A 57,671-nucleotide genomic window follows, 5' to 3' on the forward strand; every position below is an offset into this window, starting at 1 on the left:
CCTCACGATTATTCTATCTATATTATACTATATTCACCTGAATAATCGGATTAATAGCTACAAAAAAAGGCTATTGAGAAGACTTTCTCAACAGCCTGAGACAATCCAATGGATTGTCTTTTTTTATATGCATAAACATAATGCTCAAGGCGCTGAAGAGCTTTGGTCCGGAGGAGCAACATCTTCCTCGAATAAACCGATGGTTACTACGTGAGTAAACTTCTTGAAATACTCCATGTCCCCCTGTGAGACGAACCCTTGCTCTTCGTAAAACGACATGAGAAACATCGAAAAAAATCACTCCATGTCCAATCCTCCCCGTAGAAGAGAAAGGGTGAGCCAGGACGTTGCCAGGCGGGGGCACGCTCCAACTTAGAGATGATTGATTGTTGTAGTCTAGAAAAAGAGGACACATAAACAGGAATAACACTCCGACAGAAAATCAAAGAGAACCGACAGTAAATGAACTACTTTGGACAGTAAATCCTCCACTTTCGACAAAATATCCCTCAAGTAGGCCAGTAAGGCGTTATGTGCCTCACTTTTTTAACACTAAATAGGCGTAATACTTCACCAAACAAAATCCAACAAGAAAAATGGGGCTTAAAAAATGAAAAAAATCTCCTCTGTACAAAAAACTCTGTATTGAATAGTTGATCCACCTCTTTAGATGTAATCCCATCGTATATTCCTATTTACAATGACTAACCAAATAATAATATGAATAAAATTGGGAAGCTACGGTGGAAAAAGAGCAAGTAATCACATTAATTGACGAAAATACTAACCAAATAGAGCAACTCCTCAACCCTAAAATTAATATTTGGCTATAACATGTTTTATTTACAGGTTTTTGGTGGCTTGGAGTAGCCTTATCCGGTTCCGTTAACCCTCGAAATATTATTATTCGATTGTACTCCAGTGGCAAAAAGTCCAAGAGGTAAGTGTATATATATCTAGGCCTTTTTACAATCCATTTATCATGCATGATTACCCAATATTTGGTGAAGCTAACGGTAAATTATACGTTAAGGCTAGGTGAGTTTATGCCATCCATTGTTTCCGTAAGTACATATGAGCCCCCGTATCCGTTAAATCAACAAACAACCACTGAATTTGCTAGAGAGCTTTTTGCGGATAGCTATGATGATATTGAACGGTTACTGAAGGTGTTTGCTAATGGACAAATTGAGGAACGTCAATTTTCTGTTCCGATGAATTGGTTTGAATACGACCATTCACTACAAGAAAAGAACGATTTATATATTGAGCTGGCTACTTCCTTTTGTGTGGAAGCCATTCAGAAATGTCTTTATAACCAAGTATTTTTAAAAGAAAAAATAGAAGAAAAAGACGTTGATGCTATCATTTTAGTTTCTAGTTCAGGTATGGCAACTCCTAGTTTGGATGCAAGAATCATGAATCACCTTCCTTTCTCTCCACATACAAAAAGAATCCCTTTATGGGGGCTTGGGTGTGCAGGGGGAGCTGCAGGAGTGAGTCGAGCCTATGAATATTGCAAAGCATTTCCAAACGAGAATGCATTAGTTGTTTGTGTAGAGCTTTGCAGTCTAACATTCCAGAGAAATGATCATTCCAAAAGCAATCTTGTGGGAACATCTTTGTTTGCAGATGGAGTGGCATGTGCATTCGTTATAGGAGATAAATCTGAACTAAGTACTAAAGTGAAAAAAGAAATACTGCCGAGCATATTGGCTAGCCAGTCGACGTTAATGCCCCATTCAGAAGATGTAATGGGGTGGGATATCAAAGATTCAGGATTACATGTCGTCTTTTCAAGAGATATACCAACCATTATCAAAGATTGGCTAGGCCCGAATGTAACAAATTTTCTTGAGAAAAATCAAATCGGAATGAAGGAAATTACTTCATTTATAGCTCACCCAGGTGGAAAGAAAGTAATCGAAGCTTACGTAGAAACGTTAAAACTAGATGAGGCAATGACGAATGTTTCAAAAGAGGTTCTTAGACATCATGGCAATATGTCATCGCCAACAGTTCTCTATGTATTGGAGAGATTTATGCTGCAGAACCACTCTGATAGTGAACTCGGCCTTATGGCGGCTCTAGGACCTGGGTTTTGTTCGGAATTAGTACTATTACAATGGAAGGAGCTTCAGTAATGCTTGCTATTTACGTTTTTATTTTGCTTATAGTTGTACAAAGAGTGGTTGAAGTAGTCATTGCTAATCGCAATGCTAGGTGGATAAAAAGTCAAGGAGGGTATGAAGTCGGGAAAGAACATTATAAACAGATTGTAGCGCTTCATTCTATGTTTTTTGTTTCTTTGTTAATAGAAGTGTCTGTCATCGATAGAAGTTTTGTTCTCTGGTCAGTCGCTCCGTTACTCGTCTTTCTTCTCGCACAAATAGGGCGAGTATGGGCATTATCATCACTAGGAAGGTTTTGGAATACAAGGATTATGGTCTTACCTGGTGCAAAAGTGATAGCAAAAGGTCCGTATCGTTATTTGCGTCACCCTAATTACGTAATTGTGGTTACAGAAATCGCATGTCTTCCATTAATATTTCAAGCTTATTGGACAGCCATTGTCTTTACGATCATCAATGCTTTTGTTCTCTCTGTCCGAATTAAGATGGAGGAAACGGCTCTGGAAGAGGTCACAAATTATCAAAAAGTGTTTGAAAAGCGTAAAAGGTTCATCCCTAGTACTAATGAAGAGTAGAAAGCGCTTCACTTATTCTTTCTATATAAGTAGGCCTTAGATATTTCTTGATGAAGTTTGGAGAGGGCGATAAGATAAATAAACAGGTAGTTTAAGGGAATGGAGGAACAATATTGGCTAAAAAAAGAAAAGAACGGTTTGAAGTAGGAGAATCAGAAACGATTGAAGCTTGTCTAGAACGGATGAAAGAAGCAGGATATCAACCTGTAAAAAGGATAGAAAAGCCTATATTTAAAGAAGAAAAGGTTAACTCTAATAAGGAATACGTACCAATCCGCCAGCAGATTATTTTTGAAGGGATTTTAGTAGAAGGCGAACGATAAAAAGTCTGACATTTTCAATGTTCGACTTTTTGTTGACAGTATTATAGGATGCTTGTAAGATATACCTATAAGAACGAACGAAAAACGAAATACGCCTCATATAATCTTGGAGATATGGTCCATAAGTTTCTACCTGACTACCTTAAATAGTCAGACTATGAGGGAAAGCGGGAGATACTGAGAAGTTATTTTCTCTGTATCGATGAAAAGCGTGGGTGCAGCTTCCTTTCTCTCAAAATGAGTAGATTAGAAAGTTGTTCTGCGCTTTTTTAATGTCATAATTTAAACAGGATAAAGATAAGTAGTGGAGGAGAGCGACGATGAATCCAAAAATTGGTGTCATAATGGGAAGTACTTCTGACTGGGATACAATGAAAGCTGCATGTGACGTTCTTGATGAGTTAGAAATTACGTATGAGAAGAAAGTAGTTTCAGCGCACCGGACTCCGGATCTCATGTTTCAATATGCTGAGGAAGCAAGAGATAGAGGTTTAAAGGTTATTATTGCCGGTGCAGGTGGGGCGGCACATTTGCCAGGAATGGTTGCAGCGAAGACGACAGTACCTGTCATTGGTGTTCCTGTTCAATCGAAAGCATTACAAGGTCTTGATTCCTTACTATCGATTGTCCAAATGCCAGGAGGTGTTCCTGTTGCCACTGTAGCGATAGGGAAAGCGGGTGCTACGAATGCTGGCTTGCTTGCAGCTCAAATGCTAGGTGCTTACGAGACTGAAGTTGCTGATCGCCTAGAAGCAAGACGAGAAAAAACAAAGCAAGCTGTTCTAGAAAGTAGTGATCAACTATGAGTCGAATCGTTGCGCCTGGAGCAACAATAGGGATTATCGGTGGTGGTCAACTTGGTAGAATGATGGCAACTGCTGCTAAGCAAATGGGCTACCGGATAGCTGTTTTAGAGCCAACAGAGGATTCACCTTGTGGACAAGTTGCTGATTTAGTAATTGAAGCTTCCTATGATGATGTTGCTGGAGCGAAAAAGCTTGCTGAAGTGTCTGATGTGATCACTTATGAATTTGAAAATATTGATGAACAAACAGCAAATTGGCTGACAGAGCAAGCTGATTTCCCACAAGGTGCAAAGGTATTAGGGATTACTCAGCACCGTTTAAGAGAGAAGGAAGCCATTCAAAATTTAGGGATTCCAGTTGCTCCGTTTCGGGCCATTCATTCACTAGATGATATAGATGAGGCAGCAGAAAAGCTTGGCTTCCCAGCTGTGCTAAAGACATGCCGTGGTGGATATGACGGCAAAGGACAAAGAGTAGTTCATGATATAGAGCAACTGAAGCAAGGGGCAGAAGAATTACTGAAAAGTAGTGAATGCGTGCTAGAGGCTTGGATTCCTTTTACGCTTGAACTTTCGGTAATCGTTACACGCTCACGAAACGGAGAGACATCGGTCTTTCCTGTATCGGAAAATGAACATCGAGACAACATTCTCTACCGTTCTCATGTTCCAGCTCGAATTGATGAGACGGTAAGTGAGCAAGCGAAGGATATGGCCTTAAAGATTGTAACAGGGTTAGACGTCGTTGGAACACTTGCTGTAGAGCTTTTTATGCTTGAGGATGGCAGATTATATACTAATGAACTCGCACCACGTCCACATAATTCTGGTCATTATACGATTGAAGCATGCAAAACGTCACAATTTGAACAGCATATAAGAGCTGTGTGTGGCTTGCCACTTGGATCTACTCAACTATGGTCTCCTGTTGTGATGGAGAACATTCTTGGTGAGGATTTAGAAGGTGTACTTCAATCCGTTTCCAATATAAATGATGTGAAACTTCATCTTTATGGTAAAAAAGAAGCGAAAGTAAAAAGAAAAATGGGTCACTTGACGGCAACAGCTAACTCAGTAGAGGAAGCATGTGAGAAGATAGAGCGACTGCAACAAGTTAATATCCTTAAATAATATAATTAGATAAAAGCGGAGGCTGGTTATAGATGATCGAACGTTATACTCGCCCTGAAATGGGAGCTATTTGGACAGAGGAAAACAGATTTCAAGCTTGGTTGGAAGTAGAAATTGTTGCTTGTGAAGCTTGGGCAGAACTTGGAGAAATTCCAAAAGAAGATGTGAAGAAAATTCGCGAAAATGCAAGCTTTGATATTAATCGTATTAACGAAATTGAGCTAGAAACTCGTCATGATGTAGTTGCCTTTACACGTGCCGTTTCTGAAACGTTAGGCGAAGAAAGAAAATGGGTTCACTATGGCTTAACGTCAACAGATGTTGTTGATACAGCTCTGTCTTATTTATTAAAACAAGCTAATGAGATTTTACTTGCTGACATCGAACGTTTTATTGAGATATTAGGAAATAAGGCAAAAGAACATAAATACACAATCATGATGGGACGTACACATGGTGTTCACGCAGAGCCAACTACGTTTGGTTTAAAGCTCGCATTATGGTATGAAGAAATGAAGCGTAATTTAGAACGTTTCAAGCATGCAGCTGAAGGAGTACGTGTTGGAAAGCTTTCTGGAGCTGTTGGTACATTTGCGAATATTGATCCATCAATTGAAGCATTCGTATGTAAAAAACTTGGCCTTAAAGCAGCACCAATTTCTACTCAAACTTTGCAACGTGATCGTCATGCCGAGTACCTAGCCGCTTTAGCACTTATTGCTACTTCAATTGAAAAGTTTGCTGTTGAAGTTCGTGGTTTGCAAAAGAGCGAAACAAGAGAAGTAGAAGAGTTCTTTGCAAAAGGTCAAAAAGGTTCGTCAGCTATGCCTCATAAACGTAACCCTATTGGTTCAGAAAATATGACGGGGCTAGCTCGAGTGATTCGCGGTTACATGATGACAGCGTATGAGAATGTTCCATTATGGCATGAGCGTGATATTTCTCATTCATCTGCTGAGCGTATCATTCTTCCAGATGCAACGATTGCTTTAAATTACATGCTAAATCGTTTCGGAAATATTGTTAAGAATTTGACGGTATTCCCTGAAAATATGAAGCGTAACATGACTCGTACTTATGGGTTAATTTATTCTCAACGTGTTCTACTTTCTTTAATTAACAAAGGGATGGTCCGTGAAGAGGCTTATGACTTAGTTCAACCAAAAGCAATGGAAGCTTGGGAAAAAGGCATTCAATTCCGTGAATTAGTTGAAGCGGAAGATAGAATTACAAGTGTATTAACTCCTGATGAAATTGAAGAATGCTTCAACTATGAACATCATATGAAGCATGTAAGTACGATTTTTGCAAGAGTTGGCTTAGAAGACTAATAAAGAAAGAGGGCTTGTCCCTTTTGTATATAAAAAATTCCAATATTTCAGTTTTTGGAGGTTAAATCATGGAAAAAGGCGATTTGCTATATGAAGGAAAAGCAAAGCAAATATATCAAACAGCTAATGTAGATGAGCTTTGGGTTAGTTATAAAGATGATGCAACTGCATTTAATGGCGAGAAAAAAGAAACACTAACAGGAAAAGCTAGACTGAATAACGAGATTACTTCTTTAATCTTTTCTTACTTAAATGACAACGGTGTTGACAGTCACTTCATTAAAAGGCTCTCAGAAACAGAACAGCTAGTAAAGAAAGTGGAGATTATTCCATTAGAAGTAGTTGTTCGAAATGTAGTCGCAGGCAGTATGGCAAAGCGTCTTGGAATTGAAGAAGGAACAGAACTTGCAGAGCCAATTGTTGAGTTCTACTACAAAGATGATGCACTTGGAGATCCGCTTGTTACTGAAGATCATATTGCAATTTTAAATGCAGCAACAAACTCTGATTTAACAACCCTTAAAGAGAAAGCATTGGAAGTAAATAAACATTTGATCAATCTATTCGATAACATGAATGTACGCTTAATTGACTTCAAATTAGAATTTGGGCGTACAAGTGACAATGAGATTTTGCTTGCAGATGAAATTTCACCTGATACTTGTCGACTTTGGGATAAAGATACAAATCAACGTTTTGACAAAGATTTATTTAGAAGAAATTTAGGAAGCTTACAAGAAGGTTACCAAGAAATCTTATCACGCTTAGGAGGCGCATCATGTACAAAGTAAAAGTTTACGTTACGTTAAGAGAAAGTGTTCTAGATCCACAAGGAGGAGCTGTAAAACGTGCTCTTCACACAATGGAGTACAAAGAGGTTGAAGAAGTACGCATCGGTAAATACATGGAGCTTACAGTAAACAGTACTGAGAATGTGGAACAACGTATCGATGAAATGTGTTCAAAATTACTTGCTAATACAGTGATTGAAGATTATCGTTTTGAAATCGAGGAGGTTGTTCCTTCATGAAATTTGCAGTAATTGTTTTTCCTGGTTCGAACTGTGATTCAGATATGTTTTTTGCGATTCAGGATGCCCTGCAAGAAGAAGTGGCTTATGTTCGCCATGATGAAACATCTTTAGAAGGCTTTGATGGAGTTCTTTTACCAGGTGGATTTTCATACGGTGATTACCTTCGTTCTGGAGCAATTGCTTGTTTCTCACCTATCATGGATGCAGTGAAGAAATTTGCAGAAGAAGGAAAGCCGGTTCTTGGGGTTTGTAACGGATTTCAAATGCTTCTTGAATTAGGACTGCTCCCAGGTGCGATGAAGCGTAACGACGGATTAAAGTTCATTTGCCGTCCGACGGAACTAAAAGTTGAAAACAATGAGACGTTGTTTACAACAGGGTATGAAAAGGGCGAAGTCATCACGATTCCGGTAGCACACGGTGAAGGTAACTTTGAATGTGATGAAAAGACATTAGAGGCGTTAGAAGCAAATAATCAAGTTGTGTTCCGTTATGAACAAGCTATCAACGGATCAAAAGCCGATATTGCAGGAATTACAAACGAACGTGGAAATGTACTCGGAATGATGCCACACCCTGAACGTGCTGTGGAGGCATTACTAGGCGGCGACGATGGTCTGCGTTTATTTCAATCGATTGTAAGAAATTGGAGGGAATCTCATGTCACTACTTCTTGAACCAACAGCTGAGCGCGTGAAAGAGGAAAAGCTTTACCGCGAAATGGGTTTAACAGATGAAGAATTTGCAATGATTGAGGAGATCATTGGTCGAACGCCGAACTGGACAGAAACAGGTCTTTTCTCAGTAATGTGGTCGGAACATTGTAGTTATAAAAATTCAAAAGTCCTATTGAAAAAGTTTCCGACAGAAGGAGAACGCGTCTTGCAAGGACCTGGTGAGGGTGCTGGTATTATTGATATTGGTGATGAGCAAGCGGTTGTGTTTAAGGTTGAAAGTCATAACCACCCATCAGCAATTGAACCGTACCAAGGTGCTGCAACAGGTGTAGGTGGAATCCTTCGTGACGTATTTTCAATGGGAGCTCGTCCAATTTCACTTTTAAATTCCTTACGTTTTGGTGAATTAACATCACCTCGTGTTCGCTACTTATTTGAAGAAGTGGTTGCAGGGATCGCAGGTTATGGTAACTGTATGGGAGTTCCAACAGTAGGGGGAGAAATTCAATTTGATCCTTGCTATGAAGGCAATCCACTCGTCAATGCGATGTGCGTTGGTTTAATTGATCATAAAGATATTCAAAAAGGACAAGCAAAAGGCGTCGGAAACACGGTTATGTACGTAGGTGCTAGCACTGGTCGTGATGGGATCCACGGGGCAACATTCGCTTCTGAAGAACTAGGTGAAGATTCAGATGAAAAGCGTCCAGCTGTACAAGTAGGGGATCCTTTCATGGAAAAACTATTACTTGAAGCTTGTTTAGAATTAATTCAAAACGATGCTCTTGTTGGTATTCAAGACATGGGAGCAGCTGGTCTTACATCATCTTCTGCAGAGATGGCAAGTAAAGCTGGATCTGGTATTGAAATGAACTTAGATCTTGTTCCACAACGTGAGCAAGGGATGACACCTTATGAGATGATGCTTTCTGAGTCTCAAGAGCGTATGTTAATCGTTGTTAAAAAAGGACGCGAGCAAGAAATTAAAGAAATCTTTGACCGTTGGGGATTGTTATCTGCTGAAGTAGGTCATGTAACAGATGATAAGCGCCTTCGCCTTCTTCATAAAGGAGAAGTTGTTGCAGATCTTCCAGTTGATGCATTAGCAGAAGAAGCACCAGTTTACCATAAGCCATCTAGTGTTCCGGCTTACTATGAAACGTTCCAACAGCAAGAAGAAAAGACTCCTGTTGTTGACAATTATAAAGAAACATTACTTAAGTTGTTAGCTCAGCCAACAATTGCAAGTAAGGAATGGGTATATGATCAATATGATTATATGGTTCAAACTAACACAGTAGTTGAGCCGGGTTCTGATGCTGCGGTTGTTCGAATTCGCGGCACAAGAAAAGCACTAGCGATGACAACAGATTGTAACTCTCGCTATTTATACCTTGATCCTGAAGTAGGCGGTCAGATTGCGATTGCTGAAGCAGCGCGTAACGTTGTTTGTTCTGGTGGGGTTCCACTAGGGTTAACGGACGGTTTGAACTATGGAAGTCCTGATAAGCCTGAAATTTTCTGGCAGTTAGAAAAGTCTACAGACGGAATGAGTGAAGCTTGTCGTATTCTAGAAACACCAGTCATTGGTGGTAACGTGTCTCTTTACAATGAAACAGCTGGGGTAGCTATTTATCCAACACCAGTTATCGGTATGGTTGGTCTAATTGAGGACATTGATCATATTACGACACAAAACTTCAAACAAGCAGGAGACGTAATCTATCTTGTTGGAGAGACAAAGCCTGAATTTGGTGGAAGTGAATTACAAAAGCTAGTAGAAGGCGATATTTCAGGAAAAGCTCCTATGCTTGATCTAGAACTAGAAAAAAGACTTCAGAAGCAACTTTTAACAGCGATTCGCTCTGGTCTTGTTGCATCAGCTCATGATGTAGCAGAAGGTGGAGTAGCGGTAGGTCTGGCTGAATGTATGACTTCTGGTGAAGTGGGAGCAACAGTTTCGTTAGCGGGTGAGACGACGGCAGCTTTATTCGCGGAATCACAATCTCGCTTTATCGTAACGGTTCCAAGTGAAAAAGCAGAGCAATTTGAGCAGTTAGTAGCTGCTACAAAAATTGGTGAAGTAACAGATTCACAATCTCTTGTAATTAAAAATAATGAACAAGGTGTCATTCTTGAAACAACACAGGATGAGATCGTAACGGCTTGGAAAGGAGCCATTCCATGTTTGCTGAAATCAAAGGCTTAAATGAAGAATGCGGTGTGTTTGCCATCTGGGGACATAAAGATGCTGCTCACCTAACTTATTATGGTCTTCATAGTTTACAGCATCGCGGCCAAGAAGGTGCTGGGATTGTTGCAACAGACGGAAAGCAATTAAAAGTTCATAAAGGATTGGGCTTGGTAAATGATGTGTTTAGTCCGAATGATTTTGATCAGCTAAGCGGACATGCTGCCATTGGTCACGTTCGTTATGCGACAGCTGGAGGTGGGGGATTTGCCAATGTGCAACCCCTGCTTTTCCGCTCGCAAATGGGAAGCTTGGCCATTGCACATAATGGAAATTTAGTGAATGCAAATAGCATGAAGCATCAATTAGAAAGTCAGGGAAGCATTTTTCAATCAACATCTGATACAGAAGTGGTCGCACATTTAATTAAGCGCAGTGGCTACAATACGTTAGAAGAACAGCTTAGAAATGCACTAGCGATGTTAAAGGGTGCCTATGCTCTAGCTGTGTTGAATGAAAAACAACTAATGGTAGCACTTGATCCAAACGGTCTTCGTCCTTTATCGATTGGTCGACTTGGTGAGGCATATGTGATCGCATCAGAGACATGTGCGTTTGATCTGATTGGTGCAAAATATGAGCGCGAGGTAGAGCCTGGTGAACTTGTTATTATCGATGATAATGGTCTTCGATCAACTAGGTTTTCAGGTTCGGCGACACGAGCAATCTGTAGTATGGAATACGTTTATTTCGCACGTCCAGATAGCAATGTTGATGAAATCAATGTTCATACATCTAGAAAAAATCTAGGGAAGCAGCTAGCAATTGAATCTCCGATTGAAGCGGATGTTGTTACAGGGGTGCCGGATTCTAGTATTTCAGCAGCAATTGGGTACGCTGAACAAGCTGGAATTCCTTACGAATTAGGTATGATCAAAAACCGTTATGTTGGACGTACGTTTATTCAGCCATCTCAAGAGCTTCGTGAACAAGGTGTGAAAATGAAGCTTTCTGCTGTGCGAGGCGTTGTAGAAGGAAAACGTGTTGTTATGATTGATGACTCAATTGTACGTGGTACAACAAGTAGACGAATTGTGAACATGCTACGAGAAGCTGGTGCTAAAGAGGTTCATGTGCGAATCAGTTCACCTCCAATTAAGAATCCATGCTTCTACGGAATTGATACATCGAACTCAGGTGAATTAATTGCTGCAAACCATTCTATCGAAGAAATGCGCGAAATGATGGGAGCAGATTCATTAGCCTTCTTATCAGTAGAAGGATTAAAAACGGGGATTGGTCGTTCTAATGAAACATCAAACTGTGGTCAGTGTCTAGCTTGTTTTACAGGGGAATATCCAACCGAAATTTATCCAGATACGTTACATCCATACGCAAAGGTTTAGAAGGAAGGGAGCAAGGAGAATGTCAGAAGCTTATAAAAAAGCAGGAGTCAGTCTTGAAGCAGGTTACGAAGCAGTTGAGCGAATGAAGAGTCATGTAAATAGAACAAAACGTTCTGGAGTCATGGGATCACTTGGTGGTTTTGGAGGAATGTTTGATCTATCTACATTAAATCTAAAGGAGCCAGTACTTGTTTCTGGAACTGATGGAGTAGGAACAAAGCTTATGCTTGCCTTCATGCTAGATCGTCACGATACAATTGGTGTCGATGCCGTTGCGATGTGTGTAAATGATATTGTTGTTCAAGGAGCAGAGCCGCTCTACTTTCTAGACTATATTGCATGTGGCAAAGCGGTTCCTGAACGTTTAGAAGCAATCGTTAAGGGGGTAGCTGATGGCTGTGAACAAGCAGGTTGTGCTCTTGTTGGTGGAGAAACAGCAGAAATGCCTGGAATGTATAGTGAAGAAGAATATGATCTAGCTGGGTTTGCAGTTGGCGCTGTTGAAAAGCAGCAAATTATCACTGGTGAAAAAATCAAACCAGGAGATGTGGTCATTGGTCTTTCTTCTAGCGGACTGCACAGCAATGGTTTTTCATTAGTTAGAAAAGTTTTCCTTCATGATCATTCATTTTCTTTAAATGATCAAATCGAGGAGCTAGGAAAAACATTAGGAGAAGAGCTGTTAACTTCAACGAAGATTTATGTGAAGCCTTTGCTCGCTTGCTTGAAGAACCATACTGTCCATGGAATGGCACATATCACTGGTGGTGGATTTTATGAAAATATTCCACGTATGTTACCGGCTGGTGTTTGTGTAAGTGTAGACAACGGATCATGGCCGGTTCCTCCTATTTTTAACTTGCTTCAAAAGTATGGCGAGTTAACGGAAAAGGAGCTGTTCTCAACATTTAATATGGGGATTGGAATGGTATTAGTCGTTCCTGAGGAAGAACATATACCAGTTCTACGTACACTTGAGGAGAATGGTGAATCCGCACATATTATAGGACGAGTAGAAGAGGGTACAGGTGTTACCATTGGAGGCATTGAGTAATGATGAAAATCGCTATTTTTGCTTCAGGGAGTGGGACGAATGCCGAAGCAATTATTCATGCTGCTAGGGACGGACTCCTTGATGTCGAAGTTGCTCTCATTGTTACAGATAAACCAAAAGCAAAAGTTATTGAAAGAGCGAATCTGTTCAACATTCCCTGTTTCATTGCTGATCCAAAAACGTATGAAACGAAGGCTGACTTTGAACAAGATGTCATACGAGAATTGGAAAAATGTGAAGTCTCATTTGTTGTGCTAGCGGGGTATATGAGGTTAATAGGTCCTACTTTGCTAAATGCATATGAAGGAAGGATGGTTAATATTCATCCTTCTTTGCTTCCTTCTTTTCCTGGGTTAGATGCGATTGGACAAGCGTTTAAAGCAAAGGTGAAGATTACAGGAGTTACCATTCATTACGTCGATGCGGGTATGGATACGGGTGAAATTATTGCACAGGAACCTGTACGAATTGAGGAAGATGACACGGTTGATTCCTTGCAGAAGAAAGTCCAGGCAGTTGAACACGAACTATATCCTAAAACAATTCAAACAATCATAGATCGTACGAAAGAGGTTGGGTAATTGATGAGTAAAAGAAGAGCGTTAGTAAGTGTTTCAAATAAGGAAGGCATTGTTGAGTTTGTCGAAGCTCTTGTCGCAAAAGGCTTTGAAGTAGTTTCTACTGGCGGAACAAAGAAAGCTCTACAAGAGGCAGGAGTACCTGTTATTGGTATCTCAGAAGTGACAGGATTCCCAGAAATTTTAGATGGTCGAGTGAAAACTCTTCACCCGAATATCCATAGCGGGTTGCTTGCAATGAGAGAGCGTGCTGAGCATCAAGAACAACTAGCTGAACATAATATTTCACCTATTGATTTAGTAGTCGTTAACTTGTATCCATTCAAAGAGACGATTGCAAAACCAAATTGTACATTTGCAGATGCAATTGAGAACATCGATATTGGCGGACCTAGTATGCTTCGTGCAGCAGCAAAGAATCATCAGCATGTAACCGTTGTTGTTGATCCGAAAGATTATCCAACTGTCATTGAAGAACTTTCTAATGAGCAAGATGTAACGGTCGAAACGAAGCGTCGCTTAGCAGCGAAAGTATTTAGACATACAGCAGCTTATGATGCATTAATTGCTGAATATTTAACAGAAGCTGTAGGTGAAGTGGAGCCTGAAACATTTACAGTGACATATGAGCGTAAGCAAGGTTTACGTTATGGAGAGAACCCTCATCAAAAGGCAACATTCTATAAAAAGCCTTTAGCTGATGAAAGCTCGATTGCTAGTGCGGTTCAACTTCACGGAAAGGAACTTTCATATAACAACATTCATGATGCTGATGCAGCTCTTGCTATAGTAAAAGAATTTGATGAGCCAGCTGTTGTGGCAGTTAAGCATATGAATCCATGCGGAGTTGGTACAGGTGAATCCATTGAACAAGCTTATGGGCGTGCATATGAAGCTGATCCTGTTTCGATTTTTGGTGGTATAGTCGCTGCAAACCGCGAAATTGATGAGGCAACGGCAGTAAAAATGAAGGATATTTTCCTTGAGATTATTATCGCTCCTGCTTTTACACAAGAAGCACTTGATGTATTAACAGCAAAGAAAAATTTACGTCTGTTAACTGTTCCAATGACTAAGCAAGAGCAACCTGAAGCAATGCTAACATCGATTCATGGTGGTCTTTTAGTTCAAGATGAAGATCATTATGGAATTGACGAAGCAACAATTTCAATCCCAACAGATCGTAAGCCAACTGATGCAGAGTGGGAAGCTCTTAAATTAGCGTGGAAAGTTGTTAAACATGTGAAGTCAAATGCAATTGTATTAACAAATGGACAAATGACTGTCGGTGTTGGAGCAGGACAAATGAACCGTGTTGGTGCTGCTGATATTGCTATTACGCAAGCTAGTGAGCGAATTGAAGGAGCTGTAATGGGTTCAGATGCCTTTTTCCCAATGGGGGACACTGTAGAACTTGCCGGTAAAGCAGGTGTAACAGCTATTATTCAACCAGGTGGTTCAATCCGTGACGAAGAATCCATAGAAATGGCTAATAAATACGGAATTGCAATGGTTATGACAGGAGTAAGACACTTTAAACATTAAAGGAGTGTTCAAATGAAAGTTCTTATTATTGGTAGTGGCGGTCGCGAACATGCCATTGCTTGGAAAGTTGCCCAAAGCAATCAGGTTTCAGAAGTGTTTGTTGCACCAGGAAATGAAGGAATGGTTGATGTAGCAACACCAGTTCAGATTAATGAAAATGATTTTGATGGACTTATTGCTTTTGCAAAAGAACAAGAGATTGGATTAACGATCGTGGGTCCAGAGGTTCCTTTACTTGGAGGAGTTGTTGACAGATTCCAAGAAGAAGGGTTGCGTATCTTTGGCCCGAAAAAAGAGGCTGCTATGTTAGAAGGTAGTAAATCTTTCGCCAAATCGATTATGAAAAAATACAATATCCCAACTGGAAGCTATGAAACATTCACGGATTATGATGAGGCTGTTGCTTATGTGAAAAAGCAGGGAGCACCAATCGTGATAAAAGCTGATGGATTAGCAGCTGGAAAAGGCGTTGTTGTAGCAATGACTGAAGAGGAAGCGATCAATGCTCTTTCTTCCATGTTAATGGATCTTGTGTTTGGGGAGGCAAGTGCACAAGTTGTTATTGAAGAGTATTTAGAAGGTGAAGAGCTTTCCCTGATGGCATTCGTTCATCATGACAAAGTTATCCCTATGGTTGGTGCTCAAGATCATAAGAGAGCACTTGACGGTGATCAAGGTCCAAATACAGGAGGAATGGGAGCATACTCACCAGTGCCGCAATTTTCTAGTGAGGATGTTGCTGAAGCGGTAGAAAAAGTTCTTCAACCAACAGCCGATGCTTTAATTAAAGAAGGGACTCCATTTACAGGAATTTTATATGCTGGATTAATGATGACGTCAGCCGGGCCAAAAGTAATTGAGTTTAATACTCGATTTGGTGACCCAGAAACACAAGTTGTCTTGCCGCGTTTAAATTCGGACCTGGTAGAAGTGTATACATCTTTATTAGATGGAAAAACACCTACATTAGAATGGTCAGAAGATGAAGTGGTAGGTATTGTTTTAGCAAGTGAAGGGTATCCTGGGTCCTATAAAAAAGGGACAGTGATTGAGGGATTAGAGGAACTTGAAGAAGACATGTTAGTCTTCCATGCGGGTACAAAAAAGGAAGAAGGCAAGTGGAAAACGAACGGTGGACGAGTTTTGCTAATTGCAACAAAAAAAGCGTCATTGCTAAAAGCGCAACAACGTGTGTATGATCAAGTGAAGAAAGTAAGTACAGACGGCTTATTTTATCGTAAAGATATTGCGCATAAAGCTATTTCACGCGTCTCTTCCTCATAAACAAATAAATAAGAGCAACGATACTTCCAATGACCATAATATAAATAAAAAGAGTGTCAGTTGCATATTCCTGAATATTAAACATGGGATTTCCTCCTAAAAAATTGAATCATAAACCGTATAAGATCACGTTTGATGATCTTATACGGCTTCTTTTTGTTTTACATATTACTCACTGTGACTATCATGATGACAAGCATGATCTTGCATCGTTTCCATTTTCTGCTCAGCCAAGTAAGTTAAAGGGCAGAATCTTGTAATCCCTTCTGCAGCTTTCATACTTCCACAGACTGCTGCAAAAAGAGGCACATTATCGTTTGGTCTTTTAACAAGTTTAGAGGTAGACCAAGCAAGGATTGTGAAACCCATTGTGATACGACATAATGCATCTATACGACCGATATTTGGTTTCATAATTAGATCCACCTTTCACATGTTTGTCAATCTTCCAATTATTTTTGTTAAGATATTTAACAAAGTAGTAAGCGAATTCCCAGATTTGTGGTACTATTATAAAAAAGGAAATGATGAAATGGGTGATGACAGGATGACTGAGAGACTTTACCGCTGGACAAAACAACGATTACGGCAGCAATTAGCTGTAGTAAAAGGAGAAAAATCTCCTTCACTTGTCCTCCGAAATGCAACTTATTTAAATTTTGCACGCCGAAAATGGCTTACAGCTAATATATGGATATCTGAAGACCGAATCGTGTACGTAGGGAATGAAATGCCTGCGACGTTAACTAATACAGAGATTGTTGATTGTGATAACAAATTGGTTGTACCAGGATATATTGAGCACCATGCTCACCCGTTTCAACTTTATAATCCCCATAGCTTCGCTAAGTATGCGTCAGGAAGAGGGACAACAACACTGATCAATGATAATCTAATGTTCTTTTTACATCTTGAAAAAAAGAAAGCGCTTACTTTGATAGAAGCTCTTGATGAGTTACCAGCTTCTATGTATTGGTGGTCGCGCTATGATGCACAAACGGAACTTCGAGATGAAGAACCATTAACGAATTCAAAAATGAAAGAATGGTTAGAGCATCCTCTTGTGTTACAAGGAGGAGAATTGACTTCTTGGCCTAAAGTGTTAGAAGGTGATGATTCTACGCTTCACTTAATGCAAGAAACGACAAGACTCCGTAAACCGATTGAAGGACATTTGCCAGGTGCTTCAGAGAGAACGTTAGCACAAATGGCACTTTTAGGTGTCACATGCGATCATGAAGCTATGACTGGAGAAGAGGCAGTAAGACGTCTAGACTTAGGGTATACAACGTCGTTACGACACTCCTCAATCCGCCCAGATTTACCTAAGTTGCTTAAGGAAATGCAAGAGCTGGGGGTTGATTATTTCGAAAGGTGTCTTATGACCACAGATGGTTCTCCACCTGCTTTTTATGAAAAGGGGGTAATGGATCAATTAATTAAGATCGCATTAGAAAGTGGATTAGACCCAATTGATGCATATTCAATGGCTAGTTATAATGTGGCGAAATATTACCATATTGATCATAAACTTGGAATGATTGCTCCAGGTAGAATTGCACATATAAATATTCTTGATGATATTAACAATCCGTTACCAAGCTCTGTTTTAGCAAAAGGGAAATGGGTTGTAAGAGACGGGGAGCATATTGATCAGTTTGGCGATTTTCCGTGGGAAGATTACGGAATAGAGCCATTTAAGATTGATTGGAATTTATCAGAAGATGATCTCCATTTTTCGATGGCAATGGGTATTGAAATGACAAATTCTGTTATTTTGAAACCGTATCAAATCCCGATTGAAAGTACAGATAAAGTATTAAGTACCAATCATGATGAGAGCTTCTTCGTGATGATGGATAAATATGGAAAGTGGCATATTGCTACAATGATTAAAGGGTTTGCTACACATGTATCAGGTTTTGCTAGTTCGTTTTCCAATACAGGTGACGTAATCCTCATTGGAAAAAATGTTTCAGACATGATTGCTGCTTTTAATGCTTTAAAAGAGCAAGGTGGAGGAATGACCTTGGTCGAAGATGGAAAGCTTATTGGTCAAATACAATTAGAGATATTTGGAACATTATCTAAAAAGTCGATGGAAGGCGTTATGGAAGATGAAAAGAAATTTGTTACGTTATTACGTGATCGGGGCTACAAATTTGAGGATCCAATTTATAGCCTGCTATTCTTCTCGTCAACACATCTTCCATATATCCGTGTCACACAAAGAGGAATTTATGATGTGAAAAAGAAAACGGTACTCTTTCCTGCGATTATGCGTTAAACTAAGAAAGGACACTTTTTTAGTTTAGTGAGTTAATTGAAAAAAGGTCGTGTAATAATGAAGAAAGTATGGAAATTCCCCCTTTTGTTATCTGCTTTTTTAATAGTAGGGGGATGCAGTAATAATGACCAAATAAAAGAAGAGACAGTGGAAGAAGTATTTGTGGAAGAGGAGCTGGCTGAAGCTCCTTCCTATACATATCCACTTAGTGGCATGGAAGCAGAAGAAGAGGCTAATCACCGTATCATTAGCGTTTTGATTAACAATGACCCTGCTGCACGTCCACAAACTGGTTTAAGCCAAGCAGATATTGTTTACGAGTTATTAGCTGAAGGGACGGTTACTCGCTTTGTTGCTCTTTACCAGAGTCAATTTCCAAACAAAGTTGGTCCTGTTCGAAGTGCTAGAGAGTACCATGTTGATTTAGTGCACGGATTTGATGGGATGCTTGTTGCTCATGGTTATAGTCCTACGGCAAAGAAGCTCCTAAGTGAAGGGAAAGTTGATCATATTAATGGTATTTCCTATGATGGGTCACTTTTTAAGCGAGCGCCTGAACGTAAGGCACCCCATAATTCATACATTACGTATGAGGATATGATCCAAGGCTTTGTAAATGAAAAAGGCTATGTTATAACAGGAGAGGTTCCAGCCTTAGACTTTTATGAAAATGAAGATATTCATATCGTTGGCAATAAAGCAAGTGAGATTGAAGTGAATTACTTAGGGAAAAATCATATTCAATATGTCTATGATGAAGCCTCAGGGTATTACGAGCGTTTTAATGGTGAACGAAAGACTGTTGAATACGAAACAAATGATCCCGTTCTCTTGTCAAATGTTCTTGTTTTAGAAACGGAACACCGTGTATTAGATGATCACGGACGACGGGCTATCGATTTAACATCAGGTGGAAGAGCGATCCTTTTCCAAAGTGGCATTATGAACGAAGTATCTTGGGAAAATCGTAATGGACAGCTTATTCCAGTTCATGATGGAGAACCAGTAAAGCTAAAACCAGGTCAAACGTGGATTAATATCGTGCCGTCAAATCCCGGGATAAAAGAGGCACTTTCGTATGACTAATGTATTGTTAAGGAAGGTTGTGTACAGATGCAAATAGATAAATTACGTGGCAAAGAGCTAGATCAACTATTTAAAGCCATTTTATCACTTAAAGATCTTGAGGAATGTTATGAGTTTTTTGATGATCTATGTACCATTAATGAGATTCAATCATTAGCCCAACGCTTAGAAGTAGCCAGAATGTTACAAAATGGCTATACGTATCATAAAATTGAAACGGAAACAGGGGCGAGTACAGCGACTATTTCACGTGTTAAACGTTGCCTGAATTATGGAAATGACGGCTACAAAATGACCTTAGATCGTGTGAGTGAACAAGAGGTTGAAGTGAAAGAATAAAAAATCACAGGGGTTCCTGTGGTTTTTCTTTTTGTTTATGTAGTTGGTCATATACATAGATTAAGAAAAACTCATAAGTAAGAGTAGTATGAATGTAAGAAAACCTTGCTGAGTGCGTGTATTTCAGTACGATTCGTACTACAATAGATAAACCATGATGTAAAGAACGGGGTGTAATAGCATGAATCAAGTACTGAAAAAACGAATCGCTGCAGCAACAAAAAGAGAGAAAGCAGAAGTGGTTGTAAAAAATGCAAAAATAATTGATGTTTTTACCTTAACGACGTATGAAGCAGATGTTGCAATTACAGATGGAATGATTGTCGGTATTGGTAAATATGAGGGATGTAGCGAGATTGATGCGAAAGGAGCGTATATGGCTCCAGCATTTGTAGACGGGCATGTTCATATCGAATCTGCGATGGTCCCGCCTGAGGAATTCACAAAAATTGTTGTTCCTCGCGGTGTCACAACAGTAATGGCTGATCCTCATGAAATTGCTAATGTCGGTGGGTTTGAAGCCGTGAAGTATATGATTGAAGCAGCTAAAGATCTGCCTCTTGATATTAAGATGATGGTCCCCTCATGTGTACCAGCAACAAATTTTGAACATAATGGGGCTGATTTAACGACAGCTGAGATTGAGAAGTTATTTGATGAGCATGACGCCTATGGACTTGCAGAGGTGATGGATTATCCGGCTGTTTTGTATGGAGAAGAGACAATGATGAATAAACTTACAGCGGCATGGAACCGCAAAAAGACAATTGATGGGCATGCTGCAGGGTTAGATAACACCGGTTTGAATGCTTATCGTGTTGCGGGGATTAGCAATGATCATGAAGCTGTTACTGCAAAAGAGGGCCTAGATCGCCTTCGTCTAGGAATGTATTTGCTCATGCGTGAGGGAACTGCAGCAAAGGATATTGAGGCACTGCTTCCAATTTTAACTGCGCAAAATGCAAGACGCTGTGTGTTTGCTACCGATGATAAGCATCTTGACGACTTACTAAATGAAGGATCGATTGATGCAAGCGTAAGAAAGGCGATTAAGCTCGGAGTTGACCCGATGCAAGCTATTCAAATGGCTAGTCTAAATGCAGCTGAGTGTTTTAAATTGGAAGGGAAAGGAGCAATTGCACCAGGTTATGAAGCAAACTTTCTTCTAATACGTGATTTGGAAGAGGTTGATATCACAGCTGTCTATGTTAAGGGAGAGTGTGTAGCTGAAAATGGCAAGATGACTTATACGGTACGAGAGCCAATCACACCTCCTGCATACCTTTTAGAAAGTGTAAGGTTAGAACCATTGACGCCTGCAAAGTTAAATTTACCCGTTAATGGAAATCAGGCTCATGTGATTGGTGTAACTCCTGGATCAATTGTTACTAGCCACTTAATAGAAGAGGTTCAGGTAGAAAGTGGATTGTTCAAGCCGTCCGTTGCAAACAATCAATTAAAGTTAGTTGTTGCTGAAAGGCATCATAAGCTAGGACATGTAGGCGTTGGTATTGTGAAAGGAATACCCATTCAAGCGGGAGCGATTGTTGCAACCGTGGCACATGATTCCCATAATATCGTAGCGTGTGGAACGGACGATGAAAGTATTCTCACTGCTGTTGAACAAGTTGCAAAAGGACAGGGTGGAATTGCGGTTGTAAGAGGAAAAGAAGTATTAGCTAATCTCCCTTTGCCTCTAGCTGGTTTAATGTCACTTGAACCATTTGATCACATTAACGATTCACTAAAGAAGCTCGAAGAAGCATTAAAGGCAATTGGATTCAAGGAATATTGGAACCCATTTTTAACGCTTTCGTTCCTTGCTTTGCCAGTCATTCCTTCATTAAAATTAACAGATACCGGATTGTTTGATGTGAAAAACTTTACACATATTGACGCTTCAGCGAGCGAATAATAGTGAGAGCCATCAAGCGAAAAGTTATTCATTCGTTTGATGGCTTTTTAGTTTCATATCTAAGTAAAGACCAATTCGTTGTATTGGATCTTTGAGATCGGTATTTGCAATTTCCTGAATCCTTTTTAGACGATAACTTAGAGTATTGACGTGAATATGCAGCTCCTTTGCTGCTTCATTCATATTTCCATCTCTGTTTAGAAAAACATCAAGCGTTTTATATAGCGAGGTCGCATGTTGTTGATCATAGACCTGTAAAAGAGTTAAAGCTGGATTCATGACAAGGTCTTCATTGTGATTGTGTAACACGTCAAGATGGCGAAAGACTCCTAGTTCGTGGTAAAAAAATGCTTTTTGTAACTCCGTTAATCCATTCGATTTGATTTGGACGACTTTTTGAGCTTCCTGATAACTCTGTGTTAGCTTAGAGTAATCTGTATATAAATACCCGCATCCAATAAACAGGTTATGAATATTAAATCGCTCACTCATTTGACACTGAATGGTCTCCATGAATTGGGTCAGTTCTAATTGATTTTTTGTTGTTTCAGCTATAGGACTTATTAAACATATAAGTTGATTGTCATCAACTGTATCAATTAACATACTCACTTTACTCGTCGTTTTCACAATATACATGACATTTCGATACAAAACATCTGTCATTTCTTGAAACCGTATGAGCATAAAGGCTAACGGTTTTGAATCAATAATCCCGATCTTATCTAATAGTAGAGTCGTTCCTTCATGTGAATTCGTATCACCTGTAATGATTTGCCATAAGACCTCTTGGTGGTTTTTCTCCCGACGTTTCTTTTGTAAATTTAACTGAAGTAAGAGGTTTTTTGCTTTTGTAGCAGCAACCTTTAATAGTTGTTTCTCTGCTTTCGATAATTTCGTATCAATTTCGATAACCCAAATATATCCAAGTACTTCTTGGTTTTTTCGTATGGAGATTGCCACTCGATTACGTAAGCCCAAATCCACAATGCTACTAATTTCTATAGGATCATCGCTTTGGTTTAAAGTGGGGATGACTCCTTCTTTCCAAAAGCGGTTAACGAGTTTTTCAGGAACACGTCTTCCGATAATCGTTGAAATTCGGGCAGCATCTGTTCCATCATCATGGGAACTATAGGCTAGTAATTGATGATTGGCATCCTCAAGTGTGACAGGACAAGCTAAAACGTCACTTATCGTATCAACAAAATCTTCAAGTGAATCGAAGACACGATCAAATTTATTTGAATTCATCAATGACCCCCTACTTTTTTGTTTTCGTAGTGATACTATAGCATAATTTAAGAGAAACTGAGTATACTGTACTTGCTTATTATAGATTAGTTTCAACGTAAATTTGATCGATTTGTCCGAATGTTTGCTACTTTATTTATCAAATATAAAGGGGTGGCTCTGATGACGGAAAAAGAGATTCAGTTTGGTGAAAAGGGGCAATTAGCTGGTTCGCTCTCCTTTCCAGAAACATCACCTGTCGCGTTACCTGCTATTCTTATTATTGCTGGTTCAGGCCCGCTTGACCGGAATGGAAATGGAACAAAAAAAGGTCAAATGTTGCATCTTTACAACCAGCTTGCTGCTTGTTTAACGGAATGTGGGTTTGTCGTATTGCGCTATGATAAACGGGGGACGGGAAAAAGTAGTGGAGATTTCATAAAGACTGGGTTTTGGGACTTAATTGACGATGCAAAGGCTGCAGTTCATTTTCTACGAGACCAACCAATTGTTGATCGAAATAAAGTATTTATACTCGGACATAGTGAAGGGTGTATGTTAGCTCCTGAAGTAGCTAAGGGAGAAGATATACAAGGGTTAATTTTTGTTGCTGGTGCTGCGCAGTCATTAGCTGATGCTCAAAATTATCAAAGGGAGTTAATTGTAGATTCATTTCAAAAAACAAAAGGGTTAAAAGGAAAGCTAATTCGTCTGCTTAACGTAACAGATAAAGTGAAAAAACAAGGTCAGAAATTTGATAGGAAAGTATCAATGACTAAAAGAGATGTTATTCGCTATCAAGGGGTTAAAATCAATGCAAAATGGTTTAGAGAGCACTATGAGCATGACGTCTATCAAAGCCTAGCAGAAGTAACTTGTCCAATCCTTGCTGTTACAGGCTCTAAAGATGTGCAAGCGACACCTGAACAAGTGTATGAGGTCAAAAAGTATACAACCGTCGAGACAGAAACCCATATTATTAAAGGAATGAATCACATGCTTCGGGATCAAGATGAGGACGCGAATATTTTGCATTTGAAAAAAGTATACAAAAGTATCGGGGAGAAGCCGTTGTCTAAAGAGTTGCTTACGGTTGTGAAAAGATGGTTAGACCGACATGTCTGAAGGGTGGAAGTAAATAGTAATCGCCATAATTTTAGTCAACTTGGTGGAATATCTTATATTTGTTAATCTAACGTGGGCTCTAATTGCATTTGGTGTTTATGCTGTTGGCTTAGTTGGGTTGCTTGTAATTTATATAGTTGAACAGAGAAAAGAAAAAAAGGAGGAAATGGATTATGATGATAGTAACTACTGAACAAGTAGCAGGCTATGACATAAAAGAGGTATTGGGATATGTCAAAGGTAGCACGATTCAAACAAAGCATATTGGCCGTGATATAACAGCGGGATTAAAAGGAATCGTCGGAGGAGAGATTAAAGGCTACAACGAAATGATGACGGAAGCACGTAAGTTGGCGGTACATCGAATGGTGAAAGAAGCAGAAGAGAAAGGTGCCAATGCAGTCATTGGGATGAGGATGCAAACTTCAACCGTCATGGCAAATGCAGCAGAGATTATTGCTTATGGTACAGCCGTTGTGATTGAGAAAAAATAGTTTCTTTTCAAAATGGTCCGCTCATGAAGAGAATGGGTGGGGCATTTTTTATTTGAAAAATAGTCAAATCTCGGTAGCGCGTCTTAGAAAACGATAGAATCTCGCCTTATTTCCTCGTAATTTTAACCAATATTACGCTGACCTTCAATCAGCTTAAAAGATTAGGAAAGATTGCTGAATTTGCGTTCATATCATTTTTAATTTTTTTTAAATTATATGATTTAATAAAAAAGTATTTATTGGTAAGAGGTTATTACAATAAATATAAATTAGAAAAAGGAAGTGTTTGTTATTTCTGATAAAGGTGAAAGTGATAGGTCGATTTTTAAAGTATCAGTAGGGATTGCGGTTATTTTTGTTTTAATAGGAGTTTTGATCCCGAATCAACTAGAGGCAGCAATGGCAGTAGCGCAAAGCTTTGTTCTTGAGTCATTTGGTTGGTTTTATCAATTGGTTGCTACTTTCTTTCTGTTGTTTGCAACATTCATGATCTTTAGTAAATACGGGAAAATCAAACTTGGGAAACCAGATTCCAAGCCTGAATATAGTCGTCCAGCTTGGTTTGCAATGTTATTTTCAGCTGGGATGGGTATTGGTCTTCTATTTTATGGCGTATCTGAGCCAATTGCTCACTTTTCTTCGCCACCTACAGGAGAAGGAAGTACGGAACAGTCAGCAATTGTTGGAATGCGTTATACATGGCTTCATTGGGGATTACATGCATGGGCAATATATGCGATTGTCGCATTAGCACTTGCTTATCAGAGATTTAGGAAAGACGCGCCAGGTTTAATGAGTGCGACTCTTTACCCTGTACTTGGTGAAAAGGTGAAAGGTCCGATTGGACAAACGATTGATGTTGTTGCGGTATTTGCAACTTTGTTTGGGGTAGCAGCATCGCTCGGATTAGGGTCACAGCAAATAAATGCAGGTCTAGAATATTTGGTGGGGATTCCAAATAACTTTATGGTACAAATGATTATTATGGGTATCATAACTGTTCTTTTCATCATTTCAGCGAATACAGGAATATCTAAAGGAATTAAGTATTTAAGCCTTGCAAACATGTCAATTGCAACGGTATTGTTTTTTGCTATGTTAATTCTTGGTCCGACGCTATTCTTGCTTAATATGTTTACAACGAGTTTAGGGAGCTATTTACAAAATCTCATTCCAATGGGCTTACGTCTAGCGCCTTTTGATGCTGACGAGGCAGCATGGACACAAGGGTGGACAGTGTTTTACTGGGCATGGTGGGTTTCATGGACTCCATTTGTTGGAATGTTCATTGCTCGTGTGTCTAAAGGGAGAACAATTCGTGAATTTACGGTAGCCGTTCTTCTTGTACCTTCCGTTGTGTGTGCGATTTGGTTTACTGTTTTCGGTGGTACTGGGATTTTTCTTGAGGTTACACAAGGATTAAATGTATCAGGACAAGCACTTGAAACAGCCCTTTTCTTTGTATATCAGCAGCTGCCACTCGGGATTATTTTATCGATCTTAACAGTTGCTTTAATTACAACGTTCTTTGTTACTTCAGCAGATTCGGCAACCTTTGTTCTAGGGATGCAAACAACGGGAGGAAAGTTAAACCCATCAAACCGAGTGAAGGTAACGTGGGGATTAATTTTAGTCGCATCAACCGCTGTATTAATGGCATCAGGTGGACTAGCTGGTCTGCAAACAGCAATCATTGTTAGTGCTCTTCCACTATCCTTCATTGTTCTTGCCATGTGTTACGGACTTGTGAAAGAATTGAATCAAGAACTTAAAGGGCAAAGCAAGGATCATGAAAAAGAAAGAACACTTAAAAGGAAAATAGCTGGTTAGAGTAACTTATAATGCTAAATTACTAGGTTCATTCCACATGTAATAGAATTGAGGGATGAACCTAGTTTATTATTTTTTAAGATTTTACGGACCTTTTTCCTTGCAACAGGATGAATATTCCTTTAATATATACAATATATCGTATTAGTGATGTGTTCTTACAACTATATATTGATTACGCGAAATGAACGGTGTCAAATAGACTTAATAGGGAATCTGGTAGAAAGCCAGAACTGCCCCCGCAACTGTAAGTGTGGACGAAATGAGGTACCCACTGTGCTCTATGGTTAGATTTAGCTAGCTTGCATGGGAAGGCTCAAAGTAGGGTGAAGCACAAGTCAGGAGACCTGCCGTCATTTTCAAGTCAGCTATCTTCGGGGTGTAAGAAGTGAGACGGCAAAGAAGGCCAAAGTGTATTTTGGTCGGATAAGTCTTACTATTTACGCCGTTTTACGCTCTTTCTCAACTCTCGAGAAAGGGCGTTTTTTATTACCATTAAGGAGGAAGATCAATGAAGAGTATGACAACGACAACATTATTTGATTATGCATCATCTCAGATTGATGTATTTGTTAATTTATTTCCAAACCTCGATTTTACGGCTTATAAGGAAAAGATTGAACAAGCTATCTCTGTAAAAGAAGACATGTCAGAAGATCAGCTTAATCATTTGTTAGTTTTGTCTTCGGTAGAAAGGATTTCAGTAGAAGAGCCAGATTGGACGTTTGTTGCAGCTAATGTTTTTTTAAAGCAGCTATATAAAAGAGCAGCTCATTCAAGAAACTATGATGCTAGCTTAAGGTATGGATCCTTTTATCAACTAGTTCAAGAGTTAACGGGGATGGGGATATATTCAGATCAGATCTTGCAAGAGTATTCGAAAGAAGAACTAGAAGAACTTGAACAGGAGATTGTTCCTGAGCGCGATTCGTTGTTTACATACATTGGCTTGTTAACATTAGCCGATCGTTACTTAGCTAAATCGCATAGTGGGAAGCTGTATGAACTTCCTCAGGAGCGTTTTATGATTATTGCAGCGATGTTAATGGTTAAAGAACCGAAGGAAAAACGAATAGGTCTTATAAAAGAAGCTTACTGGGCTATTTCTAATTTATATATGACGGTGGCAACTCCAACTCTATCAAATGCTGGGAAAAGCTATGGTCAATTATCGAGCTGCTTTATTGATACCGTTGATGATAGTCTCAGAGGGATTTATGATAGCAACACGGATATTGCAACTCTGAGTAAAAGCGGAGGAGGAATCGGAGCATATTTAGGAAAGCTGCGCAGCCGTGGAAGTGATATAAGAGGTTTTAAAGGAGTATCGTCCGGTGTCATCCCGTGGATGAAACAGCTAAATAACACGGCAGTAAGTGTCGACCAGTTAGGTCAAAGACAGGGTAAACTTTTGCCCCTATAGTAGGGTGACCACTATAGAAAACTCCGAATATGCTGGAACGCCGTCAACAGCCTTCTCTAGTAAGCTATATGGGAAACTATATAGCTATCTGAAAATGGGAAGGACAAGGTGGTAATCAGCAGGGCTGATTTCTAAGTCTTATTGATATGAAATCCCCTCAACGACTGACGAGGAGCATCTTTTAATAAGATGATGATACAGTCTAGTCCCCTAATAAATATCGGGAAACCGAGGGTAGTAACGGCAATTAGTGTTTATTTAGATATATGGCACCGCGATATTTTTCATTTTTTAGCAGTCAAATTAAATAATGGTGATGAGAGGCAGCGTACCCATGATTTATTTACAGGTGTCTGCTTGCCTGATTTATTTATGGAAAAAGTTGAAGCCAGACACGAGTGGTATTTATTCGATCCCCATACGATACGCCAAACGTTAGGTTTTAGTTTAGAAGATTATTATGATGAAGAAAAAGGAAAGGGAAAGGGAAGTTTCCGAGAAAAGTACAGAGAGTGTGTGGAAGCAGCAAACAACGGATTACTAGGTGAGAAAGGATTACTGTGGGAAGTTGTTCCATCCATTGATATTTTTAAAGAAATCTTAAAGAGTCAGCTCGAGACAGGTACACCATATATGTTTTATAGGGATACGGTAAACCGTTCCAACTCCAATCGTCATCAAGGAATGATTTATTGTAGTAATTTGTGTACAGAGATTACGCAAAATATGAAAGCAACGACCGTTATTGAGGAAAAAACGGAAGATGGCAAGATTATTGTAGTCAAAGAACCTGGAGACTTTGTTGTTTGTAATTTGTCTTCTATTAATCTAGCTAAAGCTGTTACAGAAAATGTCCTTGAAAGACTAATCCCAATTCAAGTTCGAATGCTTGATAATGTCATTGATTTAAATAATATTCCAGTTCCGCAAGCTCAAATAACCAATCAAAAGTATCGTTCTATTGGGTTAGGTACATTTGGCTGGCATCACTTACTAGCTCTTAAAGGGATCAAATGGGAATCAGACGAAGCGGTAGAATACGCAGATAACTTGTATGAGAGTATTGCCTATCTGACGATTAGTGCAAGTAATGAGCTGGCAAAGGAAAAAGGAGCCTATCCACTTTTTGAAGGGTCTGATTGGGAAACAGGTGACTATTTTAATAATCGTCAATATACAAGTGAAGAGTGGACAGAGCTTCGTCAAAGTGTAAGGGAAAAAGGGATTCGAAATGCGTATTTAATGGCTGTGGCGCCGAATTCGACAACAGCAATTATTGCAGGGACAACGGCATCGATTGATCCTATTTTTAAGAAAGAATACTCAGAGGAGAAAAAGAACTACAAAATCCCGGTCACAGCTCCAGACCTATCGCCGCAAACGACGTGGTATTACAAGTCCGCATATGAAATCGATCAACTTTGGAGCATTAAACAAAATGAAGCACGCCAACGCCATATTGACCAATCTATTTCATTTAACTTTTATGTTAAAAATACAATAAAAGCAAAAGATTTACTGAATTTGCATATTGAGGCTTGGAAGTCAAACCTGAAAACGACTTATTATACAAGGTCTACTTCGATGGTTGAAATTGAAGAGTGTGAAAGTTGTTCTTCTTAATCTATTATTAGTGAGGTTTAGAATATGAATCATAATACATTACAATCTCGTAAATTATATGACCCAACGGCACCAAATGCCTCGACAGGGATTATTAATGGTAGAAGTTCTAATATTTTAAATTGGGATGATGTTCGCTTTACATGGGCCTATCCAATGTACAAAAATATGCTCGCAAACTTCTGGACTCCATTTGAAATTAATATGTCTAATGATATTAAGCAGTGGCTTCAGCTTTCTGAAGATGAAAGGTATGCATTCAAAAAAATTATTGGTTTGCTTGCTTTTTTAGATAGTGTCCAAACAGATTATTCAGGGAAAGTGGCTGGGTATTTAACGGATTCTAGTCTCGCTGCATTAATGCAAGTCCTATCGTTTCAAGAAGTCGTTCACAATCAGTCATACTCATACGTCTTATCAAGTCTCGTACCTAAACAGGAACAAGATGAAATCTTTGAGTATTGGAAGCACGACTCTATCTTGAGGGAGAGAAACGATTTTATCGCAGAAGGGTATCAACGCTTTGTTGATAACCCAACACCCCAAACGTTTCTAGAATCAATTGTATTTGACGTCATTCTTGAGGGACTTAATTTTTATTCAGGATTTGCATTCTTTTACAACTTGGCAAGAAACCAGAAGATGGTGTCATCAAGTACGATGATTAATTATATTAATCGGGATGAACAATTACACGTGAATTTGTTTTCTCATATTTTTAAAGAGTTATTACATGAGAATCCAGAACTTAACACACCTCGGAATCACAAATTTGTTCAAGATACATTTAGACGAGCTGCCGAATTAGAAATACAATGGGGCAGGTCGATTATTGGAGATAAGTTAGAAGGTATTAATATGAATGAACTTGAGAGCTACATTAAGTTCATAGCTAATAAACGTGTTAATCAACTAGGGATCGAACGCCCTTACGAAGGCTATCGTCAAAATCCGATGAAATGGATAAAGGCTTATGAAGATGTCGATAGTGGCAAAAGTGATTTCTTTGAACAAAAATCACGTCAATATGTGAAAGTATCAGATGTGAATGGGTTTGATGAGTTGTAATAGTCCTATTAAATAAACGTTTATTTAAGGAGAAGAGCATCTTTCAGTTTGAAATTGGAAGAACTCTTCTTTTTTTCTTATTGGGAACCAGAGCCGCTGACAAACCTTTTGAAAGTTACTCAGTGAAGCCGCAATGGCTTCACTCGTTGCGCTAAAGTCGGCTGCCGGTGCAAAGCAAGTTTGCACCTATGAAACCCACTCATAGCAGGCTTTAAAAAACTGGCAACGGTTCCGCTCATTGCTTCTAGAGCACTGAAAAAGGAAAAAACGCCCTTTTTCAGTGCTCTCGGCGACAACCATACTTTTCTTTGATATAATGTCTGTTCAGATAGGTACTTACTTGGAAATAATGATAAGCAGGAGTGATAATGATGCTAGAGTACAAAGAGTGGCGACATGTATTTAAGCTCGATCCGAACAAAGATATATCAGATGAAGCGTTAGAGGCGATTTGTGAGTCTGGTACGGATGGACTTATTATCGGAGGAACGGATGGAGTAACGCTTGATAATACATTGCAGCTGCTTGCCAGAGTCAGGCGCTACACGGTGTCATGTGCGCTAGAGGTATCGAATATTGAGGCAATTACTCCTGGGTTTGATTATTTCTTCATTCCATCTGTTTTAAATAGTCGGGATGTAAGGTGGATTTCTGGTTATCACCATCAGGCGATCAAAGAATATGGTGCTATCATGAATTGGGATGAGATTGTCGTTGAGGGCTATTGTATTTTGAATCCCGAAGCGAAAGCGGCCAAGCTTACTGAAGCGAATACTGAGCTTTCGGATGAAGATGTTGTTGCATATGCACGAATGGCAGAGAAGCTCTACCATTTTCCGATTTTTTATGTAGAATACAGTGGAACTTACGGCGATGTCGATATCGTAAAAGCAGTCTCTAATGTTTTAGATGAAACGAAGTTATTCTATGGCGGTGGCATTCACTCTGTGGAACAGGCGAAAGAAATGGCTCAATACGCCGATACGGTGATTGTTGGTAATATAATCTATGAAGATTTAAAAGCAGCTCTTGAAACGGTTCATGCAGTAAAAGAAGCGTTGAAATAAAGCTCTTTTCAAAGTAAAATAAAAAACAAGAACAAGTGTTTGGTGGTGAGGGTGTGCAAGCGAAAATAATTGAAAAAATGTTAGCAGGGTTAAATCCTGAGCAGAGGCAAGCAGTCACTCATACGGAAGGACCACTGTTGTTAATGGCTGGTGCTGGAAGTGGGAAGACGCGTGTACTTACGCATCGCATTGCTTACTTATTAAGAGAAAAAGAAGTTGCTCCGTGGAGTGTACTTGCGATTACGTTTACAAATAAAGCTGCTCGTGAAATGAAGGATCGTGTCGCAGGACTTGTTGGACCTGTGGCTGAGGACATTTGGATCTCGACATTCCACTCTATGTGTGTACGGGTTTTACGTAGAGACATTGACAGAATTGGCTATAATCGTAACTTTACAATATTAGATTCAGGAGATCAGTTAACAGTCATTAAGCAAATATTAAAGAATAAAAACATTGATCCGAAGAAATTTGAAGCACGCAGCATTCTTGGGACGATAAGTAGTGCAAAAAATGAACTGAAAAAGCCCGATCAGTTTGCTAAAACAGCAACAGGTCCTTATGAGCAAACAGCGGCTGAAGTTTACGAAGAGTATCAAAAGCAATTAAAGAAGAACCATGCGCTAGACTTTGATGACCTTATTATGAAGACAATTGAGTTATTTAAACTTGTTCCGGAAGTATTGGAATTCTATCAACGGAAATTCCAGTATATCCTTGTTGATGAGTATCAAGATACGAACCGTGCTCAATATATGCTCGTAAATATGATTGCGGAGCGGTTCAAAAACCTTTGTGTTGTTGGTGACTCGGATCAATCCATTTACCGTTGGCGTGGAGCTGATATTTCTAACATCCTCTCATTTGAAGAAGATTACTCGAACGCAAAAGTAATCTTGCTCGAACAAAACTATCGCTCAACGAAAACCATTTTGCAAGCAGCCAACCGTGTTATTGAAAACAATCCAAACCGAAAGAAGAAAAATCTTTGGACAGAAAATGATGCTGGTTGTGGAATTGGTTATTTTGCAGCAGATACGGAGCAATCAGAGGCTCAATTTGTTGTAGAGCGAATTAGAGAAGCGATGCAGAAGGATGACTATACTTATTCTGATATTGCAATTTTATACCGTACGAATGCACAATCGCGTGTAATTGAGGAATTTTTTGTAAAGTCTAATATTGACTACAACATTGTCGGGGGAACTAAGTTCTATGATCGTAAAGAGATTAAAGACGTATTAGCTTATTTACGTTTAATTGCTAACCCAGATGATGATATTAGTTTGCAGCGAATTATTAATGTTCCTAAGCGTGGAATTGGTGCGACTACGGTAGATAAGATTGGTGCCTTTGCCATTGAGCAAGGAATCTCCATGTTTGCTGCTCTTCAGGAAGTAGAGCAAATTGGATTAACTGGTCGTACAGTAACAAAATTGAGAGATTTCTCGGATCAACTAGGGCATTGGATACAAATGCAAGAATATTTATCTGTCACAGAATTAGTGGAAGAGTTACTAGAACGGACAGGCTATCGTGAAATGTTGAAAAACGAAAATTCGATTGAAGCTCAAAGCCGGTTGGAAAATATCGATGAATTTATAACAGTAACAAATGAATTTGAAAAACAAAATGAGGACAGATCACTCGTTGCTTTTTTAACAGATCTTGCATTAGTAGCGGATATTGATAAATTAGACGATGAAAATGAAGGCAAACCAAAAGACGCGATTACGTTAATGACGCTTCACTCAGCGAAAGGTCTAGAATTTCCTCTTGTGTTCCTAATAGGAATGGAGGAAGGTATATTCCCGCATAGTCGCTCTTTGTTCGAGGAAGAGGAAATGGAAGAAGAGCGAAGGCTTGCTTATGTTGGTATTACAAGGGCTGAGAAACAGCTGTATTTAACGAATGCAAGGCTAAGGACAATGTATGGTCGGACAAGTTCGAATCCACCTTCACGTTTCATTGCTGAAATTCCACAGGAGTGCTTAGAGCCTTTAAATGAAGAGAAGCAAGCGCCAGATTGGATGAAGACATCACGCAAGAGCCCAACTCAGGTGCAACGTTCAAGAACGATTGAAAGACCGAGAACGGTGCAAACAGGTGGAGAAAGCTTTTCGTGGAGTGTTGGTGATAAAGCGGCGCATAAGAAGTGGGGAGTTGGGACGGTTGTCAGTCTAAAAGGTGAGGGCGAATCTCTCGAGTTAGATATTGCGTTCCCGAATCCAACAGGTGTGAAGCGATTATTTGCCAAGTTTGCCCCCATTACAAAACAGTAATTTTATTCAAGAGTGACTGACGATCGTTTCAGTCACTCTTGATTGTGAAAGAAAGGACGAAAGCAATGGAGCAATTACAGGCTGAGAAACGAATAGAGGAACTTAGGAAGTTGTTAGAAGAGTATGGCCATCATTATTATGTTCTAGATAAGCCGCTAGTTTCTGATGCGGAATACGATAATCTTATGCAAGAACTATTGAAACTTGAAGGGGAATACCCTGAATTTTTCAGTGAGGATTCTCCATCCGTAAGAGTAGGTGGAGAGCCGTTGCCATTCTTTGAAAAGGTCGAACACCGTATTCCGATGCTTAGCTTAGGTAATGCCTTTTCAGACAGTGATTTACTTGATTTTGATCGTCGTGTAAAACAATTGGTTGGCGATGATATTACGTATAGCTGTGAACTAAAAATAGATGGCTTGGCTGTATCGCTAACGTATGAGAATGGGAAATTTGTTCGTGGAGCTACACGTGGCGATGGAACAGTTGGTGAGGATATTACAGCAAATCTTAAAACGATTCCAGCCATTCCCCTTCGTTTAAGTGAACCTGTAACGATTGAAGTACGAGGAGAGGCGTATATGCCCAAAGGTTCATTCGAAGCATTAAATGAGTTAAAAGAAAGAGCTGGGGAGGAGAAGTTTGCTAACCCGCGTAATGCTGCCGCTGGTTCATTAAGACAATTGAATCCGAAGCTTGCTGCTAAACGTAATCTTTCTATCTTTGTTTATGCCATTGGTTCTTTGGAGGATAGGGAAATTGAGTCGCACATGAAAGGGCTTGAGTACTTGCAAGAGCTTGGCTTTCGTGTGAACCAGGAAAGCAAGCATTGTGCTAATATTGAAGAAGTGATTGCTTATACAGAAGAATGGGTGGAAAAAAGAGCAGATCTCCCATATGACATTGATGGAATTGTCATTAAAGTTGATAAATTAAATCAACAGAAAGAATTGGGATTTACTGCCAAAAGTCCAAGATGGGCAACGGCATTTAAATTCCCAGCAGAAGAAGTTGTGACAAAGCTTGAGGATATTGAATTGAGCATCGGACGCACGGGTGTTGTGACACCTACTGCTCTTTTAACACCAGTTACCGTTGCGGGTACAACAGTAAAACGAGCTTCGCTTCATAATGAAGATTTAATTCGAGAAAAGGATTTAAAACTTGGGGATTCTGTCGTCATAAAGAAAGCAGGAGATATTATCCCTGAAGTGGTGAATGTATTAGCTGAATTACGAGATGGAAGCGAACGCGATTTCCATATGCCGACACATTGCCCAGCTTGTGAAAGTGAACTCGTTAGGTTAGAAGGAGAAGTGGCGTTAAGGTGTATTAACCCGCAATGTCCCGCTCAAATTCGGGAAGGGTTAATTCACTTTGTCTCAAGAAATGCAATGAACATTGATGGTTTAGGTGAAAAAGTGATCAGTCAATTGTTTGAACATGATCTTGTTCGTAATGTCGCTGACATTTATAAATTGAACCGAGATGAGCTGTTGCAATTAGAAAGAATGGGCGAAAAATCTGTAGACAATTTGCTTGAAGCAATTGAAAAAACAAAGGATAATTCACTTGAGAGACTTTTATTCGGTCTTGGAATTCGTTTTGTTGGAGCGAAAGCAGCAAAAACCCTAGCGATGGAATTTGAAACGGTCCATAAAATAGTTGAGGCGACAGAAGAAGAGTTAGTAGCTGTAAATGAAATCGGTGAAAAAATGGCTGCGTCGATTAGACGTTATTTTTCTACACAGGAAGTGTTAGAGTTAATTAACGAGCTAGAGTCATTGGGAGTAAATATGAATTATAAAGGGCTTAAAGCTCCTTCTGAATCAGAAGTCTCTGATAGCCTGTTTGTAGGAAAAACGGTTGTCTTAACAGGAAAGCTTGAGCAGCTTACGCGTGGTGAAGCGAAAGAGAAGATAGAAGCACTTGGTGGAAAAGTGACAGGAAGTGTGAGTAAGAAAACAGATCTAGTCATTGCTGGAGAAGATGCCGGGTCTAAACGCACGAAGGCTGAGGAATTAAATATTGAGATTTGGGATGAAGAGAAGCTTATTGAAGCGGTCAATAAGTAAACGAGAGTAAGAGAGAGGAGGGAGATTGTATGCTAAAGAAGTGGGGAATTTCTTTTTTGCTCCTTGTGCTATTGTCAGGGTGTTTTCCTATAACACCTCAAGAAGAGGAACAAATGTTAGAGGAAACAGATCAAAATCAGGATGAACAAGTAGTAGAAGTTGTGCCACAAATTATTACTCCTGATAATTATTATCAAAGTGTATTATATGATGGAGCTTATAAGCACGGGGAATCGAGAGGATTTGGAAACGCAGTTGTATACAATCGGCTTGATTTAGGGCAGCTTGAAATTGGATTAACGCGAATTGCCCAAGAGTATTTTGACCAAGAGAATTATTTCTTTAGAGAAGGACAGTTTATTAAAAGGAATACGTTAAATAGTTGGCTTATGAGGTATCATGAAGAGGATAACCCCCAAGGTATAAATCCACCCCTTGGTGAGGGGGCAACGATGCGAGAGCGGGAAGAAAGTCAACCACGTTATTTATCCCATATTTTGGAACATAACTATCTTGTGGAAAATGAAAATGGTCAATTGAACCTCGGTGGAATTGTGATTGGGCTTTCGATGAATAGTGTTTATAACTTTCGAGTAGAGGATGACCAAGGGCGATATAACCGTTATGAACTACCGATTCCGGACGATGTAATTGAACGAGAAGGACAAAAGATTGCAAATGAAATTTTAGCAAGACTTCGTTCAGATATGATGGAAGAAGGAGCATTTCAGGATATTCCTATTGTCTTTGCTCTTTTCAGAGAACAACCTCGTGAGTCTGTGATCCCAGGTCATTTTATAGCAAGGTCTAAAGCTGAGCCAAGAAGTGATCTTGAAAGATGGCAACGTATCAATGAGCGCTATTACTTGTTCCCATCAAGTGAAGCCAACCAAGAAGCTCGTAATGAAGCTGACCAATTCCAACGGTTTAAAGATGATGTACAGTCGTTTTTTGATAACTTTATCGGTGTAGTTGGAAAAGGCCGATATGTTGATAACCAAATTCAAGAATTGCAAATTGAAATACCGCTTAGGTTCCAAGGAAAAGCAGAAATTGTTGCATTGTCACAGTATGTAGCAAGTCAAATTCAGCAAAGATTTCAAGCAAATTATAAAGTGAGTGTAACGATCACTTCTGTTTCTGGAAATACAGAAGCTATTGTTGTTCAAAATCCGAATGATGATCCATTTATTCATGTGTTTGATTAAGGAAAAGGACTTTGTCGACTCCTTTAAGGGGTTAGCAAAGTCCTTTTCCTTGTTTAAGAGAAAAACCATCATTATAATGGAGCTCGGTTTGACTGTAAATGAATTTGTGAGGTTTCGTGCCAATGTGAAAAAATGTCGAATAACAGAGAATTTTACTTAAAAAAACTATTTATTAATTGTAATGTACATGATATATTTATTTCGTTCCATAACTTGTAGGATGTCAGATGTCTGACAAAGGGTGCCTTGATTATTAATTTGGACCAATACATAACAACATGATTTTACTAGTAGGCAAACAGATTTTAGCCAAATAGGAATAGAACTTAAGCATCGTGAAAACCTATGCAGAGAACTAGATGTCTACTAAGTATAGACAAGTGTGTCCGGACCAAATGAAGGCGTTCGCACGGAATAGAAAAAAGGGGGATTTTACATGAAAAAGTGGTTACGTACGTTAACGATGACGGCTGCTACAGTTGTAGCTCTATCAGCATGTGGAGCAGCTGACGAGCCAGTACCTGAAACAGGGGATGCTGCTGGAGAAGAAGCAACCGAAGCTGCAGACTTTACAGTAGCGATGGTTACCGATGTTGGGGGAATTGATGACAAATCATTTAACCAATCTGCTTGGGAAGGTCTTGTTGAGTTTGGCCAAGATATGGGCTTAGAAGAAGGTACAGGTTATCGTTACCTACAATCTGGAGATATGGCAGACTTTGAACCGAATCTTCGTAATTTAGTACGTGAAGATGTTGATCTTGCTTGGGGTATTGGTTTCTTAATGGAAGATGCAATTCGTACCATTGCAGAACAAGCTGAAGATGCGCAGTTAGCAATTGTTGACTCTGTTGTTACAGATGCAGAGGGACAAACGATCTCTAATATCGCAAATGTTACATTTAGTGAGCATGAAGGTTCTTTCCTTGTAGGTGTAGCCGCTGGTCTTCAAACAGCTGGAAATAAAGTTGGTTTTATCGGTGGAGTTGAAGGTGCTCTAATTAAAAAGTTTGAAAATGGCTTTAAAGCTGGTGTGAAGGCAGTAAATCCAGATGCAGAAATTGAAGTGCAATATGCAGAAAGCTTTAATGATGAGCAACGTGGAGCACAAATTGCAAACACAATGTACAGCCAAGGTGTAGATATTATTTATCAAGCAGCTGGTGGAACAGGGAATGGTGTCTTTACAGAAGCGATTAACCGTGCTCGTAACGGTGAGCCTGTTTGGGTTATTGGTGTAGACCGTGACCAACATGAAGAAGGCGAATATGGCGATGAAGGTCAATCCGTTACATTAACTTCGATGGTTAAACGTGTTGATAGAGCGGTATATTTAGTTTCTGAACGTACAATGGCCGGAGACTTCCCGGGTGGAGAAATCCTTGAATATGGACTTGAGGATGAAGCGGTAGGGATTGCCCCATCGACAGATAACATGTCTGAAGAAGCACTCGAAGCTGTTGTTGATTTCTTAAATCAAATTCAAGCTGGTGAAATTTCAGTACCGCAAACAGATGAGGAATATGAAGAGTATCTTTCATCCCTTTAATGAATTATAAAAAGGCTAGTGATTACTAGCCTTTTATTTTAAGTATGATATGTACTAGCAGGCAGAAGGGACAATGAAGGATTGCTGTTTGCCCAATCCTTCATTGCCTCTTTTTGTTTAAGAAGAAGTAGGAGCCTGCAAGTTGATCGTTATATTCTAGAGTACATAGATGTGAGGAGTGGTTACAAGTGAGTTATGTCATCGAGATGAATAACATCCGTAAAGAGTTTCCTGGAATTGTGGCCAATGATAACATAACGCTCCAAGTAAAGAAGGGCGAGATCCATGCTCTTTTAGGTGAAAATGGAGCTGGGAAATCAACATTGATGAATGTTCTTTTTGGTTTGTATCAACCTGAAAAGGGCGAAATTGTTGTACGCGGAGAAAAAGTGAGAATCACCGATCCAAATGTTGCCAACAGACTTGGGATAGGAATGGTTCATCAGCATTTTATGCTTGTTGAGAAGTTTACCGTAACAGAAAATATCATTTTAGGAAATGAACCGAAAAAAGGCGGCAAAATTAATATAAAAAAAGCTGCAAAAGAAGTAGAGAAAATTTCTAATCAATATGGGTTACGTGTGGATCCACATGCTAAGATTGAAAACATTTCTGTTGGCATGCAGCAACGGGTAGAAATCTTAAAAACGTTATATCGCGGTGCTGATATTTTAATTTTTGATGAACCAACGGCTGTATTAACTCCTCAAGAAATTCAAGAGTTGATCGGTATTATGAAAAAGTTAGTAAAAGAAGGTAAGTCAATCATATTAATTACTCACAAGTTGAAAGAGATTATGGCTGTTTGTGACCGCTGTACGGTAATAAGACGTGGAAAGGGTATTGGAACTGTTGATGTCAGTGAAACGAATCCGGATAAGCTTGCTTCAATGATGGTTGGTAGGGAAGTTAATTTTGGAGTAGAGAAGGATCCGGCGCAACCGAAAGAGGTTGTTGTAAGTGTGAAGGATCTTGTCGTAAAGGACTCTCGTGGAGTTGATGCTGTTAATAAATTAAATTTAGATATGAGAGCAGGAGAGATCCTTGGATTAGCTGGAATCGAAGGCAATGGCCAATCGGAACTCATTGAGGCTATTACTGGGTTGAAAAAAGCTGAGTCTGGTTCAATTTTGTTAAATGGAAAAGAAATAACGAATATGAAGCCACGAAGAGTAACAGAAGCCGGGATTGGACATATTCCTGAAGATCGTCATAAACATGGGTTAGTCCTTGATTTTACAATCGGGGAAAATATTGTGTTACAAACGTATTACCAGAAACCATACTCTAGGAGTGGTGCTCTGAGCTATCCTGAAATTTATCAGAAAGCAAGGGCTTTAATAAAAGATTTTGATGTGAGAACTCCGAGTGAATATACACCAGCAAGAGCGTTATCTGGAGGGAACCAACAAAAAGCAATTATTGCCCGTGAAGTAGATCGCTCACCTGACTTTTTAATTGCGGCACAACCAACTCGAGGCTTAGACGTTGGGGCGATTGAATCGATCCATCGACGTCTTGTCGTTGAACGTGATAAAGGTCGAGCTGTTCTATTAATGTCGCTTGAATTAGATGAGATCTTAAATGTAAGTGACCGGATTGCTGTTATGTATGAAGGGGAAATAGTAGCAATTGTCGATGCTGATCAGACGAACGAAAGAGAGCTTGGTTTGCTTATGGCTGGAGGAAAGAAAGAGAAAGAAGGTGAGCCACATGGTGAATAAATTGTTTCCTAAAGGACGATTAGTATCATTGGCCGTACCTTTAATAGCTGTATCTTTAGGAATATTAATTGGTGCGATCGTCATGCTTGTTAGTGGATATAATCCTGTTTTAGGTTATTCGGCCCTATTAAGCGGAATCTTCAGTGAAACTTATTACATTGGTGAAACGATCCGCTCCATGACTCCGTTAATTTTAGCCGGACTGGCTGTTGCTTTTGCTTTTCGAACAGGTCTTTTTAATATTGGAGTAGAGGGACAGGTAATTGTTGGATGGCTTGCTTCTGTCTATGTTGGAATCATATTTGATCTACCAGCAATTATCCATCTTCCACTAGCTATTTTAGTTGGGGCATTAGCTGGGGCAATGTGGGGCTTCATTCCAGGTTTTCTAAAAGCTCGTTTCCAGGTTCATGAAGTTATTGTTACAATCATGATGAACTATATTGCTTTGTATACAGTTAATTACCTTATTCGAGCGTATTTACTAGTACCTGGGGAGCGAACGGAGACGATCTCTCCATCGGCGTCACTTGCTTCGTCATTTTTACAGTCGTTAACAGATTTTTCAAGATTACATTACGGATTTATCGTTGCGTTGCTTGGATGTATAATCATGTGGTTTATTCTTTGGAGAACATCAAAAGGCTACGAGCTTCGCGCAGTTGGTTTTAACCAACATGCATCCATGTATGCGGGTATGAATGTACAAAGAAATATTGTTCTATCTATGGTGATATCCGGGGGATTTGCAGGTGTTGCTGGATCGATGGAAGGGTTAGGGACGTATGGATACATGAGTATTCTCTCTGGTTTCTCAGGTGTTGGTTTTGACGGGATTGCTGTAGCATTATTAGGTGCCAATACAGCCGTTGGGGTTTTACTTGCCTCTTTCTTATTCGGTGGCTTACAGGTTGGAGCAATTACAATGCAGTCAAGAGCAGGTGTGCCAACCGAACTAGTTGATATAGTTATAGCGTTGATCATTTTCTTTGTTGCATCAAGCTATCTTATTCGCTGGATCATGAACCGTATCAAGAAGGAGGGGATTTAAATGGATTTAATGCAGGTTTTAGCACTTGTTATTCCAGCAGCTATTTATGCCGCAGCTCCTCTTATCTTGACTGGATTAGGTGGATTGTTTAGTGAGCGGGCAGGGGTAGTTAATATCGGCCTTGAAGGATTAATGGTCGTAGGGGCATTCACAGGAATTGTTATGACATTGACACTTGAAGGCATGGGAGTTGGTCCTGCTTCTACCTGGATTGCGTTACTCGCTGCCGTTTTAATAGGGGCCATTTTCTCGTTATTCCATGCCGTTGCCTCGATTACATTTCGAGCTGATCAAATTGTCAGTGGTGTTGCATTAAACTTCCTAGCTGTTGGGTTAACTGTTTTCTTAGTTCGATTAATGTATAACAAAGGTCAAACAGACGCGATCCGCAATCGAATTTATCGTTTCGATGTGCCGGTTTTAAGTGATATCCCGATTATTGGTCCTCTGCTTTTTGCAAATGCCTATATTACTTCCTATATTGCACTAGCATTGGTCTTTATTGTTTATTATGTCGTCTATTACACGCCATTTGGATTACGGCTTAGGTCGGTCGGAGAGCATCCAATGGCAGCAGATACAATGGGGATTAATGTAAACAAAATGAGATACATCGGAGTTATGCTCAGTGGAGCCTTTGCTGGATTGGGAGGAGCAATCTTTGCCGTTACAGTAGCAGGGAATTTCTCTGGGACAACTATTGTGGGCCAAGGATTTATGGCATTAGCAGCATTGATTTTCGGAAAGTGGAATCCTCTTGGTGTGATGGGTGCAGCTCTATTCTTCGGATTAGCACAAGCGTTGAGTATTACAGGAGCGCAAATACCGGGATTAGCTAATATTCCTTCTGTCTTTTTGTTGATTGCACCATACGTGTTAACAATTTTAGCATTAGCTGGTTTCGTAGGACGCGCGGATGCACCAAAAGCGATTGGAAAACCTTATGTAAAAGGGTCAAGATAAAAAATAAATTATAATGAAAGAGATGTCTCGAAAGTTATTTTTTGACTTTTTGAGGCATTTTTTTTATATTCATTTAAAGCACTAAAGAAATTAATGAAGATTAATTAGTTTGTATAATCTATTATTATATATCAAAAAAACCGGTTACAATAAACATCTCAATGGATAATTATGCATTGTTAGCAAAGTAGGGGATGTAAGTGAATGTTCTGAATTTTATTTCGTGTTATGATATATAGCGTGTCCAAAAAATAAAACAAACATTTGTTTATGTCATGTAAGGAGATGTACGTGCATAGTTCTTGCATATAGCGTGAGAAGGAGGTGAAAAGATGGAATATGGGTTAACGACAGCAACATGGCTGTTGCTATTTATTCCAATGCCATTATTAATTATTTTATCGTTCGTGTCGTTATTTATGAGAAGGAGTGAGTAAACTTGGAATTAGCCACAATTATAACGTTTATTATTTATTTAGTAGGGATGCTTGCCATTGGGATAGCAGCCTATCGGCTAACAAGTAATCTTTCAGACTATGTACTAGGTGGAAGGCGATTAGGCGGAAGTGTAGCTGCGTTAAGTGCGGGCGCTTCAGATATGAGTAGTTGGCTATTGCTTGGATTGCCAGGAGCAATGTACATTGGTGGTATGGGTGAAATTTGGATAGCTGTAGGATTAGCTATTGGTGCGTATTTAAATTGGCAGTTTGTTGCAGCACGTCTTCGAAAGTATACAAAAGTAGCGAATGATTCAATTACGCTGCCAGATTTTTTTGAGAATCGATTTCATGATAAGTCAAAAATATTGCGGATTATATCAGCACTTGTAATATTAGTATTCTTTGCTTTTTATACTTCTTCAGGACTTGTTGGTGGTGCTCTTCTTTTTGAAGCATCATTTGGAATGACATACACGCAAGCACTTTGGATTGGTGCGATTGTGATTATTTCATACACATTCTTAGGTGGTTTTCTTGCGGTAAGTTGGACGGACTTTTTCCAAGGAATTCTTATGTTCCTAGCATTAATTATTGTACCGCTCGTCGCGGTCTCTGAAATGGGAGGCTGGAGTGAAACTGTAAATGCTGTTGGAGCAATTGATCCTGCCTATTTAGATGCGTTCCAAGGAGCAACGTTTATTGGTGTCGTTTCGTTGCTTGCATGGGGATTAGGTTATTTTGGCCAGCCACATATCGTGACACGTTTTATGGCTGTGAAGTCAGTCAATGAAATTCCAAAAGCACGTGCTGTTGGTATGACTTGGATGGTGCTTGCTTTATTTGGGGCTATTTTTACTGGGTTTGTAGGGATTGCTTATTTTTCTGCGAATGGTCCAGGAGGCCAAGCGTTGCCAGACGGGTCACATGAAACTTTGTTTATTATGTTTACACAAGTTCTCTTTAATCCATGGGTCGCTGGTTTCTTATTAGCTGCGATTTTATCAGCGATCATGAGTACGATTGATTCTCAGCTTCTTGTATCTTCAAGTGCTCTTGCTGAAGATGTGTATAAAGGATTTATTCGTAAAGAAGCTAGTCAAAAAGAGTTAGTGTGGGTAGGGCGTATTGGTGTTGTTGTGATTGCCCTTGTTGCTATTGCGCTAGCTTATAATCCAGAAAGCACAGTGCTTGATTTAGTTGGTTATGCATGGGCTGGGTTTGGAGCAGCCTTTGGTCCAGTCTTAATTTTAGCATTGTTCTGGAAACGAATGACGAGAAATGGAGCCTTAGCTGGGATGATTGTCGGTGGACTTACGGTGATCATTTGGGCAGAGCTTGAAAGCTGGTTTGGTTTATCACCAGAACAGTTTCCAATTTTAGGTCTATATGAGATTATTCCTGGCTTTATTTTAGCGTGGATTGCCGCAATGGCCTTTAGTTATGTCGGTGAGGAGCCTTCAAGCGAGATGATAGAAGAATTTGAGCAATCAAAAACAAGCATATTATAATTAGTATAAGCCCCTCACTTTAGAGATCTAAAGTGAGGGGTTTTTAACATATTGAATGGGTGTTTAGAATGGTGAGCTTTGTTGCCTATAGAAGGGTTATTTGGTATTATTAATCATATTGTCAAAATGATCGAATTTTTTCGGGGGTGAAAGATTATGTCACGAATCCAAGAGGAGCAAGTGAAGCATGTAGCGAACTTAGCCAGACTTGCTATTACGGAAGATGAAGCAAAAATGTTTACAGAACAACTGGATGCGATTATTACTTTTGCTGAACAGTTAAATGAACTTGATACAACGGGTGTGGAGCCTACAACGCATGTTCTTGATATGAAGAATGTACTTAGAGAAGACAAGCCAGAAAAGGGCTTGCCAGTTGAAGACGTATTAAAAAATGCACCAGATCATGAAGACGGGCAAATCCGTGTGCCGTCAATTATAGAGTAATAGGGGAGGACAAGCTTCATGTCATTATTTGACCATAAGATGTCAGAGCTTCATACAATGATTCAAAAAAAAGAAGTAAAAGTCTCTGATCTTGTTGATGAATCATACAAGCGTATTGCTGAAGTTGATGATAAAGTTAAAGCGTTTGTTACACTAAATGAAGAAAAGGCACGTGCCTATGCAAGAGAGCTAGATGATGCACTTAGCACAAGCAGTGAGCGTGGTCTTTTATTTGGTATGCCAATCGGTGTGAAAGATAATATTGTTACAAAAGGGTTGCGTACGACTTGTTCAAGCCGCATTCTTGAAAACTTTGATCCGATTTATGATGCGACTGTTGTTCAGAAGTTAAGAGACGCACAGGCTATCACAATTGGGAAGGTCAATATGGATGAATTTGCCATGGGTTCATCAACGGAAAATTCCGCTTTTCAAGAAACGAAAAACCCGTGGAATCTAGAAACGGTTCCTGGCGGGTCTAGTGGTGGTTCAGCTGCGGCTGTAGCAGCAGGTGAAGTGCCGTTCTCGCTAGGTTCAGATACAGGTGGTTCGATTCGTCAACCAGCTGCGTTTTGTGGAGTTGTTGGATTAAAACCTACATATGGAAGAGTATCCCGCTTTGGTCTTGTTGCGTTTGCTTCCTCACTCGATCAAATTGGACCAATTACACGTAATGTAGAAGACAATGCGTACCTTCTTCAGACGATTACAGGAGTTGACCCAATGGACTCAACGTCCGCGAATGTTGAAGTGCCTGATTTCTTATCAGCTTTAACGGGTGATGTTAAAGGATTAAAGATTGCTGTTCCGAAAGAGTATATTGGAGAAGGTGTCGAGGAGGATGTGAAGCAATCTGTGCTGGATGCTTTGAAGGTGCTTGAAGCGCAAGGAGCAACATGGGAAGAAGTATCGCTTCCGCATTCCAAATATGCACTTGCAACGTATTATTTACTTTCTTCATCTGAAGCATCAGCGAACCTTGCTCGCTTTGACGGCGTTCGTTACGGTTATCGTACTGATAATGCAGAGAGCCTTATTGAAATGTATAAGCAAACACGTGCAGAAGGTTTCGGGGATGAAGTGAAACGTCGTATTATGCTTGGAACGTTTGCATTAAGCTCTGGTTATTATGATGCTTACTATAAAAAAGCCCAACAAGTACGTACATTGATTAAGCAAGACTTTGAAAAAGTATTTGAAAATTATGATGTGATTATTGGACCAACAACACCGACACCAGCGTTTAAAATTGGTGAAAATACAAAAGATCCGTTAACGATGTATGCAAATGATATTTTAACCATTCCAGTTAACTTAGCTGGCGTTCCAGGAATCTCTGTTCCTTGTGGATTCAAGGATGGCTTGCCACTTGGACTTCAGATTATTGGGAAACATTTTGATGAAAGCACTGTTTATCGTGTGGCTCATGCATTTGAGCAAGCAACAGACTATCACACGCAAAAACCGGCGTTGTAGGGGGGAGACGAGCGATGAGTTTCGAAACAGTTATTGGGCTTGAAGTCCACGTAGAATTAAAGACAGAATCGAAAATATTCTCAGCAAGTCCGAACCACTTCGGATCTGAGCCAAATGCAAACACGAGTGTCATTGACCTTGGGTATCCAGGTGTATTGCCAGTCTTAAACAAAAAAGCTGTTGAATTTGCTATGAAGGCGGCTATGGCATTGAACTGTGAAGTAAGAACTGATACAAAGTTTGATCGTAAGAACTATTTTTATCCAGATAATCCGAAAGCATATCAAATTTCTCAATTTGATAAACCAATTGGTGAAAATGGCTGGATTGAAATTGAAGTAGAAGGTAAGAAAAAACGAATTGGGATTACGCGTATACACATGGAGGAAGATGCAGGGAAATTAACACACTCTGGCGGTGGATACTCCCTTGTTGATTATAACCGTCAAGGAACGCCGTTAGTTGAAATTGTGTCTGAGCCAGATATTCGTACACCTGAAGAAGCGTACGCGTATTTAGAGAAGCTTAAGGCGATCATTCAATATACAGGTGTATCCGACTGTAAAATGGAAGAGGGATCGCTTCGTTGTGATGCGAACATCTCCTTACGTCCTGTAGGACAAGAGGAATTTGGAACAAAGACAGAGTTAAAGAATTTAAATTCATTTAACTTCGTTCGTAAAGGGCTTGAGTACGAGGAGAAGCGTCAAGAGCAAGTTCTTCTATCTGGTGGTGTGATTGAACAAGAAACACGTCGTTACGATGAAGCGGCTAACAAGACGCTGTTAATGCGTGTAAAAGAAGGTTCCGATGATTATCGTTACTTCCCAGAGCCTGATCTTGTTGATTTGTATATTGATGAAGAATGGAAAGCGCGTGTTCGTGCCGATATTCCTGAGCTTCCTGATGCTCGTAAAAAGCGTTATGTAGAAGACTTAGGCTTACCAGCGTATGATGCAGCTGTTCTAACATTAACGAAAGAAATGTCTGACTTCTTTGAAGAAACCGTTGGACAAGGTGCAGGAGCAAAACAAGCGTCTAACTGGCTGATGGGAGAAGTATCAGCTTATTTAAATGCTGAGCAAAAAGAGCTTCAAGATGTTGCTCTTACTCCAGAAGGACTTGCGAAAATGATTCAACTGATTGAAAAGGGAACCATCTCATCTAAGATTGCTAAAACGGTATTCAAAGAGTTGATTGAATCAGGTGGAGATCCTGAGCAAATTGTAAAAGATAAAGGGCTTGTGCAAATTTCTGATGAAGGCGCGCTTTTGAAGATGGTAACGGAAGTCCTAGATAACAATCCTAATATTGTTGAGGATTATAAAAATGGGAAAGAAAAAGCAATTGGTTTCCTTGTAGGACAAATCATGAAAGCTTCAAAAGGGAAAGCGAATCCTCCTATGGTAAATAAATTGTTACTAGAAGAGATTAAGAAGCGCTAAAACGTATAAAATAATCTGGGCAATAAAGTCTTATAGAGGGTGCTGAAAAGGTAGTGAATACCTTTTTTAGTACCCTTCTTTCTATGTGTCACGTATTTTCTTATGCAAGTTTCGCTATTTGCTGAATAGGCTTTAAGTAATGTACAATACAAGCAGTGAATTTGACAAAGAATAGAATGACTAAGATAAAAAGTAGGGGATCTACAATGAAAAGAGCTCGACTTATCTACAATCCATCATCTGGACGTGAACAAATCCGGAAAAGCTTAGCTTATATTTTAGAACGACTTGAAAAAACAGGGTACGAAACTTCGGCTCATGCAACGACAGGAGAAGGTTGTGCGACAAGAGCAGCAAAAAAAGCTGGAGAGAATGGATATGATTTGGTCATTGCTGCAGGTGGAGATGGGACCATTTTTGAAGTAGTAAATGGACTAGCTGCTCTAGAGAAAAGACCGAAGCTAGGAATTATTCCAGCGGGTACGACGAATGATTTTGCACGTGCATTACGAATTCCAAGAGATATTGAAAGAGCATGCGATATATTGTGTGGAGAACACTTTGAGCCAATCGATATTGGTCGTGTAAATGATCGTTATTTTGTAAATATTGCTGCTGGCGGCTCGTTAACTGAGTTAACGTATGAAGTACCAAGTAAAATGAAAACAGCTGTTGGACAATTAGCCTATTACATCAAAGGATTAGAAAAGCTTCCGCAGGTGTCACCGCAAATGGTTCAAATTGAATATGATGGAAAGTTATTTGAAGGTGAGATTATGATGTTTCTTGTCTCAAATACGAATTCAGTTGGAGGATTTGAAAGGTTAGCTCCGAACGCTTCTTTACAGGATGGGATGTTTGATTTTATTATCGTTAAGAAGCTCTCCTTCCCTGAGTTCCTTCATTTAGCTACGTTAGCGCTCCGTGGAGAGCATATTAACCATCCGAAAGTTATGTATGTTCATGCGAACCGTATTAAAGTACAAGTGAAAGGGGATATGCAGCTTAACTTAGATGGTGAGTATGGAGGAGTACTACCAGCTGAGTTTGTCAATATGTATCAACACTTTCAAATGCTGACTCCAAAGGATCGGAAACAGCGAAGATGATTAATAATAACTTTTTTAGGAAACAGAAACTCTCATTATGAGGGTTTTTCTTTTTTAGACAAAGGATCCATTGTGTTAGGTAGCAAGTCATGCTACAATCAAATAAACACTTAACTAAAATGTTTACTTATTATTTTACTAAAAGGGAAAGGGAGTAGAGGATGGCGACGATAAAGGATATCGCTGAGCTTGCGAAGGTTTCTACAGCGACTGTTTCGAGAGTGTTAAATAATGATAAAAACCTCTCTGTTACGGTTGAGACGAGAGACCGAATTATGGAGATTGCCAAAGAATTGAAATATGTTCCTGTTAGGAAGCGTTATACAGATAATAAGGTTTCTTCTGTTGCTGGTGAAACGGAAATAGGTATTGTTATGTTTTGTTCACCTGAATATGAGTGGGAGGATACGTACTTTTTATCTATCCGTAAAGGGATAGAGAGTGAATGTTCGGAGAAGGGGTTGCTAGTAAAGAAAATTAGTCATTATTCAGGTGGTGTGACTGATGTGCAGATGAATCATCTTGATGGAGTCATTGTGGTAGGGATGATAAGCGAAGAGGATGAGAAGGAATTAAGTCAGAGGGTTAATCGTAACATTGTGTTTATTAATTATGTTTCTAAAAGTGAACAGTTTGATGCTGTGATTATTGATCACGAAAAAGCGACTAAAGTCGCATTGGAACATCTTTTTTCTTTAGGGCATACTAAAATCGGATTCATAGGTGGTCAAGAAAGGGATCAAAGCAATAATAAAATTATGGATGTGAGGCATAGGACATTTGAAGAGGTTATGAAACAAAGAGATCTCTATAATCCTGAGTATATGTTTATTTCTAGACAATTCCTTATTAATGATGGATATGCTTCTATGAAAAAAGCAGGCAAGAAAGAAGATTTGCCAAGTGCTTTTTTTATTGCAAGTGATGCAATGGCGATAGGTGCAATGAGGGCTTGCCATGAACTAGGGATAAAGATCCCAGAGGATATTAGTATTGTGAGTTTTAATGATGTGGAGATGGCGAGCTTTACTCAGCCGGCGCTAACGACGGTAAAAGTGTATACTGAGGAGATGGGAAAGGCTGCTGTTAAGCTTCTAATGGATAGATTGGAAGGCAGAGAGATTCCCTTTAAGCTCGAGATCCCAACTAAATTAATTGTACGTGAAAGTAGCTCGCGTATAGAGTGATAGAACAAATAAATAAGTAATGTTTACTGGAGCTTTTTACTAAAAAGGCTCTTTTTTGTATAAAAGTCTAAAAATTTCTGAAAAAACTATTGAATCAGTAAATGATATAAGTTATTATTTTACTTAAGAAAATGATTATATTTACTAAAAATAAACTCGAAGCGCGCAACAAATGCTGTTTCTTAATTTTTTACACAACAATGAAAGCGCTTTATAAGTTTGGGGGGATTACAGTAGATAACTCTTAGTTGTATTGCGAGTAGAACAAACCAAAAAATTCTAGGGGGATCATTATGAAAAGAATATTTAGAACGTTCACTGGTATTTTGATGGGGGCGATGGTTTTAACAGCTTGTGGAGGAGAATCTACTGGGTCAGGTAGTTCGAGTAATGCACTATCGCTTTACTCTGGAGTATCTGAGGATGCTGAAAAAGAGGCGATTGAAGAAATAGCGGTTGCCTTTACAGAGGAAACAGGAATTTCAGTTGATGTGAATTTTCCGGGTACAGGGTATGAGGATCAAATGCGTGTGAGGATGGCCTCAAATGATCTTCCTGATTTATTTGACACTCATGGATGGGCTATCAATCGATATGGTGAGTATACAGCCGACTTAAGTGATATGGATTGGGTGGAGTATTTCGACGAAGCAATGGCGCCGATCTTGAGAGATGAAGAGGGCAAAGTCTATGCATTTCCAATTAATCAGGCAAAAGATGGCATTATGTATAATGCAACTTTATTAGATGAATATGGAATTGAACTTCCAACGACGTTCGACGAGTGGGTTGATGCAATGGAAACAGTTAAGGGAAAGAGTGATGGTGAAGTAACCCCCCTTTGGATTCCTGGTAGTAACCAATATACGATCGCGCAAGTACTTGATCAATTATCTACTCCTCTCTTAGTAACAGATGAGAATAATAATTTTGAAGAAGAGTTATTAGATGGTTCGTTTGATTGGTCAAATTATACACCGCTTGCTGAGTTTTTAAAAGGGTTACAAGAACAGGGTTTACTAAATACAGACGTGTTAACAGCTAGTGAAGCTCAGAGAATTGAGTTAATGGCGCAAAATAAAATCGCATTTGCATTTGCTGGAGGCGCTTTCGGACCTGCGGTAACAGAACTTAATCCGGATATTCAAGTAGGAACGATTCCGGTACCAGCATACTGGGAAGGTGATGAGCCAAGTTGGATTGGGGGAGAGCGTAACACATTTGCAGTTTTCAAAGATTCAGAAAAGTTAGATGAAGCAAAACAATTTATTGAGTTTCTTGCTCAACCAGAAAATGCGAAAAAGTTAGCGGAAGCAGCATCATTACCAGCTGGGATAACGAATGTCGAAACAGAAAACTATTATACTGAATTTTATGATAAATGGGCTCATATTCAAATTCAACCTTACTTCGATCGGGTTTATTTACCGAGTGGAATGTGGGATGTGTACGCGACGACTGGACAAGAGCTACTAGCAGATACGCTGACAGCTGAACAAGTATCAGCTGAAATGGAATCTGAATACCTGCGCTTAAGAAATCAGTAGAATTAGAAACGTAGGCAGGGACGTAATAACGATCCCTGCTTGCAAAAGCTAATCCAAGGTACCTTCGGATAAAAATGGTATAAAAAGGAGTTGAGAATATGAGTCAAACTGTAGCGGAAAGGAAAGTCGCGGTTGCAAAGAAAGCTCCAAAAGTAAAACAGAGGAAACAATCTTCGCTTATGTGGATGTATATTCCGGCTTTATGTTTTGTGAGCTTGTTTATTATTTATCCATTTTTCAATGGAATTAAAATAACGTTTACAGATTGGAATGGGTTTTCGCAAGGGTATAACTGGGTTGGCTTGGAGCAATATAAAAGGATGTTTTCTGACCCTACAACTTGGCTTGTTGTAAAAAATACGTTGCTATACGGAATTGGTAGTACTGTTTTTCAAACGGTAATTGGACTGCTTTATGCGTTGCTATTAAATCAAAGTATTAAATTAAAAGCTTTTACGCGAACGATTGTGTATTTACCAGTTATTGTTAGTCCATTAATTATGGGGTATATATGGTACTTTTTCTTTGCTTACCAAGGGGGAGCATTAAATGATCTTTTAATGTTTTTAGGATTTGAGCCGATTAACGCTCTAGGTAATTCATCGTTTAATCCATGGATTATTGTGTTAGTTAACACATATCAGTTTGTTGGGATTGCAATGATTATCTATTTAGCAGGATTGCAAAGTATATCGAAAGACTACTATGAAGCGGCTACCATTGATGGGGCATCAGCTTTCGCTCAGTTTAAAAAGATTACTCTACCATTACTAGCGCCGGCAATTACGATTAATGTCGTTTTGAATGTAATAGGCGGATTAAAATTATTTGATGTTATTATTTCATTGACTGGTGGAGGACCTGGTAATGCCTCACAATCAATGTCGACGTTTATGTATTCTCTTTATTTTAGAAGACAAGACGCTGGATATGCAGCGACTCAAGGGGTATTAATGGCAACAATTATTTTAATTATTAGCTTAGTAGCTCTCATTTACTTCAAGCGTAAGGAGGTAGAGGCATAATGAATAAGTTGAGCAAATCAAAAAAAACGATCCTAACGATCGTAGCATTTATCATTTGCATCATTCACATCATCCCGTTCTACATACTTGCTACGACTTCTTTAAAAGTAAGTAATGACTTTAGCTCGAGATGGTTATTTCCTGATTACTTCACATTAGAGAACTTCGCTCGTGCTTGGGAGCGTGCAAATTTAACGAATGCTTTTATGAACTCAATCATTATTACAGCAGGAGCGGCAATTCTACTAATTCTTGTAGGATCAATGGCGGCTTATCCGTTAGCTCGAGTTAAAACGAGGCTAAACAAGGTTGTGTATTACATCTTTATTTCAATCATGGTTATTCCTCCTTTGACTGCGTTAGTACCGTTATATCAACTCGTAGTTAACATGGGAATGGTCAATACGCATGAAATTGCGATCTTTAATAATGTGGCTGCTTATCTACCGTTAACAATCTTTCTTTATGCAGGATTCATTCGTTCGACGATACCGAAAGAATTAGAAGAAGCAGCTAAAATTGATGGAGCGAGTACACTTGGAATCTTTTTTAGAATTATCTTTCCATTATTAAAACCAGTAACAGCAACTGTTTTAATTATATCTTGTGTATTCATTTGGAACGATTACCAGTTTGCTATTTTCTTCCTACAAGATAAGAGTGTACACACATTAACCGTAACGTTAGCTAGTTTCTTTGGTGAAAATCAAAACAATCTTAACTTAGTAGCGGCTGCTGCGCTTATGGCTTCCTTGCCAATGATCGTGTTATTCCTGATCTTACAAAAATACTTTATTGCAGGGCTGTCATCAGGATCCGTAAAAGGCTAAAACAAACAAAAAACTATTATTCTACTATTAATAAATTAGAGGAGGACATTACATGTCTAAAATTACGTTTATTGGAGCTGGAAGTACGATATTTGCTAAAAATGTATTAGGAGATTGCATGTTTGTACCTGCGTTAAATGGGTTTGAATTTGCTCTACATGATATTGATGAAACGAGATTAAAAGATTCAGAGCAAATGCTTCTGAACTTAACTCGCAAATATAATCCATCTATTAAGGTTAAGGCTTATTTAGACCGGAAAGAAGCTTTAACAGGTGCGAAATATGTGATTAATGCTGTTCAGATTGGAGGGTATGAGCCAAGCACAGTAATAGATTTTGAAATTCCTAAGAAATATGGCTTACGTCAAACGATTGCTGACACTATTGGAATCGGAGGCTTATTCCGCAGCTTACGCACCATTCCTGTCCTATTCGACTTTGCGAAAGATATGGAAGAAGTTTGTCCAGATGCGTGGTTCTTGAACTATACGAACCCGATGTCTTCCTTAACAGGTGCTATGTTACGCCATACAAACATTAAAACAATCGGCTTGTGCCATAGTGTTCAAGTTTGTACGGACCATTTATTCAAATCTCTTGATATGGATCCAACAGGAGTAGAAGAAAGAATTGCTGGAATTAATCATATGGCATGGCTATTAGAAGTGAAAAAGGATGGCAAAGATCTTTATCCAGAAATTAAAAAACGTGCAAAAGAAAAACAAAAAACTAAACATGATGATATGGTGCGCTTTGAGTTGATGGATAAGTTTGGTTACTATGTGACTGAATCATCTGAGCATAATGCTGAATACCATCCATATTTTATAAAGGACCGTTACCCAGAATTAATTGATCGCTTTAATATTCCGCTCGATGAGTACCCACGTCGTTGTGTAAATCAAATCAAAGAGTGGGAAGAAATGCGTGAGAAAATGGTTAATGACACGCAATTAACTCATGAGAGATCTCATGAATATGGCTCGTATATTATTGAAGCGATGGAGACAAATGTGCCATTTAAGTTTGGGGGCAACGTATTAAATACGGGACGCTTAATTTCTAATTTACCGGAAAATGCGTGTGTCGAAGTACCGTGTGTAGCTGATCGAAATGGAATTATGCCATGTTATATTGGAGATCTTCCAGAACAATTAGCTGCATTGAACCGAACAAATATTAATACGCAGTTACTTACGATTGAAGCCGCTACAACATTGAAAAAAGAACATGTTTACCAAGCTGCTCTCCTAGATCCACATACGAACTCGGAATTGTCAATGGACGATATCACTGCTATGTGTGATGACTTGATTGAAGCTCATGGTGATTGGTTGCCAAAATATCGTTAATATTTTAAATGGAAGGGGTGTCTCGAAGCTCGCAGTAGTTAGAGATACCTTTTTTGCGTTTAGATAACCCGAATTTCGAGTAATCCTTGGTCTATGGTACAATAACTACCATGAATAGAGGAAGAAGGACGGGAAGAGATGAAAAGAGAGACATTACCTGTACGAAAAAATGACCAGCTACAAGTGACAATAGAAGATTTAACTCATGAAGGAGCTGGTGTGGCAAAAGTAGACGGCTACACACTATTTGTGCCAAACGCTCTACCAGGCGAACTCGTTGATATAAAAGTAATAAAAACAAATAAAGGTTATGGCTTTGCGCGTCTTCTGGAAATTAAAAAAGAGAGTGAGCACCGAGCAGAACCGCTATGCCCGATCTATCACCAATGTGGGGGGTGTCAAATTCAACATTTAAGCTATGAGGCTCAGCTTGCTTCTAAACAAAAGCAAGTGAAAGACGTGCTTGAAAGAATTGGCGGGATAAAAGACGTAACGGTTCACCCGACACTAGGGATGGACGATCCTTGGCGTTATCGAAATAAGGCACAAGTACCAGTCGGAGAAGAAGGAGGCCTTGTCATTGCGGGTTTTTATCAAAAGAGAAGCCACCGCATTATCAACATGGATGAGTGTTTAATTCAGCATGAAGAGAATGATCAAATCATTCGTGTTGTAAAAAACATCGCTAACAAATACGGAATTCGAGCTTATGATGAGGAAAAGCACCGCGGGACACTTCGTCATGTTGTCGCACGGAAAGGGAAAGTGACAAATGAAGTGATGGTTGTGCTCGTAACAAGAGGAAAAGAGCTTCCGAATAAGAAAAATGTCATTGAAGAAATCCAAGCTGAAATTCCAAATGTGAAATCGATCGTTCAAAATATCAACCCAAAACGGACAAATGTTATTTTTGGTGATGAGACGAACGTACTTTGGGGTGAAGAGTACATTCATGATTACATTGGTGACATTAAATTTGCCATTTCCGCTCGCTCATTTTATCAAGTTAATCCTGATCAAACGAAGGTCCTTTATGATAAAGCCCTTGAGTATGCCGATTTGTCTGGACAAGAAATCGTGATTGATGCTTATTGTGGGATTGGAACAATCTCATTGTTCCTTGCTCAAAAGGCGAAACATGTGTACGGGGTGGAGATTGTTCCGGACGCGATTGCAGACGCTAAAAGAAATGCAGAATTAAATGGGATCACAAATGTAAATTTTGCAGTTGGAGAAGCTGAAAAAATTATGCCGTGGTGGTATGCGCAAGGCATACGTGCAGATGTCATTGTTGTCGATCCTCCAAGAAAAGGCTGTGACCCGGAGCTATTGGAAACGATTCTTTCGATGAAGCCAAAACGCGTTGTTTATGTATCCTGTAATCCGGCTACTCTTGCAAGAGGTTTGAAGGTGCTTGAAGAGGGTGGGTATGTGACGAAGGAAGTGCAGCCTGTTGATATGTTTCCGCATTCGAGTCACGTGGAGTGTGTAGCGCAAATAGTTTTAAAAGAAGAAGCAGGAACCAATTAAGGTTTTCCTGCTTTTATTCATTTAGAAGTTTTGGTTCAAGTGAAGCATCCCTATCATTACATAAAGAAAACTCTTACTTGTACAAGATCTATAATACTGCCGTCGACTGGACTGCGAGAGTATACCCATAATTGTCCACTAGGTGAGGTAGGTGGTCGATCGATGAGAACGGTTCCAGAATAATAACCATATGCAGGTGGACCTTCAAGTGCTGTTGTAAAGCGTTCTTCTGAGACAATCACCCCGTTATCATCCCGAATCTGCATCAATACATTGGCTTCAAATACACGAGCGAAGCCTTCCACAAGCTCTCTAGTTGGAATAATATCCCCTGGAAGAGGATGAGTGACTACTATATTTCTTGATGACGGAAGTGGAAGGAGTAAGCGAAAACCGACAAAAATTAAATCAAGTGAGAATCCAGGACGTCCTTCGTTTGCTGCTAAAATATTTGCTATCGGAATTTGAAAGCGTCTGGAAATGCCAAATAGAGTATCTCCTACTTCAATTTCGTACACGAAGGCTGGAACCCAGAGAAGCTGCCCAACAAAAATAAGATTCGGATCCTGGAGTCTATTAACTCCGGCGATAAGATCGAAATGTGTTGAAAATCGCTGACTAATCCGAAAAAGTGTATCTCCAGGGGCTGGAAGATAGGTGGTGTCAAAGGGACGTACGGTAGGGACAGGAATAACAAGTGTCCAACCTGGAAAAATGACATTTGGATCGATGAAACGGGGATCCTGTAGGTTCGCTCTTTGAATTTCTAGGACTGTACTGCCAAAACGTGCAGCGATTGCATATAACGTATCGCCTGGCTGAACGGTGTAAACGACATGTGATTGTCTTACAACAGGCATATAACATACACTCCTCTTGGGCCATTATAATCGTGATATTCCTGGGTTAGTACCTTCATCTTCTTGAGAAGTGGCATCATTGTTTACGTTTTTTATTCTTCACGATTAACAAAATATATTATATATAGTTGAAGAATATGATGAATACGAAAGAAATACAGAAAAACGAGGTAACGGGGTCAGTCCCCACTTTTCTAAATGCAATCTCGTATTGTCGTTGTAATTGTTGGATCACCCAGTAATTGCATCTATTCTTTTATTTATAAATGATTTTTGCTGCGCAGCAACGAAACTATTCAACTAGCAGGGGATCTATGGAAAAATATCGTTAGTTTTAAATAAGCTATGGAACCGATACAGAATAATTGATATGAATTTTAATTCATATCAGTTATTTCGCTTGTGTCGCTCTGAGTTTATCGAATTAAATAATCTCTAAAGACTTTATAAAAATTAAAAAAAGACCTTGGTATTCTTGCGATGGAGACATATAAGATTGGTATAAG

Annotated in this window: 47 protein-coding genes, 2 pseudogenes and 2 riboswitches; of the genes and pseudogenes, 45 read left to right on the top strand and 4 right to left on the bottom strand. The window is 39.4% G+C overall.

Features of this window, described 5'->3' with window-relative positions:
- From SAY88_RS16865 to purD, 16 genes are all read left to right on the top strand, one after another.
- The coding region (locus SAY88_RS16865; protein ID WP_332633253.1) for a hypothetical protein at positions 1 to 214 on the top strand (214 nt) is incomplete at its 5' end.
- A gap of 832 nt (positions 215 to 1,046) precedes the next feature.
- A complete protein-coding gene (locus SAY88_RS16870; RefSeq protein WP_332633255.1) occupies positions 1,047 to 2,144 on the top strand; it encodes a type III polyketide synthase in 1,098 nt (365 codons plus the stop codon).
- Positions 2,144 to 2,707, top strand: a complete 564-nt coding sequence (locus SAY88_RS16875; protein ID WP_332633257.1) for an isoprenylcysteine carboxyl methyltransferase family protein — start codon at positions 2,144 to 2,146, stop codon at positions 2,705 to 2,707. Before SAY88_RS16870 ends, SAY88_RS16875 begins: the two co-directional genes overlap by 1 nt.
- 113 nt (positions 2,708 to 2,820) lie before the next feature.
- On the top strand, positions 2,821 to 3,030 hold the full coding sequence (locus tag SAY88_RS16880; RefSeq protein ID WP_431308888.1) for an NETI motif-containing protein: 210 nt from the start codon (positions 2,821 to 2,823) through the stop codon (positions 3,028 to 3,030).
- Between the two features lie 76 nt (positions 3,031 to 3,106).
- A riboswitch (purine riboswitch) is annotated at positions 3,107 to 3,208 on the top strand.
- 142 nt (positions 3,209 to 3,350) lie between these two features.
- Positions 3,351 to 3,836: a 5-(carboxyamino)imidazole ribonucleotide mutase gene (gene purE / locus SAY88_RS16885; protein WP_332633259.1), complete on the top strand. Its 486-nt coding sequence runs from the start codon at positions 3,351 to 3,353 to the stop codon at positions 3,834 to 3,836.
- Complete coding sequence (gene purK / locus SAY88_RS16890) at positions 3,833 to 4,966, top strand: 5-(carboxyamino)imidazole ribonucleotide synthase (protein WP_332633261.1); 1,134 nt, start codon at positions 3,833 to 3,835, stop codon at positions 4,964 to 4,966. Before purE ends, purK begins: the two co-directional genes overlap by 4 nt.
- Before the next feature lie 32 nt (positions 4,967 to 4,998).
- The gene (gene purB / locus SAY88_RS16895) at positions 4,999 to 6,297 is read left to right on the top strand and encodes an adenylosuccinate lyase (protein WP_332633263.1); all 1,299 of its coding nucleotides are present in this window, start codon (positions 4,999 to 5,001) and stop codon (positions 6,295 to 6,297) included.
- Between the two features lie 68 nt (positions 6,298 to 6,365).
- The gene (gene purC / locus SAY88_RS16900; protein ID WP_332633265.1) at positions 6,366 to 7,088 is read left to right on the top strand and encodes a phosphoribosylaminoimidazolesuccinocarboxamide synthase; all 723 of its coding nucleotides are present in this window, start codon (positions 6,366 to 6,368) and stop codon (positions 7,086 to 7,088) included.
- Entirely contained in the window at positions 7,076 to 7,327 is a 252-nt protein-coding gene (gene purS, locus SAY88_RS16905; protein ID WP_332633266.1) for a phosphoribosylformylglycinamidine synthase subunit PurS, read from the top strand. The genes purC and purS overlap by 13 nt, the downstream gene beginning before the upstream one ends.
- On the top strand, positions 7,324 to 8,007 hold the full coding sequence (purQ, locus tag SAY88_RS16910) for a phosphoribosylformylglycinamidine synthase subunit PurQ (RefSeq protein ID WP_332633267.1): 684 nt from the start codon (positions 7,324 to 7,326) through the stop codon (positions 8,005 to 8,007). Before purS ends, purQ begins: the two co-directional genes overlap by 4 nt.
- Positions 7,991 to 10,216, top strand: a complete 2,226-nt coding sequence (gene purL / locus SAY88_RS16915) for a phosphoribosylformylglycinamidine synthase subunit PurL (protein WP_332633269.1) — start codon at positions 7,991 to 7,993, stop codon at positions 10,214 to 10,216. The genes purQ and purL overlap by 17 nt, the downstream gene beginning before the upstream one ends.
- The gene (gene purF, locus SAY88_RS16920) at positions 10,192 to 11,604 is read left to right on the top strand and encodes an amidophosphoribosyltransferase (RefSeq protein ID WP_332633271.1); all 1,413 of its coding nucleotides are present in this window, start codon (positions 10,192 to 10,194) and stop codon (positions 11,602 to 11,604) included. Before purL ends, purF begins: the two co-directional genes overlap by 25 nt.
- Before the next feature lie 19 nt (positions 11,605 to 11,623).
- Complete coding sequence (gene purM / locus SAY88_RS16925) at positions 11,624 to 12,658, top strand: phosphoribosylformylglycinamidine cyclo-ligase (RefSeq protein WP_332633272.1); 1,035 nt, start codon at positions 11,624 to 11,626, stop codon at positions 12,656 to 12,658.
- On the top strand, positions 12,658 to 13,239 hold the full coding sequence (gene purN / locus SAY88_RS16930; RefSeq protein WP_332633274.1) for a phosphoribosylglycinamide formyltransferase: 582 nt from the start codon (positions 12,658 to 12,660) through the stop codon (positions 13,237 to 13,239). The genes purM and purN overlap by 1 nt, the downstream gene beginning before the upstream one ends.
- Positions 13,240 to 13,242: 3 nt before the next feature.
- Positions 13,243 to 14,781, top strand: a complete 1,539-nt coding sequence (gene purH, locus SAY88_RS16935) for a bifunctional phosphoribosylaminoimidazolecarboxamide formyltransferase/IMP cyclohydrolase (RefSeq protein WP_332633276.1) — start codon at positions 13,243 to 13,245, stop codon at positions 14,779 to 14,781.
- Positions 14,782 to 14,793: 12 nt separating this feature from the next.
- Positions 14,794 to 16,065 (top strand): phosphoribosylamine--glycine ligase, encoded by a 1,272-nt coding sequence (gene purD, locus SAY88_RS16940; protein WP_332633278.1) that lies wholly within the window; start codon positions 14,794 to 14,796, stop codon positions 16,063 to 16,065.
- On the opposite strand, the gene SAY88_RS16945 is transcribed toward purD, so the two are convergent.
- Both SAY88_RS16945 and SAY88_RS16950 read right to left on the bottom strand, forming a co-directional pair.
- A complete protein-coding gene (locus tag SAY88_RS16945) occupies positions 16,040 to 16,150 on the bottom strand; it encodes an EYxxD motif small membrane protein (RefSeq protein WP_332633280.1) in 111 nt (36 codons plus the stop codon). The genes purD and SAY88_RS16945 overlap by 26 nt on opposite strands.
- An 83-nt stretch (positions 16,151 to 16,233) precedes the next feature.
- Positions 16,234 to 16,479: a YgaP family membrane protein gene (locus tag SAY88_RS16950; RefSeq protein WP_332633282.1), complete on the bottom strand. Its 246-nt coding sequence runs from the start codon at positions 16,477 to 16,479 to the stop codon at positions 16,234 to 16,236.
- 133 nt (positions 16,480 to 16,612) lie between these two features.
- Between SAY88_RS16950 and SAY88_RS16955 the strand changes: the two genes are divergently transcribed.
- The 4 genes from SAY88_RS16955 to ade all read left to right on the top strand — a co-directional run bounded on the left by SAY88_RS16955 (position 16,613) and on the right by ade (position 21,692).
- Positions 16,613 to 18,352, top strand: a complete 1,740-nt coding sequence (locus SAY88_RS16955; protein ID WP_332633284.1) for an adenine deaminase C-terminal domain-containing protein — start codon at positions 16,613 to 16,615, stop codon at positions 18,350 to 18,352.
- 57 nt (positions 18,353 to 18,409) lie between these two features.
- The gene (locus SAY88_RS16960) at positions 18,410 to 19,438 is read left to right on the top strand and encodes a DUF3048 domain-containing protein (protein ID WP_332633286.1); all 1,029 of its coding nucleotides are present in this window, start codon (positions 18,410 to 18,412) and stop codon (positions 19,436 to 19,438) included.
- A 27-nt stretch (positions 19,439 to 19,465) separates the two neighbouring features.
- Complete coding sequence (locus tag SAY88_RS16965) at positions 19,466 to 19,777, top strand: YerC/YecD family TrpR-related protein (protein WP_250096534.1); 312 nt, start codon at positions 19,466 to 19,468, stop codon at positions 19,775 to 19,777.
- Positions 19,778 to 19,958: 181 nt separating this feature from the next.
- Positions 19,959 to 21,692, top strand: a complete 1,734-nt coding sequence (ade, locus tag SAY88_RS16970) for an adenine deaminase (RefSeq protein ID WP_332633288.1) — start codon at positions 19,959 to 19,961, stop codon at positions 21,690 to 21,692.
- Between the two features lie 24 nt (positions 21,693 to 21,716).
- Here ade and SAY88_RS16975 read toward each other — a convergent pair whose 3' ends face one another.
- The gene (locus tag SAY88_RS16975; RefSeq protein ID WP_332633290.1) at positions 21,717 to 22,946 is read right to left on the bottom strand and encodes a PucR family transcriptional regulator; all 1,230 of its coding nucleotides are present in this window, start codon (positions 22,944 to 22,946) and stop codon (positions 21,717 to 21,719) included.
- A 162-nt stretch (positions 22,947 to 23,108) separates the two neighbouring features.
- Between SAY88_RS16975 and SAY88_RS16980 the strand changes: the two genes are divergently transcribed.
- The 25 genes and pseudogenes from SAY88_RS16980 (at position 23,109) to rlmD (ending at position 56,305) form a co-directional block, all read left to right on the top strand.
- Positions 23,109 to 24,050: an alpha/beta hydrolase gene (locus SAY88_RS16980; protein WP_332633292.1), complete on the top strand. Its 942-nt coding sequence runs from the start codon at positions 23,109 to 23,111 to the stop codon at positions 24,048 to 24,050.
- Between the two features lie 173 nt (positions 24,051 to 24,223).
- Positions 24,224 to 24,544, top strand: coding sequence for a YbjQ family protein (locus SAY88_RS16985; RefSeq protein ID WP_332633294.1), 321 nt, complete (start codon positions 24,224 to 24,226; stop codon positions 24,542 to 24,544).
- A gap of 282 nt (positions 24,545 to 24,826) precedes the next feature.
- The gene (locus SAY88_RS16990; protein ID WP_332633296.1) at positions 24,827 to 26,374 is read left to right on the top strand and encodes a glycine betaine uptake BCCT transporter; all 1,548 of its coding nucleotides are present in this window, start codon (positions 24,827 to 24,829) and stop codon (positions 26,372 to 26,374) included.
- A 172-nt stretch (positions 26,375 to 26,546) separates the two neighbouring features.
- Positions 26,547 to 26,743, top strand: a riboswitch (cobalamin riboswitch).
- A 151-nt stretch (positions 26,744 to 26,894) separates the two neighbouring features.
- Positions 26,895 to 27,773, top strand: a pseudogene (locus SAY88_RS16995) (ribonucleotide reductase N-terminal alpha domain-containing protein); the annotation flags it as partial.
- Positions 27,774 to 27,974: 201 nt separating this feature from the next.
- Positions 27,975 to 29,420 (top strand): annotated as a pseudogene (locus SAY88_RS17000) (ribonucleoside-diphosphate reductase subunit alpha); the annotation flags it as partial.
- Between the two features lie 24 nt (positions 29,421 to 29,444).
- A complete protein-coding gene (locus SAY88_RS17005; RefSeq protein ID WP_332633298.1) occupies positions 29,445 to 30,488 on the top strand; it encodes a ribonucleotide-diphosphate reductase subunit beta in 1,044 nt (347 codons plus the stop codon).
- 371 nt (positions 30,489 to 30,859) lie between these two features.
- Positions 30,860 to 31,555, top strand: a complete 696-nt coding sequence (gene pcrB / locus SAY88_RS17010) for a heptaprenylglyceryl phosphate synthase (RefSeq protein WP_332633336.1) — start codon at positions 30,860 to 30,862, stop codon at positions 31,553 to 31,555.
- Positions 31,556 to 31,632: 77 nt separating this feature from the next.
- Positions 31,633 to 33,837: a DNA helicase PcrA gene (gene pcrA / locus SAY88_RS17015; protein ID WP_332633338.1), complete on the top strand. Its 2,205-nt coding sequence runs from the start codon at positions 31,633 to 31,635 to the stop codon at positions 33,835 to 33,837.
- A gap of 65 nt (positions 33,838 to 33,902) precedes the next feature.
- On the top strand, positions 33,903 to 35,912 hold the full coding sequence (gene ligA / locus SAY88_RS17020; RefSeq protein WP_332633299.1) for an NAD-dependent DNA ligase LigA: 2,010 nt from the start codon (positions 33,903 to 33,905) through the stop codon (positions 35,910 to 35,912).
- Positions 35,913 to 35,941: 29 nt separating this feature from the next.
- Positions 35,942 to 37,120 carry a CamS family sex pheromone protein gene (locus tag SAY88_RS17025; RefSeq protein WP_332633301.1) on the top strand — a complete coding sequence of 393 codons (1,179 nt, stop codon included), beginning with the start codon at positions 35,942 to 35,944 and terminating at the stop codon, positions 37,118 to 37,120.
- A gap of 436 nt (positions 37,121 to 37,556) precedes the next feature.
- Complete coding sequence (locus tag SAY88_RS17030; protein WP_332633303.1) at positions 37,557 to 38,669, top strand: BMP family lipoprotein; 1,113 nt, start codon at positions 37,557 to 37,559, stop codon at positions 38,667 to 38,669.
- A gap of 188 nt (positions 38,670 to 38,857) precedes the next feature.
- Positions 38,858 to 40,393 carry an ABC transporter ATP-binding protein gene (locus tag SAY88_RS17035; protein ID WP_332633305.1) on the top strand — a complete coding sequence of 512 codons (1,536 nt, stop codon included), beginning with the start codon at positions 38,858 to 38,860 and terminating at the stop codon, positions 40,391 to 40,393.
- Positions 40,383 to 41,444 carry an ABC transporter permease gene (locus SAY88_RS17040; protein ID WP_332633307.1) on the top strand — a complete coding sequence of 354 codons (1,062 nt, stop codon included), beginning with the start codon at positions 40,383 to 40,385 and terminating at the stop codon, positions 41,442 to 41,444. The genes SAY88_RS17035 and SAY88_RS17040 overlap by 11 nt, the downstream gene beginning before the upstream one ends.
- A complete protein-coding gene (locus tag SAY88_RS17045) occupies positions 41,445 to 42,407 on the top strand; it encodes an ABC transporter permease (protein ID WP_250096547.1) in 963 nt (320 codons plus the stop codon).
- Between the two features lie 439 nt (positions 42,408 to 42,846).
- Positions 42,847 to 44,355 carry a sodium/proline symporter PutP gene (gene putP / locus SAY88_RS17050; RefSeq protein ID WP_332633310.1) on the top strand — a complete coding sequence of 503 codons (1,509 nt, stop codon included), beginning with the start codon at positions 42,847 to 42,849 and terminating at the stop codon, positions 44,353 to 44,355.
- A gap of 156 nt (positions 44,356 to 44,511) precedes the next feature.
- Positions 44,512 to 44,802 carry an Asp-tRNA(Asn)/Glu-tRNA(Gln) amidotransferase subunit GatC gene (gatC, locus tag SAY88_RS17055; RefSeq protein ID WP_332633312.1) on the top strand — a complete coding sequence of 97 codons (291 nt, stop codon included), beginning with the start codon at positions 44,512 to 44,514 and terminating at the stop codon, positions 44,800 to 44,802.
- Between the two features lie 18 nt (positions 44,803 to 44,820).
- On the top strand, positions 44,821 to 46,278 hold the full coding sequence (gatA, locus tag SAY88_RS17060; protein WP_332633314.1) for an Asp-tRNA(Asn)/Glu-tRNA(Gln) amidotransferase subunit GatA: 1,458 nt from the start codon (positions 44,821 to 44,823) through the stop codon (positions 46,276 to 46,278).
- Positions 46,279 to 46,292: 14 nt separating this feature from the next.
- Entirely contained in the window at positions 46,293 to 47,723 is a 1,431-nt protein-coding gene (gatB, locus tag SAY88_RS17065) for an Asp-tRNA(Asn)/Glu-tRNA(Gln) amidotransferase subunit GatB (RefSeq protein ID WP_332633315.1), read from the top strand.
- A gap of 206 nt (positions 47,724 to 47,929) precedes the next feature.
- Positions 47,930 to 48,832, top strand: coding sequence for a diacylglycerol kinase (locus tag SAY88_RS17070; protein ID WP_332633316.1), 903 nt, complete (start codon positions 47,930 to 47,932; stop codon positions 48,830 to 48,832).
- Positions 48,833 to 48,993: 161 nt separating this feature from the next.
- On the top strand, positions 48,994 to 50,019 hold the full coding sequence (locus tag SAY88_RS17075) for a LacI family DNA-binding transcriptional regulator (RefSeq protein ID WP_332633318.1): 1,026 nt from the start codon (positions 48,994 to 48,996) through the stop codon (positions 50,017 to 50,019).
- 293 nt (positions 50,020 to 50,312) lie between these two features.
- The gene (locus SAY88_RS17080; RefSeq protein ID WP_332633320.1) at positions 50,313 to 51,566 is read left to right on the top strand and encodes an ABC transporter substrate-binding protein; all 1,254 of its coding nucleotides are present in this window, start codon (positions 50,313 to 50,315) and stop codon (positions 51,564 to 51,566) included.
- A gap of 98 nt (positions 51,567 to 51,664) precedes the next feature.
- The gene (locus SAY88_RS17085) at positions 51,665 to 52,591 is read left to right on the top strand and encodes a carbohydrate ABC transporter permease (protein WP_332633322.1); all 927 of its coding nucleotides are present in this window, start codon (positions 51,665 to 51,667) and stop codon (positions 52,589 to 52,591) included.
- Positions 52,591 to 53,421, top strand: coding sequence for a carbohydrate ABC transporter permease (locus SAY88_RS17090; RefSeq protein WP_332633324.1), 831 nt, complete (start codon positions 52,591 to 52,593; stop codon positions 53,419 to 53,421). Before SAY88_RS17085 ends, SAY88_RS17090 begins: the two co-directional genes overlap by 1 nt.
- 52 nt (positions 53,422 to 53,473) lie before the next feature.
- On the top strand, positions 53,474 to 54,775 hold the full coding sequence (locus SAY88_RS17095) for an alpha-glucosidase/alpha-galactosidase (protein ID WP_332633326.1): 1,302 nt from the start codon (positions 53,474 to 53,476) through the stop codon (positions 54,773 to 54,775).
- Between the two features lie 138 nt (positions 54,776 to 54,913).
- Positions 54,914 to 56,305 (top strand): 23S rRNA (uracil(1939)-C(5))-methyltransferase RlmD, encoded by a 1,392-nt coding sequence (gene rlmD, locus SAY88_RS17100; protein ID WP_332633328.1) that lies wholly within the window; start codon positions 54,914 to 54,916, stop codon positions 56,303 to 56,305.
- Positions 56,306 to 56,361: 56 nt separating this feature from the next.
- Here rlmD and SAY88_RS17105 read toward each other — a convergent pair whose 3' ends face one another.
- The gene (locus tag SAY88_RS17105) at positions 56,362 to 57,165 is read right to left on the bottom strand and encodes a LysM peptidoglycan-binding domain-containing protein (protein WP_332633330.1); all 804 of its coding nucleotides are present in this window, start codon (positions 57,163 to 57,165) and stop codon (positions 56,362 to 56,364) included.
- Positions 57,166 to 57,671: the final 506 nt, after the last annotated feature.

It is taken from the genome of Halalkalibacter flavus (assembly GCF_036663575.1).
GTDB classification, from domain to species: domain Bacteria; phylum Bacillota; class Bacilli; order Bacillales; family Bacillaceae_D; genus Halalkalibacter; species Halalkalibacter flavus.

Bases quoted from the DNA above. Each gene is read 5' to 3' on its own strand.
- purK (WP_332633261.1), top strand. From the start codon at position 3,833: ATGAGTCGAATCGTTGCGCCTGGAGCAACAATAGGGATTATCGGTGGT.
- purH (WP_332633276.1), top strand. From the start codon at position 13,243: ATGAGTAAAAGAAGAGCGTTAGTAAGTGTTTCAAATAAGGAAGGCATT.
- purE (WP_332633259.1), top strand. From the start codon at position 3,351: ATGAATCCAAAAATTGGTGTCATAATGGGAAGTACTTCTGACTGGGAT.
- purB (WP_332633263.1), top strand. From the start codon at position 4,999: ATGATCGAACGTTATACTCGCCCTGAAATGGGAGCTATTTGGACAGAG.
- purN (WP_332633274.1), top strand. From the start codon at position 12,658: ATGATGAAAATCGCTATTTTTGCTTCAGGGAGTGGGACGAATGCCGAA.
- purF (WP_332633271.1), top strand. From the start codon at position 10,192: ATGTTTGCTGAAATCAAAGGCTTAAATGAAGAATGCGGTGTGTTTGCC.
- rlmD (WP_332633328.1), top strand. From the start codon at position 54,914: ATGAAAAGAGAGACATTACCTGTACGAAAAAATGACCAGCTACAAGTG.
- SAY88_RS17030 (WP_332633303.1), top strand. From the start codon at position 37,557: ATGAAAAAGTGGTTACGTACGTTAACGATGACGGCTGCTACAGTTGTA.
- ligA (WP_332633299.1), top strand. From the start codon at position 33,903: ATGGAGCAATTACAGGCTGAGAAACGAATAGAGGAACTTAGGAAGTTG.
- purM (WP_332633272.1), top strand. From the start codon at position 11,624: ATGTCAGAAGCTTATAAAAAAGCAGGAGTCAGTCTTGAAGCAGGTTAC.
- SAY88_RS16870 (WP_332633255.1), top strand. From the start codon at position 1,047: ATGCCATCCATTGTTTCCGTAAGTACATATGAGCCCCCGTATCCGTTA.
- SAY88_RS17085 (WP_332633322.1), top strand. From the start codon at position 51,665: ATGAGTCAAACTGTAGCGGAAAGGAAAGTCGCGGTTGCAAAGAAAGCT.
- SAY88_RS16985 (WP_332633294.1), top strand. From the start codon at position 24,224: ATGATGATAGTAACTACTGAACAAGTAGCAGGCTATGACATAAAAGAG.
- purQ (WP_332633267.1), top strand. From the start codon at position 7,324: ATGAAATTTGCAGTAATTGTTTTTCCTGGTTCGAACTGTGATTCAGAT.
- purD (WP_332633278.1), top strand. From the start codon at position 14,794: ATGAAAGTTCTTATTATTGGTAGTGGCGGTCGCGAACATGCCATTGCT.
- pcrA (WP_332633338.1), top strand. From the start codon at position 31,633: ATGTTAGCAGGGTTAAATCCTGAGCAGAGGCAAGCAGTCACTCATACG.
- purS (WP_332633266.1), top strand. From the start codon at position 7,076: ATGTACAAAGTAAAAGTTTACGTTACGTTAAGAGAAAGTGTTCTAGAT.
- gatA (WP_332633314.1), top strand. From the start codon at position 44,821: ATGTCATTATTTGACCATAAGATGTCAGAGCTTCATACAATGATTCAA.
- SAY88_RS16945 (WP_332633280.1), bottom strand. From the start codon at position 16,150: ATGTTTAATATTCAGGAATATGCAACTGACACTCTTTTTATTTATATT.
- gatB (WP_332633315.1), top strand. From the start codon at position 46,293: ATGAGTTTCGAAACAGTTATTGGGCTTGAAGTCCACGTAGAATTAAAG.
- SAY88_RS17075 (WP_332633318.1), top strand. From the start codon at position 48,994: ATGGCGACGATAAAGGATATCGCTGAGCTTGCGAAGGTTTCTACAGCG.
- purL (WP_332633269.1), top strand. From the start codon at position 7,991: ATGTCACTACTTCTTGAACCAACAGCTGAGCGCGTGAAAGAGGAAAAG.
- SAY88_RS17080 (WP_332633320.1), top strand. From the start codon at position 50,313: ATGAAAAGAATATTTAGAACGTTCACTGGTATTTTGATGGGGGCGATG.
- SAY88_RS17025 (WP_332633301.1), top strand. From the start codon at position 35,942: ATGCTAAAGAAGTGGGGAATTTCTTTTTTGCTCCTTGTGCTATTGTCA.
- SAY88_RS17105 (WP_332633330.1), bottom strand. From the start codon at position 57,165: ATGCCTGTTGTAAGACAATCACATGTCGTTTACACCGTTCAGCCAGGC.
- SAY88_RS16975 (WP_332633290.1), bottom strand. From the start codon at position 22,946: ATGAATTCAAATAAATTTGATCGTGTCTTCGATTCACTTGAAGATTTT.
- SAY88_RS16980 (WP_332633292.1), top strand. From the start codon at position 23,109: ATGACGGAAAAAGAGATTCAGTTTGGTGAAAAGGGGCAATTAGCTGGT.
- SAY88_RS17070 (WP_332633316.1), top strand. From the start codon at position 47,930: ATGAAAAGAGCTCGACTTATCTACAATCCATCATCTGGACGTGAACAA.
- SAY88_RS16960 (WP_332633286.1), top strand. From the start codon at position 18,410: ATGAAGAAAGTATGGAAATTCCCCCTTTTGTTATCTGCTTTTTTAATA.
- SAY88_RS17090 (WP_332633324.1), top strand. From the start codon at position 52,591: ATGAATAAGTTGAGCAAATCAAAAAAAACGATCCTAACGATCGTAGCA.
- purC (WP_332633265.1), top strand. From the start codon at position 6,366: ATGGAAAAAGGCGATTTGCTATATGAAGGAAAAGCAAAGCAAATATAT.
- SAY88_RS17095 (WP_332633326.1), top strand. From the start codon at position 53,474: ATGTCTAAAATTACGTTTATTGGAGCTGGAAGTACGATATTTGCTAAA.
- gatC (WP_332633312.1), top strand. From the start codon at position 44,512: ATGTCACGAATCCAAGAGGAGCAAGTGAAGCATGTAGCGAACTTAGCC.
- pcrB (WP_332633336.1), top strand. From the start codon at position 30,860: ATGCTAGAGTACAAAGAGTGGCGACATGTATTTAAGCTCGATCCGAAC.
- ade (WP_332633288.1), top strand. From the start codon at position 19,959: ATGAATCAAGTACTGAAAAAACGAATCGCTGCAGCAACAAAAAGAGAG.
- SAY88_RS17040 (WP_332633307.1), top strand. From the start codon at position 40,383: ATGGTGAATAAATTGTTTCCTAAAGGACGATTAGTATCATTGGCCGTA.
- SAY88_RS17045 (WP_250096547.1), top strand. From the start codon at position 41,445: ATGGATTTAATGCAGGTTTTAGCACTTGTTATTCCAGCAGCTATTTAT.
- SAY88_RS16875 (WP_332633257.1), top strand. From the start codon at position 2,144: ATGCTTGCTATTTACGTTTTTATTTTGCTTATAGTTGTACAAAGAGTG.
- SAY88_RS16950 (WP_332633282.1), bottom strand. From the start codon at position 16,479: ATGAAACCAAATATCGGTCGTATAGATGCATTATGTCGTATCACAATG.
- SAY88_RS17005 (WP_332633298.1), top strand. From the start codon at position 29,445: ATGAATCATAATACATTACAATCTCGTAAATTATATGACCCAACGGCA.
- SAY88_RS16965 (WP_250096534.1), top strand. From the start codon at position 19,466: ATGCAAATAGATAAATTACGTGGCAAAGAGCTAGATCAACTATTTAAA.
- SAY88_RS16955 (WP_332633284.1), top strand. From the start codon at position 16,613: ATGACTGAGAGACTTTACCGCTGGACAAAACAACGATTACGGCAGCAA.